This is a genomic window from Acinetobacter sp. CY79 (assembly GCF_059515845.1).
In genome coordinates this window covers 1-45,000 of sequence record NZ_JCAKMY010000027.1, presented here as the reverse complement: position 1 = coordinate 45,000, position 45,000 = coordinate 1, and the positions used below count along the sequence as shown (strand labels likewise).

General features: G+C 39.1%; 43 protein-coding genes and 1 rRNA gene (1 of these 44 only partly in view). 25 read left to right on the top strand and 19 right to left on the bottom strand.

Annotation, left to right across the window (positions count from 1 at the left end; translation table 11 throughout):
- Positions 1-896: ribosomal RNA gene (locus AC5YCE_RS11880) — 16S ribosomal RNA — on the bottom strand (it extends 642 nt beyond the left edge of the window).
- Positions 897-1,560: 664 nt separating this feature from the next.
- Between AC5YCE_RS11880 and AC5YCE_RS11875 the strand changes: the two genes are divergently transcribed.
- The 3 genes from AC5YCE_RS11875 (at position 1,561) to AC5YCE_RS11865 (ending at position 2,962) form a co-directional block, all read left to right on the top strand.
- Positions 1,561-1,992, top strand: coding sequence for a hypothetical protein (locus AC5YCE_RS11875; protein WP_496172186.1), 432 nt, complete (start codon positions 1,561-1,563; stop codon positions 1,990-1,992).
- Between the two features lie 78 nt (positions 1,993-2,070).
- Positions 2,071-2,475 carry a matrixin family metalloprotease gene (locus AC5YCE_RS11870; protein WP_496172185.1) on the top strand — a complete coding sequence of 135 codons (405 nt, stop codon included), beginning with the start codon at positions 2,071-2,073 and terminating at the stop codon, positions 2,473-2,475.
- Between the two features lie 112 nt (positions 2,476-2,587).
- Positions 2,588-2,962 (top strand): hypothetical protein, encoded by a 375-nt coding sequence (locus AC5YCE_RS11865; RefSeq protein ID WP_496172184.1) that lies wholly within the window; start codon positions 2,588-2,590, stop codon positions 2,960-2,962.
- A gap of 131 nt (positions 2,963-3,093) precedes the next feature.
- On the opposite strand, the gene AC5YCE_RS11860 is transcribed toward AC5YCE_RS11865, so the two are convergent.
- From AC5YCE_RS11860 to AC5YCE_RS11845, 4 genes are all read right to left on the bottom strand, one after another.
- The gene (locus tag AC5YCE_RS11860) at positions 3,094-4,401 is read right to left on the bottom strand and encodes a lytic murein transglycosylase (RefSeq protein ID WP_496172183.1); all 1,308 of its coding nucleotides are present in this window, start codon (positions 4,399-4,401) and stop codon (positions 3,094-3,096) included.
- Positions 4,402-5,090: 689 nt separating this feature from the next.
- Positions 5,091-6,212: a 5-(carboxyamino)imidazole ribonucleotide synthase gene (locus AC5YCE_RS11855; protein ID WP_496126621.1), complete on the bottom strand. Its 1,122-nt coding sequence runs from the start codon at positions 6,210-6,212 to the stop codon at positions 5,091-5,093.
- Positions 6,213-6,239: 27 nt separating this feature from the next.
- A complete protein-coding gene (gene purE, locus AC5YCE_RS11850) occupies positions 6,240-6,752 on the bottom strand; it encodes a 5-(carboxyamino)imidazole ribonucleotide mutase (protein WP_496126620.1) in 513 nt (170 codons plus the stop codon).
- A 193-nt stretch (positions 6,753-6,945) separates the two neighbouring features.
- Positions 6,946-7,290 (bottom strand): DMT family protein, encoded by a 345-nt coding sequence (locus AC5YCE_RS11845; RefSeq protein ID WP_496126619.1) that lies wholly within the window; start codon positions 7,288-7,290, stop codon positions 6,946-6,948.
- A 254-nt stretch (positions 7,291-7,544) separates the two neighbouring features.
- Here AC5YCE_RS11845 and mpl point away from each other — a divergent pair, with 254 nt between their 5' ends.
- Positions 7,545-8,909, top strand: a complete 1,365-nt coding sequence (mpl, locus tag AC5YCE_RS11840) for a UDP-N-acetylmuramate:L-alanyl-gamma-D-glutamyl-meso-diaminopimelate ligase (RefSeq protein WP_496172182.1) — start codon at positions 7,545-7,547, stop codon at positions 8,907-8,909.
- A 37-nt stretch (positions 8,910-8,946) separates the two neighbouring features.
- Here mpl and AC5YCE_RS11835 read toward each other — a convergent pair whose 3' ends face one another.
- Positions 8,947-9,423: a BLUF domain-containing protein gene (locus AC5YCE_RS11835; RefSeq protein ID WP_496172181.1), complete on the bottom strand. Its 477-nt coding sequence runs from the start codon at positions 9,421-9,423 to the stop codon at positions 8,947-8,949.
- Between the two features lie 188 nt (positions 9,424-9,611).
- Here AC5YCE_RS11835 and AC5YCE_RS11830 point away from each other — a divergent pair, with 188 nt between their 5' ends.
- A complete protein-coding gene (locus AC5YCE_RS11830) occupies positions 9,612-9,944 on the top strand; it encodes a hypothetical protein (RefSeq protein ID WP_496172180.1) in 333 nt (110 codons plus the stop codon).
- A gap of 34 nt (positions 9,945-9,978) precedes the next feature.
- Here the strand turns inward: AC5YCE_RS11830 and AC5YCE_RS11825 are convergent, their stop codons facing one another.
- On the bottom strand, positions 9,979-10,266 hold the full coding sequence (locus tag AC5YCE_RS11825) for a GNAT family N-acetyltransferase (protein ID WP_496172179.1): 288 nt from the start codon (positions 10,264-10,266) through the stop codon (positions 9,979-9,981).
- 37 nt (positions 10,267-10,303) lie between these two features.
- Positions 10,304-10,591, bottom strand: coding sequence for a GNAT family N-acetyltransferase (locus AC5YCE_RS11820; RefSeq protein WP_496126615.1), 288 nt, complete (start codon positions 10,589-10,591; stop codon positions 10,304-10,306).
- A 197-nt stretch (positions 10,592-10,788) separates the two neighbouring features.
- Here AC5YCE_RS11820 and AC5YCE_RS11815 point away from each other — a divergent pair, with 197 nt between their 5' ends.
- Both AC5YCE_RS11815 and AC5YCE_RS11810 read left to right on the top strand, forming a co-directional pair.
- A complete protein-coding gene (locus tag AC5YCE_RS11815; protein ID WP_496172178.1) occupies positions 10,789-12,003 on the top strand; it encodes a sugar transporter in 1,215 nt (404 codons plus the stop codon).
- A 351-nt stretch (positions 12,004-12,354) separates the two neighbouring features.
- Complete coding sequence (locus tag AC5YCE_RS11810; protein ID WP_496172177.1) at positions 12,355-13,317, top strand: TerC family protein; 963 nt, start codon at positions 12,355-12,357, stop codon at positions 13,315-13,317.
- Positions 13,318-13,454: 137 nt separating this feature from the next.
- On the opposite strand, the gene AC5YCE_RS11805 is transcribed toward AC5YCE_RS11810, so the two are convergent.
- Positions 13,455-14,039 carry a nucleotidyltransferase family protein gene (locus AC5YCE_RS11805; protein ID WP_496172176.1) on the bottom strand — a complete coding sequence of 195 codons (585 nt, stop codon included), beginning with the start codon at positions 14,037-14,039 and terminating at the stop codon, positions 13,455-13,457.
- 177 nt (positions 14,040-14,216) lie between these two features.
- On the opposite strand from AC5YCE_RS11805, the gene AC5YCE_RS11800 reads away from it, so the two are divergent.
- The 4 genes from AC5YCE_RS11800 to AC5YCE_RS11785 all read left to right on the top strand — a co-directional run bounded on the left by AC5YCE_RS11800 (position 14,217) and on the right by AC5YCE_RS11785 (position 18,510).
- Entirely contained in the window at positions 14,217-15,272 is a 1,056-nt protein-coding gene (locus AC5YCE_RS11800) for a Rieske 2Fe-2S domain-containing protein (protein WP_496172175.1), read from the top strand.
- A 90-nt stretch (positions 15,273-15,362) separates the two neighbouring features.
- Positions 15,363-16,679 (top strand): guanine deaminase, encoded by a 1,317-nt coding sequence (gene guaD / locus AC5YCE_RS11795; RefSeq protein WP_496126610.1) that lies wholly within the window; start codon positions 15,363-15,365, stop codon positions 16,677-16,679.
- 301 nt (positions 16,680-16,980) lie between these two features.
- Positions 16,981-17,346, top strand: coding sequence for a hypothetical protein (locus AC5YCE_RS11790; protein ID WP_496172174.1), 366 nt, complete (start codon positions 16,981-16,983; stop codon positions 17,344-17,346).
- 3 nt (positions 17,347-17,349) lie between these two features.
- Complete coding sequence (locus AC5YCE_RS11785; protein ID WP_496172173.1) at positions 17,350-18,510, top strand: glutathionylspermidine synthase family protein; 1,161 nt, start codon at positions 17,350-17,352, stop codon at positions 18,508-18,510.
- 80 nt (positions 18,511-18,590) lie between these two features.
- On the opposite strand, the gene AC5YCE_RS11780 is transcribed toward AC5YCE_RS11785, so the two are convergent.
- Positions 18,591-19,064, bottom strand: coding sequence for a hypothetical protein (locus tag AC5YCE_RS11780; protein ID WP_496172172.1), 474 nt, complete (start codon positions 19,062-19,064; stop codon positions 18,591-18,593).
- 468 nt (positions 19,065-19,532) lie between these two features.
- Here AC5YCE_RS11780 and hpt point away from each other — a divergent pair, with 468 nt between their 5' ends.
- Positions 19,533-20,060: a hypoxanthine phosphoribosyltransferase gene (hpt, locus tag AC5YCE_RS11775; protein ID WP_496126606.1), complete on the top strand. Its 528-nt coding sequence runs from the start codon at positions 19,533-19,535 to the stop codon at positions 20,058-20,060.
- Positions 20,061-20,268: 208 nt separating this feature from the next.
- On the top strand, positions 20,269-20,520 hold the full coding sequence (locus AC5YCE_RS11770) for a GlsB/YeaQ/YmgE family stress response membrane protein (protein ID WP_496126605.1): 252 nt from the start codon (positions 20,269-20,271) through the stop codon (positions 20,518-20,520).
- A 213-nt stretch (positions 20,521-20,733) separates the two neighbouring features.
- Here AC5YCE_RS11770 and AC5YCE_RS11765 read toward each other — a convergent pair whose 3' ends face one another.
- Complete coding sequence (locus AC5YCE_RS11765) at positions 20,734-21,429, bottom strand: DsbC family protein (protein ID WP_496172171.1); 696 nt, start codon at positions 21,427-21,429, stop codon at positions 20,734-20,736.
- Positions 21,430-21,749: 320 nt separating this feature from the next.
- Here AC5YCE_RS11765 and AC5YCE_RS11760 point away from each other — a divergent pair, with 320 nt between their 5' ends.
- Positions 21,750-22,949: an MFS transporter gene (locus tag AC5YCE_RS11760; protein WP_496172170.1), complete on the top strand. Its 1,200-nt coding sequence runs from the start codon at positions 21,750-21,752 to the stop codon at positions 22,947-22,949.
- Between the two features lie 78 nt (positions 22,950-23,027).
- Here AC5YCE_RS11760 and AC5YCE_RS11755 read toward each other — a convergent pair whose 3' ends face one another.
- The 6 genes from AC5YCE_RS11755 to rpmH all read right to left on the bottom strand — a co-directional run bounded on the left by AC5YCE_RS11755 (position 23,028) and on the right by rpmH (position 27,635).
- Positions 23,028-23,390 carry a NirD/YgiW/YdeI family stress tolerance protein gene (locus tag AC5YCE_RS11755; protein WP_496172169.1) on the bottom strand — a complete coding sequence of 121 codons (363 nt, stop codon included), beginning with the start codon at positions 23,388-23,390 and terminating at the stop codon, positions 23,028-23,030.
- A gap of 147 nt (positions 23,391-23,537) precedes the next feature.
- The gene (gene mnmE, locus AC5YCE_RS11750; protein WP_496172168.1) at positions 23,538-24,902 is read right to left on the bottom strand and encodes a tRNA uridine-5-carboxymethylaminomethyl(34) synthesis GTPase MnmE; all 1,365 of its coding nucleotides are present in this window, start codon (positions 24,900-24,902) and stop codon (positions 23,538-23,540) included.
- An 81-nt stretch (positions 24,903-24,983) separates the two neighbouring features.
- Positions 24,984-26,741, bottom strand: a complete 1,758-nt coding sequence (gene yidC, locus AC5YCE_RS11745) for a membrane protein insertase YidC (RefSeq protein ID WP_496126600.1) — start codon at positions 26,739-26,741, stop codon at positions 24,984-24,986.
- Positions 26,742-26,746: 5 nt separating this feature from the next.
- Positions 26,747-27,067, bottom strand: coding sequence for a membrane protein insertion efficiency factor YidD (yidD, locus tag AC5YCE_RS11740; RefSeq protein WP_496172167.1), 321 nt, complete (start codon positions 27,065-27,067; stop codon positions 26,747-26,749).
- 9 nt (positions 27,068-27,076) lie between these two features.
- The gene (gene rnpA / locus AC5YCE_RS11735; RefSeq protein WP_496126598.1) at positions 27,077-27,469 is read right to left on the bottom strand and encodes a ribonuclease P protein component; all 393 of its coding nucleotides are present in this window, start codon (positions 27,467-27,469) and stop codon (positions 27,077-27,079) included.
- Positions 27,470-27,500: 31 nt separating this feature from the next.
- Positions 27,501-27,635 carry a 50S ribosomal protein L34 gene (rpmH, locus tag AC5YCE_RS11730; protein ID WP_496126597.1) on the bottom strand — a complete coding sequence of 45 codons (135 nt, stop codon included), beginning with the start codon at positions 27,633-27,635 and terminating at the stop codon, positions 27,501-27,503.
- Positions 27,636-28,292: 657 nt separating this feature from the next.
- On the opposite strand from rpmH, the gene dnaA reads away from it, so the two are divergent.
- The 8 genes from dnaA to erpA all read left to right on the top strand — a co-directional run bounded on the left by dnaA (position 28,293) and on the right by erpA (position 38,779).
- The gene (gene dnaA / locus AC5YCE_RS11725) at positions 28,293-29,684 is read left to right on the top strand and encodes a chromosomal replication initiator protein DnaA (RefSeq protein WP_496126596.1); all 1,392 of its coding nucleotides are present in this window, start codon (positions 28,293-28,295) and stop codon (positions 29,682-29,684) included.
- A 105-nt stretch (positions 29,685-29,789) separates the two neighbouring features.
- The gene (gene dnaN / locus AC5YCE_RS11720; RefSeq protein ID WP_496172166.1) at positions 29,790-30,938 is read left to right on the top strand and encodes a DNA polymerase III subunit beta; all 1,149 of its coding nucleotides are present in this window, start codon (positions 29,790-29,792) and stop codon (positions 30,936-30,938) included.
- 21 nt (positions 30,939-30,959) lie between these two features.
- A complete protein-coding gene (recF, locus tag AC5YCE_RS11715) occupies positions 30,960-32,042 on the top strand; it encodes a DNA replication/repair protein RecF (RefSeq protein WP_496172165.1) in 1,083 nt (360 codons plus the stop codon).
- A 56-nt stretch (positions 32,043-32,098) separates the two neighbouring features.
- Complete coding sequence (gene gyrB, locus AC5YCE_RS11710; protein ID WP_496126593.1) at positions 32,099-34,567, top strand: DNA topoisomerase (ATP-hydrolyzing) subunit B; 2,469 nt, start codon at positions 32,099-32,101, stop codon at positions 34,565-34,567.
- A gap of 262 nt (positions 34,568-34,829) precedes the next feature.
- Complete coding sequence (locus AC5YCE_RS11705; protein ID WP_496126592.1) at positions 34,830-35,837, top strand: putative solute-binding protein; 1,008 nt, start codon at positions 34,830-34,832, stop codon at positions 35,835-35,837.
- Positions 35,838-36,002: 165 nt separating this feature from the next.
- The gene (locus tag AC5YCE_RS11700; protein ID WP_496126591.1) at positions 36,003-37,010 is read left to right on the top strand and encodes a putative solute-binding protein; all 1,008 of its coding nucleotides are present in this window, start codon (positions 36,003-36,005) and stop codon (positions 37,008-37,010) included.
- Between the two features lie 287 nt (positions 37,011-37,297).
- Positions 37,298-38,302 carry a putative solute-binding protein gene (locus AC5YCE_RS11695; RefSeq protein ID WP_496126590.1) on the top strand — a complete coding sequence of 335 codons (1,005 nt, stop codon included), beginning with the start codon at positions 37,298-37,300 and terminating at the stop codon, positions 38,300-38,302.
- A 141-nt stretch (positions 38,303-38,443) separates the two neighbouring features.
- Positions 38,444-38,779 (top strand): iron-sulfur cluster insertion protein ErpA, encoded by a 336-nt coding sequence (gene erpA / locus AC5YCE_RS11690; RefSeq protein WP_496152751.1) that lies wholly within the window; start codon positions 38,444-38,446, stop codon positions 38,777-38,779.
- A gap of 57 nt (positions 38,780-38,836) precedes the next feature.
- Here erpA and AC5YCE_RS11685 read toward each other — a convergent pair whose 3' ends face one another.
- A complete protein-coding gene (locus tag AC5YCE_RS11685) occupies positions 38,837-39,694 on the bottom strand; it encodes an alpha/beta fold hydrolase (protein ID WP_496172164.1) in 858 nt (285 codons plus the stop codon).
- Between the two features lie 145 nt (positions 39,695-39,839).
- Positions 39,840-40,967 carry an anhydro-N-acetylmuramic acid kinase gene (locus AC5YCE_RS11680; protein WP_496126587.1) on the bottom strand — a complete coding sequence of 376 codons (1,128 nt, stop codon included), beginning with the start codon at positions 40,965-40,967 and terminating at the stop codon, positions 39,840-39,842.
- A gap of 81 nt (positions 40,968-41,048) precedes the next feature.
- On the opposite strand from AC5YCE_RS11680, the gene tyrS reads away from it, so the two are divergent.
- From tyrS to AC5YCE_RS11665, 3 genes are all read left to right on the top strand, one after another.
- Positions 41,049-42,263 (top strand): tyrosine--tRNA ligase, encoded by a 1,215-nt coding sequence (gene tyrS, locus AC5YCE_RS11675; protein ID WP_496172163.1) that lies wholly within the window; start codon positions 41,049-41,051, stop codon positions 42,261-42,263.
- Between the two features lie 150 nt (positions 42,264-42,413).
- Complete coding sequence (locus AC5YCE_RS11670) at positions 42,414-44,351, top strand: ATP-binding cassette domain-containing protein (protein ID WP_496172162.1); 1,938 nt, start codon at positions 42,414-42,416, stop codon at positions 44,349-44,351.
- A gap of 164 nt (positions 44,352-44,515) precedes the next feature.
- On the top strand, positions 44,516-45,000 hold a 485-nt coding region (locus AC5YCE_RS11665; RefSeq protein ID WP_496170869.1), incomplete at its 3' end, for a transposase.

Here is a 45,000-nt window from a genome sequence, read left to right as displayed (position 1 = left end):
TTGCGACCGTACTCCCCAGGCGGTCTACTTATCGCGTTAGCTGCGCCACTAAAGTCTCAAAGACCCCAACGGCTAGTAGACATCGTTTACGGCATGGACTACCAGGGTATCTAATCCTGTTTGCTCCCCATGCTTTCGTACCTCAGTGTCAGTATTAGGCCAGATGGCTGCCTTCGCCATCGGTATTCCTCCAGATCTCTACGCATTTCACCGCTACACCTGGAATTCTACCATCCTCTCCCATACTCTAGCCAACCAGTATCGAATGCAATTCCTAAGTTAAGCTCAGGGATTTCACATTTGACTTAATTGGCCACCTACGCACGCTTTACGCCCAGTAAATCCGATTAACGCTCGCACCCTCTGTATTACCGCGGCTGCTGGCACAGAGTTAGCCGGTGCTTATTCTGCGAGTAACGTCCACGCACCTAGAGTATTAATCCAGGGCGCCTCCTCCTCGCTTAAAGTGCTTTACAACCAAAAGGCCTTCTTCACACACGCGGCATGGCTGGATCAGGGTTCCCCCCATTGTCCAATATTCCCCACTGCTGCCTCCCGTAGGAGTCTGGGCCGTGTCTCAGTCCCAGTGTGGCGGATCATCCTCTCAGACCCGCTACAGATCGTCGCCTTGGTAGGCCTTTACCCCACCAACTAGCTAATCCGACTTAGGCTCATCTATTAGCGCAAGGCCCGAAGGTCCCCTGCTTTCTCCCGTAGGACGTATGCGGTATTAGCGTTCCTTTCGAAACGTTGTCCCCCACTAATAGGCAGATTCCTAAGCATTACTCACCCGTCCGCCGCTAAGTGATGTAGCAAGCTACATCTCCCCGCTCGACTTGCATGTGTTAAGCCTGCCGCCAGCGTTCAATCTGAGCCATGATCAAACTCTTCAGTTTAATATTGCTTAGTGCCTATAGGGCACCAATCTTGGCTCATCAATCTTCTGACAAATATTTCTCAAATAAACTTCGAGTCATTTCTACCATCAATCAATGAAAATAATTTCGATTAATCAATCAGTAAAAATCCACACAAGTTGTTCTTCATAATCTCTTAATGATCTTTCTAATACCTCGTCAGTATTAGAAGCTGGACTTCGATCACCTCAACAACTCAGCAATCTACTTCGTTCGTTTCCGTGTATCTCGTCGGTATGGGGTGCATTCTAGAGGATTTAGAAATCATTGCAACCCCTATTTTCATTTAAAATTAACGTATGTATGTTTTTTCAACCAAATTCGATAAAAACTGTGTATTTCATTCATTTTTTAATCATTTTTCTTATTTTATTTTCATTTATCATGTTTTTCAGCGATTCCTTTTTCATAGAAAATTTTGCATTAAGCTCAAATTTATGATCAATCAGATCTTTTCTTTATGAGATTTGGACTTAGTTTCATCCTTAATGACATTCCAACTTTCTAATTTGATTTATTTTCCATCAGCGAAATTTCTATTCACTTTATTGATAGGTATTAAATCTAAAGCCCAGCTAAATTATTGCCTAATTTGTATTTTGCTATACATTATTTAGACAACAACTTTTTACATGTCCTTTATATGCGAATCCTGCTTCTTATAATTTCACTTATAGCTTTAGCATTTTTTGCATCTCAACGGATTTTCAACCCTCAACTGAATCACAACTCAGTTTTAGATCGTCTTCAACACCCTTTCGATAATCGACTGCGCTATAAAATTGGACATATTGACCCACGTTTCAACATTAGTCATGATCAATTAAAAGAAATCACCCAACAAGCAGCGGATATTTGGTTCTTAGGCACATCTCAGCCACTCTTTATATATGACCCAAATGCACAGCTCACCATTAACCTGATTTATGATCATCGCCAAGCTGATTCCGAAGCACGTCGCTCTGAACTTTATAGGCTAGAGCAAGCCCAGCGCTCAAATGAAAGTGAATTTCAAAAATTAGGACAAATTGAATCTGATTTAAATTTTCAACAGCGTTTGATTGAACAAACATAGATAGATTATCAATATCGTTTAGACCGTTATAACAATGAGGTGCAAAGATTTAATCAATCCACACATCAAAGTCATGTAATGCGTACCTATTTACAGGATCAAAAACAGCGACTTGATGCTGCAGCGCAACAATTACAACAACAAATAGATACTTTTAATCAAAACGTGCAACAAACCAATCAACACGTGGCTACGGTTAATCAACTCAATCAACAGTTCAATCAATCGGTTGCTCAATTCAATCAACGCTTCCAAGCGCGTCAATTTGACAAAGGACAATTTAATGGTCGTGAAATCAATATTTATGAATTCCAAAATATCAATGACCTAAGACTCACTTTGGCACACGAACTCGGACATGGTTTAGGTATATTACATTCGGATGACCCTGAATCACTGATGTACCCGATTTTAGAAAAGCAAGATTTTGAGCAATTCAGACTTAAAGCGGCAGATATTGCTCTTTTAAACAATCGAAACTAATTCATAAATTGAACACTTATATTCCATATATTTTATAAGTATTTATATACTAAACCGTGTGTTTAGCACGATTCATGCTATTGTATATGCTCATGAATTAGAGGAGAAAGCCGTGAGTTATTATCATATTATCCTAGAAGTAAATGATCATATCAGCACGATTGAACAGACTCGTGATATCGAAATTTTTGATATTGTTGAGCTTCAACCTTATCTCAACTCTATTTTATTGCCTTTTTACAATGAACAACTTCTTGAACTTGATGATGAAAACATTAAATTTGAAGATGTTCTGCATTTAGAAATCAAACAAACGTTATTGCCTATCCAAGATTTGATTGAAGAAGAACAAAAACAACTTCCAAGCGATACGGACATCACCATCACGGCTTATGAAATTTTTAATGACCGCGAACTCAGTCAAGATGTAACCCATGTTATTTTCGATTTGCTTGAAGCCGTGAAACTTGATCGCTCAGTATCATAAATACATATTTTCGTTTTAGATCTATAGCTGTGGTTTATCCCTATCATATATAGGTATATACATAAAACGATAAAAAAGGTCTGCAACTGAGCAGACCTTTTTTTATATGACTTATATGTATAGTTAAGAAATTAATTCATCATCAATTTGGCATTTTCATCTCTAAATGCACGTAAAATTTGTTGCCCCGCACGACCTGTCGGATTTAAACCCAAACGATTTTGCTCCTGAAAAATCGCTTTACGTGTTTTATCACCAATCAAACCATCCGCATCACCAATGTCATAGCCACGCTTAATCAAAAAATGTTGAATTTCACGTCTTTCAGCACGTGACGTTCCTGCATCAGCAGTCGGCCAAGCTTTACTGAAGACAGGTTTGCCTTGTAAACGATCTGATAAGTGCGCAATCGCCAAGGCATAACTTTCAGCTGCGTTATAACTATATATAGCGTCGAAATTTTTAAACACTAAGAAAGTCGGCCCTGATGCACCTGCTGGTGACATTAAACCCGCTTGGGATGAACCCGATAAATTACCTTGTATCAGTGGAGAGCCATCCGCACGAACCACACCTCGATCCACCCACGAACTGAGTGATTTTTTATTACGACGACCTTCTCCTGAAATAGATAAATCAGCAGGAATGCTCACTTCAAATCCCCATGGTTGCCCTGTTTGCCAACCACGTTTCTTTAAAAAGTTTGCTGTAGAAGCCAAGGCATCCGATGTACTCGACACCAAATCTCGACGACCATCACCATCAAAATCAACAGCTAATTCTTCATAGGTGGTTGGCATAAATTGAGTATGACCAAACGCGCCCGCCCATGAACCTTTTAACTGTTCTTCCCTTAAATCACCCCGTTGTAAAATGCGCATGGTTGCAAAAAACTCACCACGGAAATAACTTTGACGACGCCCCTCACAACTTAATGTACCTAAAGCTTGCAACAAAGGATATTTACCCGAAATATCACCAAAATTACTTTCAACACCCCACACCGCAACAATCGTTTCCACAGGCACACCGTAGACCATAGCAGCACGACTCAATACATCGTGATGTTGAACTAACTTTTGTTTGCCAGCAGCAACACGCTCATCATCGACCAAACCCGATAAATAATCCCAAATAGGCGTAGAAAATTCAGGTTGATAGTTGAGTTTCTCAATCACAGAATAATCAGGTGTTAAATTTTGGGTATAACGATCATACGTCGTTGAAGAAACACCTGAAGACATTGCTCTGCTTTTAAGGTTTGCAATACAACTTTGAAAGCCCGTTTGAGATGTGTCATTAGAATTTAGATTATTTAAAGGCACAGATGCTTGTTCAGAAGATGAGATGACCGCAGGTTGCCCATTAATTAATAATTCAGCTTGAGCCTGAGTCATCGCTAAAAACACAGAACCAAATACAATAGATAAACGACGCATAACCTTCCAATTATTTTTGAATTTAATTTATGAGCACAACATAGCATTCTGAGGAAAAATTTAAAGGTTCAAATCGTAAATTTAAATTCATTTTTCTCTGTTTAAATTCATATTTTGATTTTTAAATTTAAAAATGCACTTCTGACTGAAAAACTTTAAATTTAAAACAATCTATCCACAGCAAGTTTTTAAATTCAAAACAAAGTAGTGTGTATGAATTTAAATATCCCAGTTTAAATTTAAATATTTTAAAAAGTTATACACAACCTTAAAAATCTAAAACTTACTTGTCGTCATATCATTTATTGTTTAAAAACAAATAGAAGTGAACCCATGCTTTTCATCTAGAACTTTAAATTCAAATTAAACAACTTTTAAATTCAAAGCCAAATTTTTAAATTTAAAAAATTTGAATTTATTTTCTATTTTTTGAATTTAAATTCAAAGCAATGAATTTATTGACACTGCTTAAATTCAAAAAACACAAGCTCTGGAAAAAGTTATCAACAGGTACTTTTCAGAAAATTTGTTTTTTTATAGTTATAAATCATTGATCAATAAAAACATAATCGTGCTTTTTATAGATATGATCAGTAGACGTTTTTCAAAGAGGCGCAATGATGCCTGAACATCAGACAATAAAAAAGCGACCACAGGTGTGATCGCTTTTTTTTAATACAGGCTTGAACTTAGATGATCATATCTTGTGTCAAAGCCAATGGATTCGGAAGAATCTTCGCCAATTGACGACATAATCCAGTCAATTCAGCAGCATCATTTGGCATCAATGTGATGTGACCAATTTTACGACCTTCACGCTCTGACTTGTTATAGAGATGCAAATGTGCACCTTCTAAAGCCAATACATCTTGAGTCTTAGGATATTGACCAATAATGTTGACCATCACCGTTGGTCGTACTACAGCGGTTGAACCTAAAGGCAAACCTGCTACAGCACGAACGTGGTTTTCAAACTGGGAGCAAACTGCACCTTCAATCGACCAATGACCAGAGTTATGAACTCGAGGTGCCATTTCATTGGCATATAGACCTTTATCTGTTACAAATAACTCTAAGGTCAGCACACCGACATAATTCAAATGATTGAGTAGGCGAGTGATGTAGTCTTGTGCTACGGGTTGTAAGTCTGCGCTGTTGGGTGCAGGCACAATCGAGTGCGATAAAATGCCATTGTGATGATGGTTCTCAGCCAAAGGCCACGTTTTTACATCACCATTTTGGCCACGTACCGCAATAATTGACACTTCACGAGAGAAAGTCACAAAACTTTCAGCGATGAGTTCGCCAGCAGGACCCAGTTCCACCCATGCTTGATTTATTTGATCGTGTTGACGCAGTACAAATTGACCTTTGCCATCGTATCCGCCAGTTGCGGTTTTAAGCACAATGGGTAAACCTAGATCAGCAACAGCTTGTTTTAAGCTTTCCAAGGAATCTACTGCTTTATAGGGCGCAACAGGAATATCAAGCGTATCAAACAAAGCCTTTTCAGAAAGACGATGTTGTGCAATCGCTAATGCTTGGCGTGGTGGATGTAGGTCTTTATTTTTTGTTAAAACATCAACATCAGCCAATGGCGTATTTTCAAACTCTAGACTAAAAACATCTGCACTTTGAATAAACTCAGCTAAACCATTTTCAGCTTTAGTTGAAAAGACTGTGCCTAAAGCACTCGATGGGCAGTCTGTACTCGCTTCAAAGAAAGTACACTGAATATTAAGAGGTAAAGCAGCTTGTGCCATCATACGACCGAGTTGACCGCCACCAAAAATACCAATGGTTTTATCCATGAGGAATGTCCCGTATTAAGCTTGGCTTTAAATTTGACCTGGAATATTTTTGCTCGCAACTTTATCCGTTTGCGCATCACGGAAATCTGCGACATTTTTTGCGATGTCTGGACGAGTTAAACCTAAAATTTGTGCAGCCATAATTGCCGCATTGGTCGCACCAGCCGGACCAATTGCAAGCGTACCGACAGCAATACCCGCAGGCATTTGCACAATAGACAACAATGAATCAACACCATTTAAAATCGAAGATTTCACAGGTACACCCAGCACTGGTAAATCAGTCTTTGCCGCACACATACCTGGTAAATGCGCTGCACCACCTGCACCCGCAATAATCACTTGGATACCACGACCACGCGCTTGTTCAGCATATTCGAATAAACGATCTGGCGTACGGTGTGCAGATACCACTTCCGCTTCAAAAGGTACGCCAAGTTGTTTCAACATATTGGCAGTGTGTTCGAGGGTTGCCCAGTCAGACTGAGAACCCATGATAATTCCAACGAGAGGAGTGTCTTGTGAAGCGGCCGCATTCATTGCAATGTTTCCAGAGATAATTAAGAGAGATAAATCTCGACTAGAGCCAAGCTTTAATAAGAGCCCTGTATTATAGACTGAAAATTCAACTTCATAAAATTTCAGTGGTTAAAACAAGGCTCGATTTTTATTATTTTTTTATAGGATTTAGAAAAAAAGACTTAAAAGTTAAAATATCAAAAAACAATCACTCTTATGGCGTACGAAATACAAAATAAACACAACCACATAGACACAAAGCAGCCCAAATATAATCCAGCTTAAACGGTTGCTTAAACATGAAAATCATAAAAGGCACAAAGACCAGTAGGGTCACGACTTCTTGTGTGATTTTCATTTGTCCGACAGCCCAACCATGTTGAGCCAACATTCGAGTCGCAGGAATCATCAAACTGTATTCAAACAGTGCGATCACCCAACTGAATAAAATGGCTTGCCAAAGTGGGGCATCATGTGGCAAAAATTTCAAATGACCGTACCACGCCAAGGTCATAAAACAGTTTGCTAAAATCAGAAGGAGCAGAGGCAAATAGACCATCGATGTCTCAAAAATTCATTTCGCATTATTTTACGTTTTATTCAAAAAAACACATCAGAGTTTGTCAAGAAAACTGTAATTATTTCGCATATATATTGCTACATAAATTCAATTTTTTTATTGCGCTGTTGATACAAGAAAAACTATCTTTTCATTCAGACCCTTGCTATCGTTGGCTTCAAATTGAATAAATCATGACAACACCACCAAAAACAAAGTGATGTGTCTATATAAGAGTAGTGGAGTTAGAAAGCATGCATCTGCATATATTGGGTATTTGTGGCACCTTTATGGGTTCATTGGCGTTATTAGCGCGTGATTTGGGTCATAAGGTGACGGGTTCAGATGCAAATGTTTATCCCCCAATGTCTACTCAACTTGAAAATGCAGGCATTACCTTAATGCAAGGCTATGACCGTAGCCATTTGCAACCGCATCCAGATTTAGTGATTGTGGGTAATGCCATGAAGCGTGGTATTGATGCTGTCGAATATATGTTAAACGAAGGTTTACCCTATATTTCAGGTCCGCAATTTTTAGCAGATCATGTGCTACAAGGTAAGCATGTCCTGGGTGTTGCAGGGACTCATGGTAAAACCACGACCACCACGATGTTGGCATGGGTACTTGATCAAGCAGGGTTAGAGCCCGGTTTCTTGATCGGTGGTGTGCCACTTGGTTTTAAAGAAAGTGCACGTTTAGGTGCTGGAAAATATTTTTGTGTAGAAGCAGATGAATATGATTCGGCATTCTTCGACAAACGTTCTAAGTTTGTACACTACCATCCGAAAACAGCGATTTTAAATAATCTCGAATTTGATCATGCTGATATCTTTGATGACTTGGCTGCGATTCAAAAACAATTCCATCATTTGGTTCGTACGATTCCAAGTGAAGGTCGCATTATTGCGCCAATTACTGAAACCAATATTGATGAAGTCTTAGACATGGGCTGTTGGACACCTGTGGTACGTACAGGCTTAGAAGCTCACGAAAAAGCAGCTTTATCTGCCGAACAATTGGTTGCAGATGGCTCGCATTTTAAAGTGCTTGAACATGGTGTCGTTAAAGGCGAAGTGAATTGGAGGATGACAGGGCAGCACTCTGTTGCCAATGCTTTGGCCACCATTGCCGCGGCAGAGCATGTCGGTGTTTCGATTGAAATCGCTTGTGAGGCTCTTTCAAACTTTGGTGGTGTAAAACGCCGTATGGAATTGTTAGATACCGTAAAAGGTATCGAAGTGTTTGATGACTTTGCACATCATCCAACGGCGATTGATACCACGCTTGAAGGTGCGCGCAAACGTTTAGGTGAACGTAAACTTTGGGCGATTATTGAACCTCGTTCAAACACCATGCGTATGGGCAGTCATAAAGATGGATTGGCGCATTCTGCACGTTTGGCAGATAAAGTGATTTGGTATCAACCTGAAGGTTTAGATTGGGATTTGCAACCTGTGATTGATGCATCACCAAATAAAGCTAAAGTTGCACGTACATTGGATGAAATCATTCAAAATATTGTGGCTGAAGCAGGTGAGGGTGACGCTGTGGTGATTATGTCGAATGGTGGTTTTGGTGGTTTGCACCAAAAGCTAATTACAGCACTCAAAGCTTAATTGGATATGTAATGAAGCCCGCGAAGCGGGCTTTTTTTTAGAAAATATTTTGATAACCACGATGATTCAGTCCTTTTTTTCTTTTTTCCTTAAGTTGATGTGTGCTGTGGATTTTTAGCAATAATTCTAAAAAATCATCAAGATGTTCTAAACCCAATGCATGTGGCAAAAACTGGCTCAAGCCACGACTTGCAAAGAATTTACGTACTTTGCCGTGTTGATTGACATATTTCATCGACCATTCTACAAAATGAATGCTTTCGATGTTGCTGTCTGGAAAACGATAAATTTGGTGATGCCTCGGGTCTTGAGCAATCTTCAAAAACAGTGACTCTACATGCTCTGGCTCACCTTCAAGACACTGAAAATAAACCCCTTGCGCATAATAAAGCACCCCATAAATATGATGCGCCTCATTAAAAGATCTGGCTTTTGCTAAAATATCACTGAGATCATCAAGCAAATCATGTTCACCCTCTATGCGTGTACTGGCATAACAAAGTCGAATGGGCACGAGGAGGTTCTCCTAAAAATTCTATACAATTCGATGAAATAATTTGTCTATTTTTTAATCAAATGTAATTTTTGACTTACGTTATTTAGTGTTTATCACATCTGATTATTTTTAACTATTGTGATTAAGCTAAGCGAAATGATTAAAACAATGATTTTACTTAATGGGTTAAAATGGGGGGAATCGTGATGCTTAAAAATATAATCCTAAGCTTAGCACTATTATCTGCTTACTTACTTGTACTGATTATTTTTAAAAATTTGGGTTTTCATGATGTCATGAATATGATGATGTCCTGTGTTTTACTTGGCGCGATGATGAAAAAACTCATTGATGGGTATCATTATTTCATCATCAGTATGCTGTTCTTGAGTGGTTTATTTGTTCTGCTCAAAGATTATCTGTCCATTCCGGTGATGTTGAGCAGCATGCTGTTTGGTCATGTTGTCATGGCGTTTATACAAAGCAAAATTAAAACCAACACTCGTACTCAAAACGGCGCGCAGCACTTACTAAATTAACAGTGATTAACTTAAAAGGATCATTCAATTAAACTCAGTGAGCACTGACATCTGCCAAACTTTTATCACGTCTAAACATCACATCGACATAAGAACACGTTGCGACGATTTTTAAATTTTTCTCACGTGCAAAAGCAACCAATACATCCAATAATTGACGCGCAACACCTTGCCCACGCAAAGAGTCATCAACCCAAGTATGATTGGCGATAATCTTTTGCTTATCGCTCCGCATATAGCTGATCTCTGCAATTCTTTGACCTGACTCATTTACAGCAAAAAACTCACCTTGTTGACCATCATCAAAATGTTGAAACTGCATAAATCACCTATGTTGAAATTTGAATAAAATAGAAAACTTAACCGAACAACACATCATGAATAGAGGCGTCTTTATCAAATACAGATTTGGCAAAAGGGCACAAAGGTAAAATTTTTACATTTTTTTCACGTGCTAATGCGACCGCACGATCAACCAATTGTCGACCTACATTTTGACCACGAAGCGAGTCATCCACCCAAGTATGATCAATAATAAATTTATCTGTTCCCGCCCATGAGTACGTCATTTCGGCCAAATGATGACCGTCTTCGCCCACATAAAACTCACCCTTAGAACCAGTATCTTGATGCTTGATTTCTAACATTTTTATATTTCCAGTATTTTAATCATCTTCGAAATTGCCATGTTTTAATTTTGAATACTGTTATTTTTTATTATTAGACTCATGAGAAGCAAGACCGCTTCGTTAAATCAAACGATCAGACCTAAGCTTTTAGAGATTACTTAACAATTCACTGATTAAGCCATACACTTGCCTAAATTTTCCAAAAATTCCCCTTCATGTCTGCTGTCATAAAACCCCATACAGAACCTAATGTAGAACCTAAAGTGAAACCGACTCAACAATGGATCAGTGTCATCAGTTTAGCATTTGCAGCTTTTATCTTTAATACCACCGAATTTATTCCGGTGGCATTGCTTAGTGACATTGGACGCAGTTTTGATATGGCAGCAATCGATGTCGGTATCATGATTACGCTCTATGCATGGGTTGTTGCACCCATTTCGCTTCCCATCATGCTGCTGACTAAGAATATTGAACGTCGCTTTTTACTCATCGCATTATTTGGTGTTTTTATTGTCAGTCATGGGCTTTCTTATTTTGCATGGAGTTTTGACATTCTTCTTTTAAGTCGAATCGGCATTGCATTTTCACATGCGCTATTTTGGGCAATCACCGCATCACTTGCTGTACGAGTAGCACCAAAAGGAAAGGAATTTCAGGCATTAGGTTTACTTGCGACAGGTACAGCATTGGCAATGGTACTGGGTATTCCATTTGGGCGCATGATCGGGGAGATGTATGGTTGGCGAAATACATTTGCACTAATAGCAATTTGTGCAGCGGTGGTTTGTTTAATTTTGGCAAAAAATTTACCCAAATTACCGAGTCTGAATTCAGGTTCAATGAGTAGTCTCAAAGATTTTATACAACGCCCCAGTTTGATGATTGTATTTGCATTGACGATTATCGTCATTACAGCCCAATTTACCGCTTATAGTTATATTGAGCCTTTTAGCTTAAACATTGCACAATTCACTTCAGCTCAAACCACGACTTTATTATTGTGCTTTGGTGGTGCAGGATTATTAGGATCGTTTCTATTTGGTAAATTTGGACAGAGATTTCCCAAACTGTTTATTCCGCTCAGTTGCATGATCTTAGCCATTACGATGCTACTGATTTTACCTTTATCCAGTTCTGTTCTTTCCTTAACGACGATCAGCTTATTTTGGGGCATGAGTATCATCATGTTCAGCTTGGCACTTCAAGCCAAGACTTTAAATTTGGCATCGGATGCAACTGACGTCGCCATGGCCATTTATTCAGGCTTATACAATGTTGGTATTGGTGGCGGTGCCTTACTTGGTGGTTATGTCAGCGTTCAATATGGTTTAAACCATATTGGACTATTTGGCGGTATTTTAGCTGTGATCGGGACGTTTTTGGCGATAGTACTGGTACAAAGAACCGACTTCATTCGTAAAACGTAATCACAGCCCACATTTGCACAGACATGAAAAATATGAGATCCTATTCTCACTTAGAAATACTCAGTATTTCTGCACAAATTCGTATTGAACAAGGGGAGTAGCCTCCTCAAAACATCATTTTCGAAGAGATTTTTAAGAGATCTAGTTCTATTAAAAACACCTTGAAAATGATGTGTCGGAATATCGTCATTACGCTTTGAAAAAAGTCGGTATCCGAGCATCTTAAGTTAGTATGTTTATTAAGATGTAGGCAAGACCTTGATCATGTTGTTTCAGATGTTTTATTAATTCATCTGGCGACTGGTCAAGGTTTTTTTATGCCTCTTCCATTTGCCAGAAAGGAAGAGTGATATGGAAAGCATAGGCAATCTATGGCTTTATTTGGCATTTTTCGGCATTGTAACCATCATGCTACTCATCGACTTTTTAGGCTTTAAGCAAAAAGAAGGTCAAGAAGTCAAAGTTAAAACCGCTGCATATTGGAGTATTGCTTGGGTCACTGTTGCCAGTCTCTTTGGCGGTGGTTTGTGGCTTTACCTTGAGCAAACAGCGGGTGTAACCGTTGCCAATACCAAAGTCATGGAATACTTCGCAGGTTATTTACTCGAAAAATCTTTAGCGATTGATAACGTCTTCGTTTGGCTCATGATTTTTGCAGCTTTTGCGATTCCACCTGCATTGCAACGTCAACTTTTACTCTACGGCGTACTGGGTGCAATTGTTCTCAGAACCATCTTTATTTTCATCGGTGCTTGGTTCGTCCAAGAGTTTTCTTGGATTCTCTATATCTTCGGTGCATTCCTGGTTTATACAGGTTTTAAATTCCTAAAAGGACAAGACGATGATCCCAATATTGAAGAAATGGCGATCCTAAAGTGGTTACGTAAACACATGCGTATCACGCCAACACTCGAAGGCAATAAATTTTTTGTTCGTCAAAATGGTGCGCTTTGGGCAACACCGTTATTTTTAGTTTTGATTCTAGTTGAAGCATCAGATGTGATCTTTGCGGTCGACTCTATCCCTGCAATTTTTGCGGTGACCACTGATCCATTCATTGTTTTAACCGCAAACTTAATGGCGATCTTAGGTTTACGTGCCATGTTCTTCTTGTTGTCTGGTGCAGCTTCAAAAATGCATTATCTACCTTATGGCTTAGGTTTGATCTTGGTCTTTATCGGTTTCAAAATGCTGATGCTCGATGTGTTCCATATGCCGATTTGGATTTCTCTCGGTTTCATTGTGATTGTACTTGCAATCACGGCGATTCTGTCTATTCGTCATAGTAAGAAATATAACGAAACCACACTGTAATTTGATCTAGAGCAATCACAAACAAGCCTTCCTTTCGGAGGGCTTGTTTACATAGCTAAGCTTGTTTTAAATCAATCCAATTCAAAATATTTAAGCCCTAGTCCTCATCGGCTTAACTTAATCATTAGATGTATTCTTTAATTCACGATTTCTAATTTTGTCCACCGTTCTAAAAACCGTTTGCTTTGAACTCTGTGTTCAAAGACTCCACGTGAAACCAATCGATCATTCCAACGCAGTTTTAATTCAAATAAATCGCTCAAACCCAAAGGCGCAATCACTTCAATATCATCTTTTTTATCCATCCGTACCGCGATCGCCGTTGCTGTTTCAGGCCAATAGGAAAGCGCTTCACTCATCGATTTTAAGGGTGGAATAGTGTGCCCATTTTCAGTCTTATACCAGAAATGTACATGTGCTTGATTGGTGATATCCCAACTTTGATTTGGATAAAACTCTTTTAAAAATGAATGTAATCTCAACGTTCTTTGCTGATTCATCTCTTCAGCATCATAAAAGATTACATCAATTTCAGTCTGATCAAAGTCATAGTGTTGACCATGTAAATGCGACCAGATCCAATTTCGTATCACACCTGCACTTAAATAAGCCAAGGGTTCAAACCCTTTTAAATCGCGTAATAACTGACTTAAAAAAGCATTTTCCATGATGATTTTTTTTATTTTTTGTTCAAAAACATCTGATTTTTCTTGGTTTTCCATTTCCTAAAAATACCTGAGCCTATTACAAATACACTGGATTAATGCTCACAATTCAAATTGGCAGAAAAATTGCATCCCTCATAAAAATATCTTAATCATTTTTTGTGTCAGCAATTTTATATTTCCAATCAGTCTTTTCTCACTGCAATGGAAATAGGCTGATTTGGAGTAATCAACATGAATATGATTCCAACATTGAATCCCATCAGCGCACCGTGCAACAATAGTTTTGATTTAAATGATTGGGAAATTTTAGCGCAGTATTGGTATCCGGTTGCACGTGTTCAAGATGTTTCCACCACGCCACAACAAGTGACTTTACTCGATCTAAACATGGCACTGTATCAAACAGAAAGTGGTGCGATCAAACTGGTTCGTGACATCTGCCCACACCGCGGTGTGCCTTTAACCAAAGGTTGGGTTGAAGGCGAAGAAATCGTGTGCCGTTATCATGGTTTAAGATTCAATGCTGAAGGTAAATGTACCAAAATTCCCGCACAGCCCGATTTAACCAAAATATCTGATCGTTTCAGCTTAACCCAATTTCCAGTCATTCTTCGTTATGGCCTCGTATGGACCAGTGTCCATGGTCGTGATTTTGAACATAATAATATTCCTGTTTTAAACACATGGAACGACGACAAACATCAATCTATTTTGCCCCCTTTTGTGGATATTGCAGGTTCATCAGGACGTCAGTTAGAAGGTTTTATTGATGTTGCACACTTTGCATGGGTACACCACGAAGCCTTTGCAGACCGTGATAATCCAGTCGTTCCCAAATACCATACAGAGAAAACAGCGTATGGTTTGAAATCGACATATATCAGTGGCGTGAGTAACTACCCACATGCCTTAAAACATTTAGAACCAAAAGGCTTCGAATGGAAGCGCACCTTTGAAATTTATCCACCATTTTCAGCGATTTTAACCGTGGATTTTCCTGACAATGGCATACTCAAAATTCTCAATGCGTGCTGTCCTGTTTCAGTCAATCAAACTCGATTATTCGTACCACTGACACGTAATTTTGATCAAACAGGTGACCTGCAAGCCGTTTATGATTTTAATGCGCAAATTTTTGCTGAAGATCAAGAGATTGTCGAATCTCAAAAACCGGAAGAGTTACCGCTGGATTTGATGATGGAAGCGCATTTTGAGGCTGATCGTTCTTCAACGACTTATCGCCGTATCTTGGCAGATTGGGGCTTGAGTCAACGTTATACCGTTTAATCAGACTGAATAGTTTCGATCCTGTAATGAATCAATGTGATGGCTTTAGGGTACAATCAATCGAAAAAATAAAATGTAGGATCAAACTTAATGTCTTCTGTAATTGCAACGACGGCGATTCGCGGTCGCTTCCTCGATATTCAGAATACGGTTGCCCAAGCGCGTGAAATTCACGACCAAGTGCGATATGTAGAAGATGGTTTACTGATTACTGAACAAGGGAAAGTAACGTGGTTTGGAACGTGGCAAGAAGGTCAGACTCGCATTACTCCTGAAATGCAGTTTGCACATTATCCCGATCAACTGATTGTGCCAGGATTCATCGACACGCATATTCATTTCCCACAAACAGAAATGGTCGGGGCTTATGGTGAACAGCTTTTAGAGTGGCTCAACACGTATACCTTCCCAACTGAAATGCAGTTTAGAGATAAAAAATATGCAGATGAAATCGCGCATTTCTTTGTTAATGAGTTGCTGAAAAACGGTACGACCACCGCTTTGGTATTTTGTACCGTGCATCCACAATCGGTCGATGCTTTATTTGAAGCAGCAGAACGACATCAAATGCGTTTAATCGCAGGGAAAGTGATGATGGATCGTCATGCACCTGAAGATCTCTGTGATACGGCTGAAACAGCCTATACCGAATCAAAAGCGTTGATTGAGAAATGGCACGGTAAAGGTCGTAACCTTTATGCCATCACACCTCGTTTTGCCCCTACATCTACACCTGAGCAATTGGAAAAAGCAGGGCAACTCAAAGCTGAATATCCAGATGTGTATGTGCATACACATTTAAGTGAAAACAAAAATGAAATCGCGTGGGTAAAAGAACTGTTCCCTGAGCAAAAAGGTTATTTAGATGTCTATCATCACTATGGATTAACAGGATCTCAGTCAGTATTTGCACACTGCGTTCATTTAGAAGATGCTGAATGGGATTGTATGCATGACACGGATTCAGCAATCGCGTTTTGCCCAACGTCTAACTTGTTCTTAGGCAGTGGTTTATTTCCACTGAAAAAAACCTGGGAAAAGAAAGTCAAAGTGGGTTTAGGTACAGATATTGGCGCAGGGACGTCATTTAGTCAGCTACAGACCATTAATGAAGCGTATAAAGTGCAACAGCTTCAAGGTGATAAACTCTCCGCATTTGAATCGCTGTATCACGCAACTTTAGGTGGCGCAAAAGCCTTAAATCTAGAGGATAAGCTAGGCAACTTTAATCACGGTAAAGAAGCTGATTTTGTTGTACTGAACCTCAATGCAACTGCCTTACAAACATTACGTCAACAACGAGCGAAAAATATTGAAGATGCTTTATTTGCGCTATTCACCATGGGTGATGATCGCAATGTTCAAGCAACTTATGTCTATGGTCAAAAAGCCTTTGAACAATCCTAGATCTAAAAGCATTTCAAAAATGCTAGAAATATTGATGATATAAAAATCGAATATCCATAAAAATAGCGCTTCGGCGCTATTTTTTATGCTTTGAATGAACTTTTAAAGCATTATCAAAATATGAGTTGAGTTGATCTATCCATCCAATATTTTTGAGAATCTAAATATTCAATAGACTTTAAAATCTTTAAAATAAAGTCATTCTCAGGTCTGTACTTTATTCCACTGACTAAATATCATTAGCCCACATAAAAATTTCATTTTTATTTTTTATAAAACCAAACCGAAAAGGTTTTTATTAATGCGGACAAAAAAAATATCCTTAGTTGTTGTTCCACTTTTACTTACAGCGTGTAGCGGTTCAAAAACTTTACAGCAAGATGTCTATAGCAATCAGTACGACTGTTATCAAGATTGGGATTATCAACTGTGCGAGCCTGAAGAAGAATATCAAAGTTCAAGCTCTGGTGGCGGTGCTTATGTTTCTCGATACATTGGTCCACAATATTATAAAAATAATCGTAAAGTTAAACGTGCAGGTCGTGTGATCACAGCCTATGGGAATCGTTCAATCTCCTCTAAAATTTCAAATCATGTACATACTCAAGCCAAATCCACACCTATACGTGGTGGCTTTGGTCGTGGCGGAAGCTCTTTTGGGGGATAAGCGTTGAAAAGGATCCTTTACCCTGAGCGCGACAACTGGCAACAGCGTCACCTTGATATCGGTTTTGATTATTACAATCTTCCTTCGACAGATGGTTCAATCTATTGGTCTGAAGGCGTATCGTATGAATTTCATTTAAAACAAATCGAACAACTTGAAGATGCAGCCAATGAGTTGCATCAAATGTGTTTACAGGTTGCCGATCGAATCATCCAATCGGGTGATTACCCAGATTATTTTCAAATTCCACAGGCTGCAATTGCCTCCATAGAACATTCATGGAAAACCAAAGCACCTATGCTGTATGGCCGTTTTGACTTCGCCTATGATGGGCAAAATATCAAAATGCTGGAATACAACGCAGACACGCCAACAGGGTTGCTTGAAGCTTCTGTTGCACAGTGGCATTGGATTGAAGAAGTTCAAAATGTCCCACATCGTGATCAATTCAATAGTATCCATGAAGATCTGATCGAACGCTGGAAACAACTTTTTGCACCAAAAACCTTAGTCCATTTTGCTGCTTGCCAAGAAGCAGGGCGAGAGGATTGGGGCAATTTAGAATACTTGATGGATACCGCCTTCCAAGCAGGTTTGAATGTCAGCGAACTTTCTATGGAAAATTTGGGCTGGGATCAGACTCAGTTTGTCGATTTAAATGATCAAGCGATCCATCATCTATTCAAACTCTATCCGTGGGAATGGATTTGGGAAGAGCATTTCTCCACATTCCTCAAACCTGATACACAGTGGATCGAACCGTGTTGGAAAATGTTACTGTCCAATAAAGCCATTTTAGTAGCGCTTTGGAAGCAATTTCCAAATCATCCCTTATTACTTGAAAGCCATGCTTTTAATCCCAATGACCGATTCAATGGGAAATGGGTTCGTAAACCCATTTTGGCGAGGGAAGGGGCGAATATTCACATTATTCAAAACAATGTGGATTGCGGAGAAGCTTCTGGTAGCTTCCATTTTGAAGACTATGATAAGTATGGCTACATCATGCAGAAATGGGCACCAACGCCACTCCATGAAGGGATGTTACCCACTTTAGGCTTATGGATGGTCGGTGATGAATGTTCAGGATTATCCATCCGTGAAGACGTGTACGATGTGATTGGTAATGATGCACATTTTGCCGCGCATTATTTTGTCGAATGACGACTGATTCCTGAATATTTCCACGTTCTCATCGATAAAAAAAGCGACTCAATCAGTCGCTTTTTTATCAGGTTTAAACATTAAATGGTATGTTCTTTCACTCGTTTCATATAAGCAATCAAACGTGTGAAAAATAAAATCTGTAAAAAAATGGTAAATGCAGAAATCAACCATTCATACCATTGGTCAAATTTGGTTTGATCTACATTTAAACCGTAATATGCAGCCAATAAAATTAAGCCAAAGATCACACCTGCAACGGTGGTCTGTACCAAGATAGGAAATGACAAAGCTGTAATACGACTTACAAAGTGTTCACCGTCATCACCACCATTGGCTTTATAAGCACTCTGAATACCAACACCCATGATCAAGAGTGTCACAATGCCTTCAACCCCAATCACGCGTACATCGTAATAAGGTGAATACATCCCATAGTAATAAACAACAGTGACCAGCAAAGCGGTCATTAAGTAGTAATTCTTATAATGTTTTTTTTCAAGCGTATTGGCTGAGAGCTCGTGTGCTAGTGCTTTGGTATTCCAAAAATACATAAATATTGTTATCTCATTTTAAGTTTGCACATACTTTACGCATTCACGTTTAAAAATTAAAGTCAATTTCCACACTAATTTATCGAAAAACTAAACTCAATTATTCAATAACACTACACATGACGAGACATCCCTATGTTAAAAATACAGATCCATTCAATATGAATCAGATCATTTGCATCCTATTTTTATCCCAAAAATTAACGAAGGTGTCTCATGTCAGCTGAACCAAAAAACAAACTCAGTAAAAAGAAATCATCTAAGAAAAAATATATTTTAATGGGAAGCTTGTTTATCCTTTGTGCTGTCATTTTAAAACGTGACGCACACTAGATCAGCAAAACTTACATATTCTATGAGTAAAAGTAATGCATCTAGATTCGATATGTTTTAAAATTAACGCATATTACAGGTGTTGCAAGTCAACGCCTTTTTTAATTTTTGAATTGTTGTTTTAGGTATCTACCCATGACCGTTGAAATGAAAGTCATGATTTCTGCTGAAGAAATTCAAGCAAAAGTCTTAGAACTCGGTACACAGATTAATGCTCATTATGCAACCAGTGATAAAGAATTGGTTCTGATTGGCTTACTTCGCGGTTCTGTTATTTTCATGGCAGATTTATGTCGCACGATTAGCAAACCGCATGAGCTTGATTTTATGACTGTATCCAGCTACGGCGGTGGTACTACATCTTCACGTGATGTCAAAATTTTAAAAGATTTAGATGGTGAAATTCGCGGTAAAGACGTGCTAGTCATTGAAGATATTATTGACTCAGGCAATACCTTGAGCAAAGTATTAGAAATTTTAGAAACGCGTCAACCAAACTCAATTCAACTGTGTACTTTGGTGAGTAAACCTTCACGCCGTGAAATTGAACTTGAAGTAAAATTCCTTGGTTTTGAAGTTGAAGATAAATTCATCGTAGGTTACGGACTGGATTACGATCAAAAATATCGTCACATTCCATTTATTGGTGAAATTGGTCTGTAATACAGTCAATCGATCTCAGCCAATATCTCTAAGCGACTTCGGTCGCTTTTTTATTTAAAAAATTTTTCTGCAACATCACCTCGAACAAAAAAACAACATTAATTATCAATCTGTCCCTATGCACTCATTATGAAAAAACCGATGATGAAGTTACCAACTCCATTTCCTGTACACATTAAAATTTGAAGAATAATCAAGGAGAATGTTTATGTGGTCTCTCATTGTTACCATCGTTATCGGTTTTATTGCAGGTCTCATAGCACGCGCTATTCATCCAGGTGAAGATAAAGCGGGTTTTATTGTGACCACCCTTTTAGGGATCGTTGGGGCGCTACTTGCTACTTATGGTGGTCGTTTACTTGGTCTGTATCCAGAAGGTTCTTCAGCAGGATTTATTGCTTCTGTGATTGGCGCGATTATCGTACTCTTTATTTACAATTTAGTGGTCAAGAAAAACTAATTTGTTAAACTTAGATTGAAGAAATAGCAAATAAATAAAGCACCCGATAGATGTGCTTTATTTCTAATAAGAACAGCCGTTAAACAATGCCTAAAAAATTCTAATATTCATCTAATGAAGAACATCTCAGTGCATTGTTGTTTGGTCCGATCATCTTTAATTAGATGATCTTTAGAGTTAGATGATGTTTAAAGTTAGATGATGTTTAGAATTTTATAAACCAAGCTGTTTCCACATTTTTTCAATATCTTGAGCTGGATAAGCACCTGTCAATTTAAATCCATTTGAAAAAATAATCACTGGAGTGCCTTGTAGACCTAATCGTTTTCCCAAAGCTAAATTACGTTCAATCGGATTTTCACATTGTGCTGACGCAGTCGGTTTTATCGTTTTTTGAATCAAATTTTGCCATGCTAAAGCCTTACTGTTCGAACACCAAACTTGTTTAGAAGGCTTTACAGATTGCGATTTAATTGGATAAATAAAAGTATAAATCGTGACATCTGTCAGCTGACTCAAATGACCTTCAAGCGTCTTACAATATGGGCAATTTGGGTCAGAAAAGATGGCAAGCTGACGCTTACCATTCCCCCTGACACTTTTAATTGCATCTTGAAGAGGCAACTTTTGAAAATCGACTGAGTTTTGAGACAGTACCAATTCTTTGGTTAGATTTTTTTGATCTTTTAAACGGATCATCGAACCAATAAAGAGATGTTGGGCATTTTCATTCAAATACACCACTTGCTGATCATATTCCCCACTATATAAACCTGTCATTTCTGTTTTTTGAATCTTTTCAATTTTTATATTGGGATAATGCTGTGCTAAGTTTTTTTTCACTGTTTCAATATCGGCACTGGCCCATGTTGAAAGCAGGGTCGTGATGATCAACAAAGTCTTTTTCATTGCATGCTAAACTCATGTGAAATCAAATAAGATTTTACTGCCGAATACTTAAAAGGGGCTGAAAATTTATCATTTAATCCCAAAATTTTACATAACAGGTATTCAACTAGTGTTTCACGTGAAACATTATAATTCTGGAATAATCTGTTCTGAATATAAGTACTGAAATTTACAAATGAATGATTTATGCTGAAATTCGTCAAACATAGCAGCCTAAGTTCATCGGAGTGATTCGATTTTGGATTAACTTAGTGAGATATAAGCTCAATATCATCTTAAAAATGAGTGCTTTAAAACAACTCATCTCTAGCGACATATTCATGAAAAATCAACAAACATGGCAACCCTTTATACTGGTGAGCTTCGCTTTATGTATTGGGACAATTGGCACAGCTTTAGCCAGCCCACTCTATCCCATTTATCAGCATCTCTGGAATTTGATGCCGAGTGATATTACGCTGATTTTTGTGTCGTACATGTTTGGTTGCTTAACCACATTGCTGTTTTTGGGTCGAACCAGTAATACGATTGGTTATGTCAAAACCATGCAAATTGGATTGGTTTTCATCATCATTGGATTGATATTTTCGATGTATGCGCAAAATGCACTTTGGCTAAGCATTGGTCGCTTTATTATCGGTATTGCATCAGGTTTGATGACCACATCAGCTTTGTTGGGGTTGATTCAAAATGTCCCAGATTCCCATAAACATATTGCCCCTCAACTCAGTTCAATCATCACGTCAATTGGTTTTGGATTGGGACCACTTGTGGGCGGAAGTATTGCCCAGTTTTCGTCAACACCCTTGGTCAGCCCTTATATTCCAATTGTAATTGGTTCAATTCTTAGCTTATTCGGTCTATTTTTTCTTAAAGCACAGCCTTTTGACGTTCAGCCTTTTAGCTTTTCTCCGAAACTATTACAACCCAACAACGAACATCGTCCACACTTTTGGATCATGAGCGTTAGTGCATTTTGTGTTTTTGCTGCTTTTAGTTTATTTGCATCGTTATCTCCCTCATTTGTGAAAGATATTTTACCTTGGCATGGTCCATTGGTGAGCGGTGTAGCGATTACAACCATCTTATTTATTTCAGCATTTGTTCAATTTTTTGCACGATCGCTTCGACCAGTGAAAAGCTTAAATTATGGAATTGTTGTCAGCACCCTCAGCTTATTCACACTTATCTTATGTATGTGGTTCAAATTGAGTTTTTTGTTCTTTGTCAGCGATATTTTATTTGGTATTGGGCATGGACTAACACTTTTGGGTGCTTTTGGGCTCATTCACCAAATGACCACTCTTGAAAACCGCGCCGCTGTGATGTCGACCTACTTATTTGTTGCATATTTGGGTACGATTTTACCGATTCTTGCGGTGGGCTATTTAGCAGATCATTTTGGTCTAACACCCGCTGTCATTATTTTTTGTATCAGTATTGGTCTATTGTTTCTGATTTTATTTTTTCGACACAAAAATATTGTAGAACGCATGAAAGAAGGATCAGTGAGGAGCTAAAGCCAAACACTGATCCTCGATATACCTATGCAATTGTTCATTTTTAAACTTGAAGAAATAGGCACTCGTTTAAAAATATTATTTTAAAATCTCAATTTTATACACTTCAATATCTGTAGCTTTTTCACGATGTGTATCCACTTCGCCGTACACTTTGACTTTGGTGCCTGCTTTAAGCTGATGGATTGAAGCAAGTTTGTCATCCACTTCAACATGAATAGAGCCTGTTTCATCCTTCAATTCAAAATGATCTGCCTGAATATGACGAACAATCGTTCCTGTAAGACTAACGGCTGTCTCATCTGCCAAACTTGTTGCTTGCGCCACAGTCACGCTATTTTTAGCTGCTTGATCAATCACTTTTTGATCAGAACTTCCCGCCCAAACATTTGTGGTTAAAGCCATCAATATAGCCGTGACAATCATCGGTGTTTTTTTCATTTTTCATTCTCTCTAAACTAAATTTGATAACACCTTAAGCATAATTTTCCAACAAGTACATCGGACTTAACAAAGCATAACGCGAAGACTAAAAAAGCTGACATGAGTCAGCTTCTTCATTGCAAATTTTACATTAGTGACTAAATTTTACTTTCCAATACAGAACGATCCGAAAATTTTTCCGAGCAAATCATCGGCACTAAAGTCACCCGTGATCTCACCTAAAGCATTTTGAGCAAGACGTAAAGATTCAGCGACCAACTCACCTGCGTTATACACTGTGAGTTGCTCATGGGCTTCTGCAAGATAAACCTGTGTGCGCTTTATTGCATCCAGATGGCGTGTTCTCGCAATAAAGGTATCTTCTTCAGGTTGGAAGCCTGCATGCGCTGTAATCGTCTCTATGAGCGCCTGAACGCCCGTTTCTTGCTTAGCCGACACCGTGATATGCCTAAAACCATTCAAATCGGACAATTCTGATACTTGATTTGTGACATCACATTTATTCCCAATCAGCATCAAACGCTTAGGTTCAATATGTTCTGCAAAATAGTTATGCGCTAAAGCAAGCGGATCTTCACCTTGGCTCAAATCGTAGACCAACAGCAACAAATCGGCATTTTCAATTTCTTTAATGGCACGACGAATCCCTTCTTTTTCCACCACATCGCCTGTTTCTCGTAAACCTGCCGTATCCGTCAACGTAATCGGCAAACCATTCAGCGTGATCTTTTCATGCAGCACATCACGCGTCGTACCAGCGATGTCCGTTACGATGGCACGTTCTACACCAGCCAATGCATTCAACAGACTTGATTTACCTGCATTCGGTTTACCTGCAATCACAACTTGTAGGCCTTCACGAAGCAACTGACCTTGGCGTGCAGATTGTTGCACTTGTGACACTGAACTTTGAACGTCTTCTAGCAGTGAAAGAATTTTCCCATCAGCTAAGAAATCAATTTCCTCTTCAGGAAAATCAATGGCTGCTTCAACATGCAAACGCAAATGAATCAGTTTTTCTAAAACGGTATTCACTTTGCTAGAAAATGCGCCTTGCAGAGATCGAACTGCTGAACGTGCAGCTGCCTGTGAACTCGCATCAATCAAATCAGCAATGGCTTCGGCTTGAACCAAATCCATTTTACCATTTTCAAAAGCACGCATCGAAAACTCACCTGCTTTAGCTGCGGTCGCACCCAAAGCCAATAAGCGTCCCAATAACGCATTTTGAATCACCGGGCCGCCATGACCCTGTAACTCAACAACATCTTCACCCGTGAATGAGTTCGGATTTGGAAAGCAAATCACCAACCCCTCATCCATAATTTCATTTTGTTCATCATAAAAATGACGAAATCCAGCAAATCGAGATTGGGGCAAAGTCTTTTGTGTCAGTGCCTCTGCAATCGCATACGCTTTAGGTCCAGACAGACGAATTACCCCGACGCCACCGCGACCAGGCGGAGTTGCAATCGCAGCAATAGTGGTTAGATGCTGGGGAGTCGTCATGAAATCTTCTCAAAATTTGGCAATAAAAAATCCGCTTAAGAATATCATCTTAAGCGGATCGATTCAGCTATTCAGCAACCCTTAGGTGACTTCATTCGCTTTTTTTTCAGCGCTTTGTTTTTCAACTGATTTATTGATCATACCTTGTTGCAAGATGGTAATACTGTTGTTGACAATCCAGTACAACACCAAGCCAGCAGGGAAGAACAACATAAATACAGTGAAAATGATCGGCATAAACTTGAACACTTTCGCTTGCATTGGATCAGCAGGTTGAGGGTTCAACATTTGTTGAACATACATCGTTACACCCATCAACAATGGCAGGATGAACCATGGATCCATTGCAGACAAATCTTGAATCCAAGCCAACCACGGTGCATGACGAAGTTCTACAGACTCCATAAGCACCCAGTACAATGCTAAGAAAATTGGCATTTGAAGAAGAAGCGGTAAGCAACCAGATAATGGGTTAACTTGCTCGCGTTTGTAAAGCGCCATCATTTCTTGAGAGAAACGCATACGGTCTTCACCAAACTCTTCTTTCATGCGCTGCATTTCAGGAGCAATCACACGCATTTTCGCCATTGAGCGATAGCTCTTAGACGATAATGGCCAAAGAATCAATTTCACCAAGATCGTCAATAAGATGATTGACCAGCCCCAATTCCCCACGATGCCATGGAAGAATTGCAAGCCTAAGAACAATAACTTCGCGATTGGCCATAACCAACCATAATCAACAGTTTGGTTTAAACCCGCAGCCAAATCTTTTAACTCAGATTGAATTTTTGGACCTGAGTAGAATGTTGCATCGACTGTCATGGTTTTGCCAGCAGGTACATTAATTGTTGGAGACGTAAAACCAATGATATTCATACCATCTGGAGAATTACGTGATTCCAATTTCGCTGAATAAGGCTGTGTACCAAAATGACCTGGAACCCAAGCACTGACGAAATAATGTTGAACAACTGCAACCCAACCACCTTGAGCTTCTACATTCAGTTTTTCTTCAGTAAAGTTATCAAATTTGAGTTTGTTGTATTGTTCGTCAGGTGTGCCCCAAGCCCCTCCTAAGAATGTACCAAGCGTAAAGATACCTTGGTCCGTCTTGCCTGGATCTTCAGAGTTATCGCGTTTGAGCTGACCAAACATCTGACCCTGCCAGTTTTGCGCACTACGGTTCACCACCTGATAGCTTACATTAACTGGGTATTCACCTTGCTTGAAAGTGAAGGTCTTGATAATTTCTACGCCATCTGCTGTTTTCAATACCATCGGTACTGAAAGTACTTTTTCTGCTTGACCTTCTTTTTTAGTCAAAGCTTTAGCATCAGCAAGCGTATACGTGGTTTTTTCAAATTCGTATGTAGGACGACCGCTACGACTGCTGTCTGGTCCATTTAAACCAATCAAACCTGATTGAGCTACGTAAGTACGTTTAGCATCATTTTCCAGCATAACAAAAGATTCATCGCTGTTTTTACTTTTGTCATGGTTGAGAAGTTCAATACGTACGATATCACCACCTTTTGGACTAATCCAAACATGGTAAAGATCAGTTTGTACTGAAATCAGTTGTTGGTTTACAGAAGCGGTAGGTGCAACTGTATTTTGTTGTTCAGTAGCAATATTTGCTTGCGGAATGTCAGACGCTGCGACCGCTGTTGCTTGGCTATTTGGCAAGTCTGCAGATACATCATGAGCAACAACTGCAGCCGGTTTAGACTGTACAGCAGTGTCAGCATGACCATAATCTTTTTGCCAAGCTAAAATAAGCAAATATGCGGTGACAAACATGGCCCCGAGAATTGCAAACCTGGCCCATTGTTGCATATCGATTACCCCAAATGGTTAGAGTGATTTTGGTTCAAAAAACGCTCACGCAAGGGTACATGAACATGAGTCATTTTAGAATCTATTTGCTGAAATGAAATAAAACGAATTGGTTTCTTCGGCACAGGATCATAACCAGTTCCACCCCAGGGGTGACATCGACATACACGCTTGGTAGCTAACCATACACCCCAAATAGAGCCATGCGTATGAATTGCTTCTAACGAGTATTGAGAACAAGTTGGAATATAACGACAACGTGGTCCAAGGAGCGGACTAATCGCAATTTGATAGAAACGAATCAACCAATGCAATAAACGATCCATTGGCCATCTCTAATTTTGAGGGGAAGGTACAGCTATTTTTTGATGTTTTTTGACTAGTCGTTGTAGTTTTTGCCAAGCGAATTCTAATTGCTTATGCAAATCAACATTGGCAACTGCATCTATACCTGATTTAGGCATGACCACAATATCCAATAAATCTAGATCGTGCTGATGTAAGCGGAAGCTTTCTCGAGCAATACGTTTTATTCGATTTCGTTCATGTGCTCTACGCACTTTCTTTTTAGCAACAACAATTCCTAAACGGCTTTTAGGCTGTTTAGTACATGTTGCTAAAAACAAGAAATGGGGTTGATGCACTTTAAAAAGCGCATCATCAAATACACATTTATAGTCAGCAGCACAGCGGATACGAACCTCTGGACTAAAACTATAAGATGTCATAAGACCCAACTCGTCGATCAAGTTAACTGAATTATACAGTTAAGCTATGACGACCTTTAGCACGGCGACGAGCTAAAACTTGACGACCAGATTTAGTTGCCATACGAGCGCGGAAACCATGAACACGTTTACGCTTTAATTCAGAAGGTTGAAAAGTACGTTTCATTTTGAAACTCCAAAATTGGTGTTCTATAAAGGTTCGCGATTGTATTGTGCATTGTTTGTGCTGTCAATCAATTGAAGAGAATGTTACATAAATTAGCTAATCTAAGTATTCAAAAGAGGGTGTACTCAGTTTAAATCATATTTTGTTAAACTAAACAAAAGTGCACAGTGTAAATATATGAAAAAACTAAAATTAAATAGTTAATAACAATGATATACACAAAGATACCCACATGATCTAGATTGATTTTAGTTATGCATAAACTTTTTTGAATTTAAATTCATTTGTTTGGGATATCCACAGAAAGTGGTTTTGTTATTATATAAATTCAAATTTATAAATTTAAATTTATTACTATTAGGGGGCTTTTTTTCTGTGGAAAAGGCTGTTTTACTTTTAATAAACAATGAGTTTGATTGTTGATAAACCTGTTTTTATAAACAAAACAAATTGGGGATAACTTAAGTAAAATATTTATCCACAGCATGTGTGTAACCTTATCCACATACCCTTTTAAATTTAAATTCAAATCTATTTAATGATTAATTGTTAACTCCAATGTGAAATTATCATGACAGATGTGGATAACTTGGTTATGATGGCAACCCCTGATAGCTCAGGGTGTTTTTTTAAATTCAAACAGAAAGGGGATTTCACATGCTATGGACGGACTGCTTAACTCGCTTGCGACAAGAGCTCTCTGATAATGTCTTTGCGATGTGGATTCGTCCTTTGATCGCGGAAGAAGTAGAGGGTGTATTAAAACTCTATGCTCCTAATCCCTATTGGACTCGTTATATTCAAGAACATCATCTTGAGTTAATAACAATCCTGGCTGAGCAGCTTTCTGAAGGTCGAGTTAAAAAGATTGAAATTTTAGTCGATTCACGTCCAGGTGCAATTTTATCTGCCAGTGAGCAACCTGCAACAACGACATCAGCATTAGAATCTGTACCTGCAATTAACTCATCAAACAAAGTAAAAAAAGAAAAAGAGTCAGATGTTGCAAATACTAAACACTCAAAAAAACGCTTACTCAATCCGTTATTTAATTTTGCCCTATTTGTTGAAGGGCGTTCAAACCAAATGGCAGCAGAAACTTGTCGTAAAGTTTTAACCCAGTTGGGCGAGTCTCAGCATAATCCGCTGTTTTTATACGGACCAACGGGTTTAGGTAAAACACATTTGATGCAAGCCGTGGGTAATGCATTATTACAAGCCAAACCGAATGCGCGCGTGATGTACATGACCGCTGAAAGCTTTGTACAAGATTTTGTAAGTTCATTGCAGAAAGGTAAAGTTGAAGAATTTAAAAAGAATTGTCGTTCTTTAGATCTTTTGCTGGTCGACGATATTCATTTGCTGGCTGGAAAAGAAGCAAGTTTGGTTGAGTTTTTTTATACGTTTAATGCTTTATTGGATGAATCGAAACAAATTATTTTAACCTCAGACCGTTATCCAAAAGAACTCACTGAACTTGATCCTCGTTTAGTCTCCCGATTCTCTTGGGGATTATCTGTGGGTGTAGAGCCACCAGATATTGAAACACGTATTGAAATTTTGCTCAAAAAAGCGGAAAGCAACAATATTGATTTACCTCGAAATTGTGCATTATTTATTGCACAGCAGGTGGTTGCCAATGTACGAGAATTAGAAGGTGCACTTAATAAAGTTGTTGCAATATCTCGTTTTAAAGGTACACCGATTGATTTAGAAGTGGTGCGAGAATCATTGAAAGATGTTTTGGCCATCCGTGCAAGAACCATTAGTACTGAAAATATTCAGCGTGTCGTGAGTGAATACTTCCGTGTACCATTGAAAGAATTGGTGGGACCAAAACGTACACGAATTTTCGCTCGTCCACGTCAGTTGGCGATGGGCTTGGCTCGTGAACTGACGGGGGATAGTTTTCCTGAAATTGGCATGGCATTTGGTGGTCGTGATCACAGTACGGTGATGCATGCTTGTGAAAAAGTGCAAAGTTTAAGAGCTGAAGATCCTATTTTTAATGAGGATTACAAGAACCTATTGCGACTACTTCAAAGTTGATTTTTGATTAAATTCTATTCTTGCAATGCGGTATAATCTACCGCATAGTACAGAATTAAAAAATATTTTTTAATACCAAATATTCTGTTTTAGAGGAATTCCACTGTGCGTTTGAAGATCGCGAAAGAAAGCTTACTTAATGTTTTGTCTCACGTTGTCGGTGCTGTTGAGCGCCGTCACACGTTAAACATTCTTTCAAACGTTAAAATTCAAGTGACTCAACAGGCTTTGACCATCACGGGTTCAGACTTAGAAGTTGAATTGGTGGCAAGTACCACTTTGGCTGAAGGTGCATGTTTAGAAGCTGGCGATACAACTGTTCCCGCGCGTAAGCTCATGGATATTTGTAAGTCTTTGCCAGCAGCAGCACTCATTGATTTACAAATTTCTGAAGATCAGCGTTGTATTTTAAAATCTGGCAATAGTCGATTTGTTTTGGGTACTTTACCTGCTGAAGATTATCCATTACTGAGCAATGAAAATACGCAAGGTACTCAGGTTCAAGTGACTGAACGTGAACTAAAACGTCTATTTGAAAAAACGTCTTTTGCAATGGCGGTTCAAGATGTTCGTTTTTATTTAACAGGGACTTTGTTAGAGATCGATCAAAATCAGTTGCGCTCAGTCACTACAGATGGTCACCGTTTAGCATTGTGCGAAACTTTGGCGCAGTCCAATGCGACACAATTGGTGCAAGCCATTGTTCCACGTAAAGCAGTCGGTGAGTTACAGCGTCTTTTAAGTGTTGAAGATAAACAACTCAGTTTGTTGATTGGACGTGAGTTGTTAAATGTAACGCTTCAAACTGAAAGTCGTGACAAAGAACAGTCTGCGATTACTGTCCGAATTACCACCAAACTCATCGATGGTAAGTTCCCAGATTATCGTCGTGTGATTCCACGTGGTGGTGATAAAACTGTTACGATTGCACATGATGTCTTTAAGCAATCTTTGCAGCGTGTTGCAATTTTAAGTAATGAAAAATTACGCGGTGTATTTCTGCAATTCAACGAAGATTCTTTACAGTTGCGTGCAAATAACCCAGAGCAAGATGAAGCGGTTGAAGATATTGCTATTCAGTACAACAATACTTCAATGGAAATGTCTTTCAATGCGCAATACATTCTCGATGTACTCAGTGTATTGGATGGGGATGATGTATTGATGACAATGACTGAAGCAAACCAATCGGTATTGGTACAAGATCCATCTCACAAAGATCAAACCTATGTAGTCATGCCAATGCGTGTATAAGCTTAGGATATTTCATTCGCTATGCATATTCAGCGTTTAAATATACAGCGAGTAAGAAATTTAAAAACGGTTGCGCTCCATGGGTTGCAACCGTTTAATGTTTTTTATGGACAAAATGGATCAGGCAAAACCTCGATACTAGAAGCGATTCATCTGCTTGCAACAGGACGTTCTTTTCGTACCCATATTCCCAAAAACTATATTCAGAACCAATGTAATGATGCGGTAGTTTTTGCGCAGTCAGCGACTGAAAAAATTGGTATGCAGAAAATGCTTTCGGGTGAGCAACTCATTAAGGTCAATGGCGACTCAGTAGCGACACAAGGTCAACTGGCTAAGATTTTACCTTTACAACTGATTGATCCACTCAGTACAGATATTATTGATCATGGTGCAAAGCCTCGTCGTCAACTTTTAGATTGGCTCATGTTTCACGTGGAACCCGAATTTTATCATGCTTGGCAATACTATTCACGAGCGTTAAAGCAACGTAACAGCCTGTTAAAAACAAAACGAAATTTAACATTGAATGACTTAGAGCCGTGGAACAAAATGCTCAGCGAATATGGTGAAATTTTGCATTCGCAACGGGTCGAAATCGTAGAGCAGTGGAAAGTTTTTTTGTATGAGGTGTTAACTCAACTACTGCCGGATCTCAGTATAGAATTAGACTATGTGTCAGGCTTTCATACTGAAAATGGTTTGGCGAATGACTTGATCCAGTATCATCAAAAAGACGTTGACCGACGATATACCGAGTATGGCCCTCATCGCGCAGATTTAAGGTTGAAAACCCCGACAGGGGATGCAGATGTGGTGCTGTCTCGGGGGCAAAAAAAGCTATTGATCATGGCTTTAAAACTGTCACAGATTGCAATGCTTCATGCTTGTAATAAGGAAACTGTGGTATTATTAGATGATGTGACAGCAGAATTAGATTTAACCGCACAGCAACGGTTGATTGAGCGATTGAGCCAACTTGGTAGTCAAGTTTTTATGACCACATTAGACCATGAATCAGTAAAAAAGCATTTACATGATCTGTCTATTTCCTACCAATTATTCAATGTTGATAACGGGCAAGTTCACGTCGTTGTGCAATGATATTTTAAGTTTTTTTTACCCATATTTGGATAAACCTTTTTCGCTAGGGAGAAACCATGAGTTCAGAAGATCAAACTGCTTCTCAAACAGAACAAACCAATGAAAATACTTATGACTCCTCTAGTATCAAAGTATTACGTGGCTTAGATGCAGTTCGAAAACGCCCAGGGATGTATATTGGTGATACTGACGATGGTTCAGGTCTACATCATATGGTGTTCGAGGTTGTAGATAATGCCATTGACGAAGCACTTGCTGGTCACTGTGACGAAATTTGTGTAACGATCCATGAAGATGAATCTGTTAGCGTATCTGATAATGGTCGTGGTATTCCTACTGATATTCACTCAGAGGAAGGTGTATCTGCGGCTGAAGTGATTTTAACGATTCTTCATGCCGGCGGTAAATTTGATGACAACAGCTATAAAGTATCGGGTGGTTTACACGGTGTAGGTGTTTCGGTTGTCAATGCGTTGTCTAAAAAATTAGAATTGACGATTCATCGTGCAGGGAAAATTCACCAACAAGAATACCAACATGGTGATCCAGTTTATCCTTTGAAAGTGATTGGTGAAACTGAAACATCGGGGACAACTGTACGTTTCTATCCAAGTGAATTGACCTTCTCACAAACGATTTTTAATGTTGATATTTTAGCCCGTCGTTTACGTGAATTGTCATTCCTAAATGCGGGTGTTCGTATTGTTCTACGTGATGAACGTATTGCTGCTGAGCATGTTTTTGACTACGAAGGTGGTTTATCTGAGTTTGTAAAATACATCAATGTGGGTAAAACGCATTTGAATGAAATTTTCCATTTTACAGTACAGGCAGATAACGGCATTGGTGTTGAAGTTGCCTTGCAGTGGAATGATACCTATCAAGAAAACGTACGTTGCTTTACTAACAACATTCCTCAAAAAGATGGTGGTACTCACTTAGCAGGTTTCCGTGCGGCATTAACACGTGGTTTGAACAACTACATGGATAGCGAAAATATCTTGAAGAAAGAAAAAGTTGTTGTTTCTGGTGATGATGCACGTGAAGGCTTAACGGCGATTGTTTCTGTGAAAGTGCCAGATCCGAAATTCTCTTCGCAAACCAAGGAAAAATTGGTTTCTAGTGAAGTGAAGTCTGCGGTTGAGCAGGCGATGAATAAATCGTTCTCTGAATACTTGCTTGAGAACCCGCAAGCAGCAAAAGCGATTGCTGGAAAAATCATTGATGCTGCACGTGCACGTGATGCTGCGCGTAAAGCACGTGAAATGACACGTCGTAAAAGTGCTTTAGATATTGCAGGTCTGCCAGGTAAATTGGCGGATTGCCAAGAAAAAGATCCAGCTTTATCAGAACTTTACTTAGTCGAGGGTGATTCTGCAGGCGGTTCAGCGAAGCAAGGTCGTAACCGTAAGATGCAAGCGATTCTGCCGTTGAAAGGTAAAATCCTTAATGTGGAACGTGCCCGTTTTGACAAGATGATTTCTTCTCAAGAGGTTGGAACGCTCATTACTGCACTCGGTTGTGGTATTGGTCGTGAAGAATATAATCCAGACAAATTACGTTATCACAAAATCATCATCATGACCGATGCCGACGTCGATGGTTCGCACATTCGCACGCTGCTGTTGACCTTCTTCTTCCGTCAAATGCCTGAACTTGTAGAACGTGGTTATATCTATATTGCACAACCACCATTGTATAAGTTGAAGAAAGGTAAACAAGAGCAGTACATCAAAGATAATGATGCATTAGAGAGCTATCTCATCTCGAATGCGATTGATGAGCTTGAGTTACATGTCAGTGGTGAAGCACCTGCGATTCGTGGTGAAGCATTAGCAAGCGTGATTGCAGATTATCAGACGTCTCAAAAGAGCTTAAAGCGATTAACAGTCCGTTATCCTGCAAGTTTATTGGATGGCTTACTGGGCTTGGATGCGTTCAAACTTGATCAAAACCATGATGAAGCTTATGTATCAGATTGGTCTGAGAAATTACGTTTAGCGATTGAAAAAACGCAACCAAGTTTACGTCCAGAAATTAGTCTTGAAAGCTTTGATAAAGAGCATGCAGATGGTTCTAAAGTGACTCACTTCTGGCCACGTGTAACGGTTTACGTTCATAACCTGCCGCACCATTATTTATTGGATCAAGGCTTGTTGGCTTCTAATGAGTATAAGCGTTTACTACAAAACTCAAAAAGTTGGTTCACGTTGCTTGAAGAAGGTGCATTCCTTCAAAAAGGTGACAAAAAAATCAATGTTGTGACTTTCCATGATGCTTGGGCGCATATTTTGGCAGATTCTCGTCGTGGCATGATGATCCAGCGCTATAAAGGTTTGGGCGAGATGAATGCGGATCAACTTTGGGAAACGACAATGGATCCTGAAAACCGTAATATGCTTCAAGTGACTATTCAAGATGCGATTGAGGCTGATCGTATGTTTGCATGTTTGATGGGCGATGATGTGGAACCACGCCGTGCCTTTATTGAAGAAAATGCTTTGAATGCAGATATTGACGCATAAGTCTTAAAAAGTTCAAAAAAGCATCCTTTGGGATGCTTTTTTTGTGCACGTTGATAAATCAGATAGAAAATGTGTGAATGGTCACAAAAAAATAGACAAAATTAAATTTAAAAATTAATCTCTTTCGAAGAATAGTAATGAATAAGCGTATTTATTCACTATACTTAAGTTATATTTAATATTTACTTAATAATAGATGTAAGAATCTTCTCGTGTGAATATTAGTGCATAAATAAAAATAAATTTGATGGATTATCTCGCAATGAATGCCAAAAAAATATTATTAACGGCTCTCACCACCTTACTATTTTCGAATGTAGCCAAAGCGGAGCAAACAGTGTGTATTTTTGACTTGCTCGGGCGTGCAGGTGAGTCTTACAAGCTGATGGAGGAGTGGGCGCTTGCATCCAAAAATTGGGGTGCTGATGTGAAACTTGTTGCCTATCAAAAAGAAGAACAAGCTGATCGTGATTTCAAAAATGGGAAATGCGATGCTGTCGCTATGACGACGATGCGTTCCCGTGAGTATAATAAATTTGCAGGCTCAATTGATGCATTAGGGGGGGTCCCATCGAATGATATTGCACGTCGTGCAATATCTTATGCATTGGATCAAAGAAATGCAAAGCGTCTGGTCACGACCATAAAAGGTGAAAAATTTGAGGTTGCTGCAATCGCTCCTTTAGGTATTGCTTATATCTTTGTCCGTGATCGTTCGATGGACACGATTGAAAAAGGCATCGGTAAGAAGTTTGCCTATTTACACTACGATGTTGCACAAAAAATTGCAATTGAGCGTGTTGGGGCTATTGGTGTGCCTTCTGATATTTCAACGTTCGTAGCTAAATTTAATCGGGGAGAAGTTGATTCAATTGCAGCGCCTGCTTATGCGTTCAAACCTCTTGAAATTTATAAAGGTCTAGCTAAAAGCGGTGCAATGTTTACGTTTCCTCTCATTAATGTCACAGGGAATTTAATTATTCGACAAAATAAATTCCCTGAGGGTTTTGGACAAAACTCTCGAGCATGGTCACTTCGGCAGTTACCTAAAGCAATGAATACCATTCGCCGATTGGAGGCTGAAATTCCTGCACGTTATAAGCAAAATGTATCTGCTGAAGATAAAATTCGATATCAAAAACTATTAAGAGATGGTCGTATAGAGTTAACTGAGCGTGGGGTTTATGATCCAGTCATGATGCGTGTCCTGAAACGTGCGCGATGTACAATTGAAAGAACCAATTTTGAATGTTCATTGGGTGGGGAATAATAATCAAAAATGCATGATTAATAAGATAAAATGCAAAAAAAATTAAATTATAAATTTTAGAAACAAAAAAATAGAGTAATAACTCTATTTTTTAACCATAAATGTGATTATGATGCAAAATTGGAAGTGAAATCAATCCATAGTAGAAAAATAAGGATCTAAGGAATGAAAAAAATTACATTGGCTTTAATGGCAGCATCAACCGTTGGCTTTACTACTGCAGCACAAGCAAAAGTTGATGTGTGCGTCTTTGATTTACTTGGAAAATCAGGTGAATCATTTCAAATGGCACAAGAATGGGCGCTGGCTGCAAAAGCATGGGGAGGAGATATTAATCTTGTTCCACGTCAGGACGAAGCAGTTGCTGATAATGATTTCAAAGCAGGTAAATGTGATGCTGTTTTTATGACAGCAATGCGTGCTCGCCAATACAATAAATTTGTGGGTTCAATTGATTCCCTTGGTGGAGCACCAAGCAATGAAATTGCAAAACGTGCGATTACTTTTGCATTAGATAAACGTAATGCAGCGAAAATGGTGACGAATTTAGGTGGTAAGAAATACGAAGTTGCAGGTATTGCACCACTAGGCTCGGCTTTCATTTTTGTACGGGATAAAAAAATCGATTCAATTGAAAAAGCTGCCGGTAAAAAGTTTGCAGTCTTAAGTTACGACGCAGCACAAAAAATTATGGTGCAACGTGTCGGCGCTCAAGCGGTTCCATCTGATATTTCGAACTTTGTCGCAAAATTTAATAACGGACAGGTTGATATGGTCGGTGCGCCAGCCTATGCGTATAAACCATTAGAAATTCAAAAAGGTTTAGGTTCTAATGGTGCAATGTTTAATTTTCCAGTATTGCAAATTACGGCGGACTTAGTGATTCGTCCAGATAAATTTCCTGAAGGTTTTGGTCAAAAATCTCGTGATTATTTTGTCAAGAATTTGCCGAAGAGTTTCAGCATGATCAATCGCTTAGAATCAAGTATTCCAGCCAAATATAAAATGAATTTAAGCCCTGAGGATAAATTGAAATATCAAAAATTACTTCGTGAAGGTCGTATGGATTTGACCAAACAAGGCATTTACGATCCTTCAATGATGTCTGTTTTGAAAAAGGCACGTTGTTCTGTCGAAAAATCCAATTTTGAGTGTTCACTTGGCGGTGAATAATCTTGATTTAACTAAAAAAATCTTAGAAATTTTCTAAGATTTTTTTATATATTTTGATGTCACATCTGCCATTGTAGATTTATAAAAAGAACGTATTCTTAATTAAAAATAAAGTATGCTTGATGGATCAGCCGATAAAAATCTTAAAATATTGATTCAATTTTAAGAACGACATGCCTCATTTAGCCATATTCATATTTTATAAAACTCGATCAAGCTATTCAGCGTTAAATCAATATACTGACATATTGAAAAACCAAGAAAAAAGATGAACAAGGAAGAATAAAATGAATTTAAAAAAAACAATGTTAATGACTGCAGGTTTGATGACTGCTGTTTCTACAGTTCAAGCCAAACAAGTGATGTGTGTATTCGACTTGGTCGGCAAAAATGGTGATGTATTTGCCTTGATGAAAGACTATCAACTCGCTGCAAAGCAGTGGGGGGCTGATATTGAATTAAAAGTAGGTCAAAACGAGGGCGTGATTGCTGAAGACTTTAAAGCAGGCAAGTGTGATGCTGTCAGCATTACAGGGATGCGTGGTCGTCAGTTTAACAATTTCACAGGCTCTTTGGATGCGATTGGTGCAATTCCTGATTTAAAATTGGCAGTCCAAGTGATGCAAGGTTTGGCAAGCCCAACGTTTGCCAAGCATATGGTGAAAGGCAATTACGAAGTTGCAGGGGTCGTCCCTGTCGGTGATGCGTATTTAATGGTACGTGATCGTAGTATCAACACTGTAGCAAAAGCAGCCGGTAAAAAAATCGCTGTTCTTGACTATGACCAAGCGCAAAAAATTATGGTTCAACAAATTGGTGCGCAAGCAGTCAGCGCTGACGTAACCAATTTTGGTAGTAAATTTAACAATGGGCAGGTCGATATTATTGGTGCACCAGCAGCCGTATTTAGACCACTGGAGCTTCATAAAGGCTTAGGGACGAAAGGTGCAATTGTGAATTATCCAATTCTGCAAGTCACAGGTAATGTGATTATCCGCGCGGATAAATTCCCAGCAGGTTATGGTCAAAAATCACGTGATTGGATCAAAACGCAATTACCTCGTGCTAATCAAATCTTAGGTAAAATGAAAGCGGATATTCCAGCAAAATACTGGATGAATGTACCTGCTGGAGATCAACCTGGTTATCAAAAGCTTATGCGAGAATCTCGTATTTCATTGACTAAACAAGGTGTTTATAACAAGCAGATGATGAAGTTATTGTGGCAATTCCGTTGTAAGAACTCACCTAAAAACTTCGAATGTAGTATGCAAGAAGAGAACTATAAATAAGCTTCATTGGGATTTATTTGAATCCTGATAAAAATACTCAGAATAAACTTTAAAGTTCGAGTTATGACCATATATTGAGTATGTTATACTTTGCATATGGTCTTTTTATTTTGAAGCCAATCTAATTTTGAGGAAAACATCATGACTGCCCAAGCACTTGAGCTGACTGACAATGCAGCGAATAAAGTTCGCCAACTTCGTGACAGCGAAGGGAATCAGGATCTTATGTTACGTGTTTACGTTACTGGTGGCGGTTGTTCAGGTTTCTCTTACGGCTTTAACTTTGCTGAAAGCCAAAACGAAGATGATGCTGAATTCGTTAACGGTGATGTAAAGATGTTGGTTGACTCATTGAGCTACCAGTATCTGGTTGGTTCTAAAGTAGATTATTTAGAAGGTTTAGAAGGTTCTCGTTTTGTGGTTCAAAACCCAAATGCAACGACGACATGTGGTTGTGGTTCTTCTTTCTCTATCTAATTCAAGCTTTGAATATAAAAAGCCCGCATGATGCGGGTTTTTTTAATGTTTGATTATTTATGACTGTGGAAGCGATTGTCGAATGAATTGTAAAATGTGATGTGTCAGCGCTTGCGCATTTTGTACAGGAATCCAATGTGTGGCATCCATTCGAACTTCGTGATAAGGCGCATCTATATACTGGTGATTTAAATCAACGCTTTTTTCTACAATAGCCGAATCATGTTTACCCCAAATAAATAAAGTCGGTACTTTCACTTTCTTGAAAAGATTACGGCTACTACTAAATGGCAATCCACGGTACCAATTCAGGGATGATCCTAGACGTTTTTCAATCAGCATTTCCTGTTTAAAGTCTGCTAATTGTTGCTTTGTCATCCCAGAATCTTTAAGCAATGCTTCTCCAAATTTTGGTAGTTTGTAAAATAAAAACTCAGGGACCCAAGGCAATTGAAACAAGCCAATATAATAAGATTTAATCAGTTGCGTACTGCTATAAAAGGAACGCATAAATGCTACTTTATGAGGAACGGAAATCGCAGTGAGATGCTTAATCTTCTCTGGATATTGCAAAGCCATCTCCCAAGCCACAACAGCTCCCCAGTCATGTCCGACCAGTGATACGGGCTGATCGATCAAATCTAAAAGCTGATCAATATCAGCAACCAAATGTTGAATGGCATATGCTTTTCGCCCGACGGGTTGGGCTCTTAAACTATAACCCCGTTGATTGACCGCATAAGTTCGAAAACCTTGCTGATTTAAAATATCACTGCTCTGTTTCCAAATACTTGCTGTTTCAGGAAAGCCATGTAGAAGCACAATCGGATGACCGTCTAATGGTCCTGTATCAATCACATCAAAGCTTAAATTGTCTCGTTGAAATTCAGTGATTCTCTCTGTTTTTGTTGTCATTTATTTGTATCACTCAATATCCATGTATGAGCTTTATATTGAAATAGATTTCGAACTTATAAAATTGCTATTAAGGTCAGTAATCAGTGAAAAAAGGTCGAAGATTGTTAAACAAGTTCGACCTTAAAAAGAGAATCAATGTTAGTTATACAGCAGTCATGGTGCCTAAAATACGAGGGCCTTGAGCACCAGTGACTTCAGCTAAGTTTCCAGCAAGCTGATTGATAAATCTCATTGCTAACCAAGCGAAGGCCGTGGCTTCCACCCATGTTGGTGATAGCCCAATAGCAGTCGTAGTTTGTACTGACCAATTGTGTTTGCGGAGGCGCCAGCGTAACTGCTCTAACAAATGGGAGTTATAAGCGCCACCACCACAGACATATACTTCACCTGTATCCAAATCTGAACGATAAATGGCCTTTTTAATGGCGCGTGTAGTGAGTTTTAATAATGTTGCTTGCACATTTTCAGGCGTATCTTCGAGTTCATCATATTGATGATCATTCCGCCAATCTGCGATTTGTTCATCCAGCCAATCAAGATTAAAGTCTTCTCGACCGGTACTTTTGGGTGGTTCTTTTGAAAAAAATTCATGTTCTTGAAGTCGATCAAGTAGGGATCGAATTGGCGTTCCATAGGCAGCCCAATTGCCATTTTCATCATAGGGCTGACCTGTATAGCGCTCGCACCAAGCGTCCATTAAGATATTTGCAGGGCCAGTATCGAATCCATAAACACCTTTTTCATCACCTGCAGGTAGCATACTGACATTGGCAATGCCACCCAGATTTAAAATCACACGGTGAATGGTTGGATGCTGGAATAAGGCTTGATGGAAAGCAGGGACAAGGGGGGCACCTTGACCACCAGCCGCCATATCACGGCGACGGAAATCAGAAATCACAGGAATCTGGGTAATTTCAGTGATGATATTCGGATCACCAATTTGTAAGGTAAATCCATGTTCAGGACGATGGCGAATAGTTTGACCATGTGAACCAATGGCTCTAATTTGTGTTTTATCTAAATGATGTTCAGCAATCAATTGATTAATGCCATGACCAATCATTTGTGCAAGTGCCACATCGGCTTTGCCCATGCGATCAATTTCGTTGTCATCAGGCAATGTCAGTGCCATCAGTTCATCACGTAAATCTGGATCGAAGGGGAGCGTCAATGTGGCATGAATATGTAAAGGATCAAATGAAGCAGCAACAAAATCGACGCCGTCCATGCTGGTTCCAGTCATTACGCCAATATAGATTGATGTCATATAAGATACTTCGCCTGCATTGTGCTGAAAAAATGTTAGTATATCGCACAAATTGATTAACTGACGTATTTGGGTTTTGTGATGTCAAATTTCCTGCCAGCTGAAGAACAACTTGCCCTCATCCAACGAGGCACTCATGAAATTATTTCTGAGGAAGATCTGTTAAAGAAACTGAAAAAAGATCGTCCTCTCAAAATCAAAGCAGGTTTCGATCCAACTGCACCAGACTTGCATTTAGGTCATACTGTTTTAATCAATAAATTAAAAGTGTTCCAAGACTTAGGTCATGAAGTATTTTTCTTGATTGGTGATTACACTGCAATGATCGGTGATCCATCAGGTAAGAGTGCAACACGTCCACCATTGTCTCGTGAACAAGTTCTAGAAAATGCCAAAACCTATCAAGAACAAGTCTTCAAAATTTTGGATCCAAACAAAACCAAAGTGGTGTTTAACTCTGAATGGTTTGCACAAAAAACTGCGGCTGATTTGATTCAATTGGCTTCACAGCAAACTGTGGCGCGTATGTTAGAACGTGATGACTTCACTAAGCGTTATAACAACCAACAACCGATTGCGATCCATGAATTCTTGTATCCATTGGTTCAAGGTTATGACTCAGTTGCACTAGAAGCAGACGTAGAGTTAGGTGGTACAGACCAGACGTTTAACCTATTGATGGGTCGTACATTGCAAGGTCGTTATGACCAAGAAGCACAAGTCTGTATTACGGTACCAATTCTTGAAGGTTTAGACGGCGTCAATAAAATGTCTAAATCTTTGGGTAACTATATTGGTGTATTTGATGCACCCGGTGCGATGTACCAAAAAGTACTTTCGATGCCTGACTCACTGATCGAGCGTTATTTTGATTTGTTGAGCTTTAAATCAATCGAAGAAATTCAACAATTGTTGAAAGAGATTGAAGACGGGCGTAACCCACAAGAAGTGAAAAAGATTCTTGCTTTAGAGTTAGTTGAGCGTTTCCATAGTGCTGAAGCTGCTGCAAATGCACATAAAGGTGCAGGGAATATCATTACTGAAGGTGAACTTCCAGAAGGGACTCCTGAAGTCACGATTTCACGTGCTGAATTTGGTGGCGAAATGTTTATTGCCTCTATCGTTCGTGCGGCAGGTCTAACATCGAATGCTGCTCAAGCCAAAGATGCTGTTTCACGTGGAGCCGTTAAAGTGGATTGGAATGTTGTTGATGCATCATTCTCGATTAAAGAAAACAAAACGGTGATCGTTCAAGCGGGTAAAAAAGCCATCGCGAAAGTGACATTCACAGATTAATTTCTATAAATATATTCATTTAAAATATTCACTAAAGAGCTGTCAGAAATGATGGCTCTTTTTTATGCACGAAAGAATTTTTAAATTTTTGGTTGTTGACCACAGAATCATTTAAAATGCCGCATCCAAAACTTATTTGTTTGAATATATATGATTCAGTTAGACCAACTTACGATACGCCGCAGTGGACGTGTTTTATTTCAAAAAGCATCTATGCAATTGCATCCAGGTTGGAAAATTGGTCTAACAGGCGTCAATGGTGCAGGTAAATCAACGCTGTTTTCTGCACTGTTGGGTGGTATGGAATCGGATGGTGGCTCACTGACACGTCCTGCGGTATGGACTGTGGCGCATATGGCGCAAGAAATCAAGGCACTCGATATGAAAGCGATTGATTTTGTTCTTTCAGGTGATGAAGAATATTGGGATATTCAAAATAAATTGGACCATCCAGATCAGTTGTCGGATGATGAGTTAGCACATTTGTATGGTCGTTTTGATGAAATTGATGGTTATTCAGCAGCATCAAAAGCATCTCAGTTGATGGCGGGTTTAGGTTTCTTCGAACATCAATCCGACCTCAGCGTTTCGAGTTTCTCGGGTGGATGGCGTATGCGTCTAAATTTGGCGCGAACTTTGATGAGCCGTTCAGATCTATTGCTCCTTGATGAACCAACCAACCATTTGGATTTAGATGCAATTCTTTGGTTAGAGGATTGGCTGAAAGCCTATGAAGGTACTTTAGTCCTGATTTCACATGACCGTGATTTCTTAGATGCCATTACCGATCATATTTTGCATATTGAAAACCAAGAATTGGTTCTCTATACAGGCAACTATTCGACTTTTGAACGTACCCGTAGTGAACGTTTAGCACAGCAACAACAAGCCTACGAGAAACAATTAGAAACGCGCGCGCATTTGCAAAAATATATTGACCGTTTTAAAGCGCAAGCCACCAAAGCCAAACAAGCACAGAGCCGTATTAAACAGCTGGAGCGTATGCAGGAACTTTCAGCTGCGCATGTCGATACACCGTTTACGTTTAGCTTCCGTGAACCGACTAAAATGAGTTCGCCACTGTTACAACTTGAGCATGCGGATATTGGTTATGGCGATAAACTGATTGTGACCAATGTAAATCTGCAAATTACTCCGACCAGCCGTATTGGTTTACTGGGAATGAACGGTGCGGGTAAATCCACATTGATCAAGTCTTTGGTTGGCGATCTTGAGCTGATTCAAGGCGAGCGTAAAGATTCAGAATTGCTCAATATCGGTTATTTTGCACAGCATCAAATGGATGCTTTAGATGGTAGCGCGAGTCCAATGTTGCAGTTGGCTCGTATCGCAGACAAGAAGATCAGTGAAGCAAGCTTACGTTCATTTTTAGGGAGTTTTGGCTTTAGTGGCGAACGTATGGATACGCCAAGTGAAAGCTTCTCTGGTGGTGAACGTGCTCGTTTAGCATTGGCTTTGATTGTGTGGCAACGTCCAAACGTATTGATTCTGGATGAGCCAACCAACCATTTAGACTTGGATATGCGTCATGCTTTAACGATGGCATTGCAAGACTATGAAGGGGCGGTGGTGCTGGTATCGCATGAACGTCAATTGGTTGCGAGTGTGTGTGACGAATTGATTTTGGTGCATGGTGGCGTCAGCCGTGAGTTTGAAGGTGACTTGGTTGCTTATGCAGATTGGTTACGTCAAGCACGTATCGATATGATCAAATCAGGTCAACAACCCGCAGCACCAGTGAAATCTCAAGTTGTTGCTCAGCCTGTGGCAGCAAAAGGTGATAAAGAAGCACAGCGTAAAGAGGCTGCTCGTCGCCGTGAGTTAAGTCGTCCTGTACGTAAGAATATTGAAAAATTAGAAGCTGAAATTGCAAAAACTCAACCACGTTTGGCAGAGATTGAAACCTTGTTGGGTGATACTGCACTATATGATGCTTCACGTAAGGATGATTTATTGAAGCTGATGAATGAACAAACTGAGCTGAAAGGCAAGTTAGAACAAGCAGAAGAAAAAATGCTTGAACTGATGATGGAACTGGAAGAGTTAGAAAGTTCGTTTGATGAGTAATTTAAAATAGATTTAAAAAGCCCAATGTAGATTGGGCTTTTTATTTATTTTGAATTATCATATTGTTAAATTAACCCGAATCGCGGATAAGAAATTGACTTGAAAAATAAGAGGACTAGAGCCATCAGTTGAGTTACCACACAAAACTTAAAACTCTAGTCCCTATGTTTAATAGTACCGAATTATTCTGTTTAATTGATGATTTCTTTCTTAAATTTGAAGCAACCTATTGGAATTTCCTTAAACAAAGTCGTCGTTTCTCAAGAGTCCGAACCGCTCACTTGAGTATCTCAGAAATCACTTTTATTGCTATCTGGTATAAATGTTCTCATTTCACTAATTTCAAAGCCTTTTTTACATGGTTGAAACAGGATAAAAATCATTTATTTAAAAGCTTACCCTGTTACCAACGGATGATTCATCTGATCAATAGGCATCAATTAGCTCTACACGCTTTACATGTGGCACTGATGAAAGGTCAAGGTACACAATATTTATGGATTGATTCAACAACTTTGCCAGTTTGTAAAAATCAACGTATTCAGCGTCATAAATCATTAGTCCAAATTGCATCACGTGGTAGAAGCTCAATGGGCTGGTTTTATGGCTGTAAATTACATATTGCGATGAATCAATTTGGTGAAATTGC

Coding starts and splice junctions, on each gene's coding strand:
- mpl (WP_496172182.1), top strand. CDS start 7,545: ATGCATCTGCATATATTGGGTATTTGTGGCACCTTTATGGGTTCATTG.
- erpA (WP_496152751.1), top strand. CDS start 38,444: ATGACTGCCCAAGCACTTGAGCTGACTGACAATGCAGCGAATAAAGTT.
- AC5YCE_RS11705 (WP_496126592.1), top strand. CDS start 34,830: ATGAATGCCAAAAAAATATTATTAACGGCTCTCACCACCTTACTATTT.
- AC5YCE_RS11810 (WP_496172177.1), top strand. CDS start 12,355: ATGGAAAGCATAGGCAATCTATGGCTTTATTTGGCATTTTTCGGCATT.
- AC5YCE_RS11855 (WP_496126621.1), bottom strand. CDS start 6,212: ATGGATAAAACCATTGGTATTTTTGGTGGCGGTCAACTCGGTCGTATG.
- mnmE (WP_496172168.1), bottom strand. CDS start 24,902: ATGACGACTCCCCAGCATCTAACCACTATTGCTGCGATTGCAACTCCG.
- AC5YCE_RS11695 (WP_496126590.1), top strand. CDS start 37,298: ATGAATTTAAAAAAAACAATGTTAATGACTGCAGGTTTGATGACTGCT.
- AC5YCE_RS11700 (WP_496126591.1), top strand. CDS start 36,003: ATGAAAAAAATTACATTGGCTTTAATGGCAGCATCAACCGTTGGCTTT.
- AC5YCE_RS11870 (WP_496172185.1), top strand. CDS start 2,071: ATGCGTACCTATTTACAGGATCAAAAACAGCGACTTGATGCTGCAGCG.
- tyrS (WP_496172163.1), top strand. CDS start 41,049: ATGTCAAATTTCCTGCCAGCTGAAGAACAACTTGCCCTCATCCAACGA.
- AC5YCE_RS11760 (WP_496172170.1), top strand. CDS start 21,750: ATGAAAAATCAACAAACATGGCAACCCTTTATACTGGTGAGCTTCGCT.
- AC5YCE_RS11800 (WP_496172175.1), top strand. CDS start 14,217: ATGAATATGATTCCAACATTGAATCCCATCAGCGCACCGTGCAACAAT.
- gyrB (WP_496126593.1), top strand. CDS start 32,099: ATGAGTTCAGAAGATCAAACTGCTTCTCAAACAGAACAAACCAATGAA.
- yidD (WP_496172167.1), bottom strand. CDS start 27,067: ATGGATCGTTTATTGCATTGGTTGATTCGTTTCTATCAAATTGCGATT.
- yidC (WP_496126600.1), bottom strand. CDS start 26,741: ATGCAACAATGGGCCAGGTTTGCAATTCTCGGGGCCATGTTTGTCACC.
- AC5YCE_RS11780 (WP_496172172.1), bottom strand. CDS start 19,064: ATGTATTTTTGGAATACCAAAGCACTAGCACACGAGCTCTCAGCCAAT.
- AC5YCE_RS11815 (WP_496172178.1), top strand. CDS start 10,789: ATGTCTGCTGTCATAAAACCCCATACAGAACCTAATGTAGAACCTAAA.
- AC5YCE_RS11670 (WP_496172162.1), top strand. CDS start 42,414: ATGATTCAGTTAGACCAACTTACGATACGCCGCAGTGGACGTGTTTTA.
- AC5YCE_RS11825 (WP_496172179.1), bottom strand. CDS start 10,266: ATGCAGTTTCAACATTTTGATGATGGTCAACAAGGTGAGTTTTTTGCT.
- AC5YCE_RS11765 (WP_496172171.1), bottom strand. CDS start 21,429: ATGAAAAAGACTTTGTTGATCATCACGACCCTGCTTTCAACATGGGCC.
- purE (WP_496126620.1), bottom strand. CDS start 6,752: ATGAATGCGGCCGCTTCACAAGACACTCCTCTCGTTGGAATTATCATG.
- AC5YCE_RS11805 (WP_496172176.1), bottom strand. CDS start 14,039: ATGGAAAACCAAGAAAAATCAGATGTTTTTGAACAAAAAATAAAAAAA.
- AC5YCE_RS11875 (WP_496172186.1), top strand. CDS start 1,561: ATGCGAATCCTGCTTCTTATAATTTCACTTATAGCTTTAGCATTTTTT.
- guaD (WP_496126610.1), top strand. CDS start 15,363: ATGTCTTCTGTAATTGCAACGACGGCGATTCGCGGTCGCTTCCTCGAT.
- rnpA (WP_496126598.1), bottom strand. CDS start 27,469: ATGACATCTTATAGTTTTAGTCCAGAGGTTCGTATCCGCTGTGCTGCT.
- AC5YCE_RS11680 (WP_496126587.1), bottom strand. CDS start 40,967: ATGACATCAATCTATATTGGCGTAATGACTGGAACCAGCATGGACGGC.
- rpmH (WP_496126597.1), bottom strand. CDS start 27,635: ATGAAACGTACTTTTCAACCTTCTGAATTAAAGCGTAAACGTGTTCAT.
- AC5YCE_RS11770 (WP_496126605.1), top strand. CDS start 20,269: ATGTGGTCTCTCATTGTTACCATCGTTATCGGTTTTATTGCAGGTCTC.
- AC5YCE_RS11830 (WP_496172180.1), top strand. CDS start 9,612: ATGCTTAAAAATATAATCCTAAGCTTAGCACTATTATCTGCTTACTTA.
- AC5YCE_RS11790 (WP_496172174.1), top strand. CDS start 16,981: ATGCGGACAAAAAAAATATCCTTAGTTGTTGTTCCACTTTTACTTACA.
- AC5YCE_RS11755 (WP_496172169.1), bottom strand. CDS start 23,390: ATGAAAAAAACACCGATGATTGTCACGGCTATATTGATGGCTTTAACC.
- AC5YCE_RS11845 (WP_496126619.1), bottom strand. CDS start 7,290: ATGGTCTATTTGCCTCTGCTCCTTCTGATTTTAGCAAACTGTTTTATG.
- dnaA (WP_496126596.1), top strand. CDS start 28,293: ATGCTATGGACGGACTGCTTAACTCGCTTGCGACAAGAGCTCTCTGAT.
- AC5YCE_RS11685 (WP_496172164.1), bottom strand. CDS start 39,694: ATGACAACAAAAACAGAGAGAATCACTGAATTTCAACGAGACAATTTA.
- AC5YCE_RS11820 (WP_496126615.1), bottom strand. CDS start 10,591: ATGTTAGAAATCAAGCATCAAGATACTGGTTCTAAGGGTGAGTTTTAT.
- recF (WP_496172165.1), top strand. CDS start 30,960: ATGCATATTCAGCGTTTAAATATACAGCGAGTAAGAAATTTAAAAACG.
- hpt (WP_496126606.1), top strand. CDS start 19,533: ATGACCGTTGAAATGAAAGTCATGATTTCTGCTGAAGAAATTCAAGCA.
- AC5YCE_RS11860 (WP_496172183.1), bottom strand. CDS start 4,401: ATGCGTCGTTTATCTATTGTATTTGGTTCTGTGTTTTTAGCGATGACT.